At 69.4% G+C, this 57,671-nt stretch carries 48 protein-coding genes and 1 tRNA gene (2 of these 49 cut by a window edge); 30 read left to right on the top strand and 19 right to left on the bottom strand.

Annotation, left to right across the window (positions count from 1 at the left end; genetic code table 11):
• The 7 genes from ABXS86_RS16590 to ABXS86_RS16620 form a co-directional block, all read right to left on the bottom strand.
• Positions 1–921, bottom strand: partial view of an ABC transporter substrate-binding protein gene (locus ABXS86_RS16590; RefSeq protein ID WP_353665183.1) — the 5' portion only. 252 nt of this gene lie to the left of the window's left edge; the window shows 921 of its 1,173 coding nt (coding positions 1–921); the start codon lies at positions 919–921; its stop codon lies off the left edge, out of view.
• Positions 922–1,000: 79 nt separating this feature from the next.
• Positions 1,001–1,783, bottom strand: coding sequence for an ABC transporter permease (locus tag ABXS86_RS16595; protein WP_353665184.1), 783 nt, complete (start codon positions 1,781–1,783; stop codon positions 1,001–1,003).
• The gene (locus tag ABXS86_RS16600) at positions 1,780–2,580 is read right to left on the bottom strand and encodes an ABC transporter ATP-binding protein (protein WP_144834198.1); all 801 of its coding nucleotides are present in this window, start codon (positions 2,578–2,580) and stop codon (positions 1,780–1,782) included. Before ABXS86_RS16600 ends, ABXS86_RS16595 begins: the two co-directional genes overlap by 4 nt.
• Positions 2,577–3,557, bottom strand: a complete 981-nt coding sequence (locus tag ABXS86_RS16605; protein ID WP_353665185.1) for an ABC transporter permease — start codon at positions 3,555–3,557, stop codon at positions 2,577–2,579. The genes ABXS86_RS16600 and ABXS86_RS16605 overlap by 4 nt, the downstream gene beginning before the upstream one ends.
• Positions 3,554–4,600 carry a TIGR03842 family LLM class F420-dependent oxidoreductase gene (locus ABXS86_RS16610; protein WP_353665186.1) on the bottom strand — a complete coding sequence of 349 codons (1,047 nt, stop codon included), beginning with the start codon at positions 4,598–4,600 and terminating at the stop codon, positions 3,554–3,556. The genes ABXS86_RS16605 and ABXS86_RS16610 overlap by 4 nt, the downstream gene beginning before the upstream one ends.
• Before the next feature lie 11 nt (positions 4,601–4,611).
• A complete protein-coding gene (gene hydA, locus ABXS86_RS16615) occupies positions 4,612–6,054 on the bottom strand; it encodes a dihydropyrimidinase (RefSeq protein WP_353665187.1) in 1,443 nt (480 codons plus the stop codon).
• Between the two features lies 1 nt (position 6,055).
• On the bottom strand, positions 6,056–6,904 hold the full coding sequence (locus tag ABXS86_RS16620; protein WP_144834205.1) for a nitrilase-related carbon-nitrogen hydrolase: 849 nt from the start codon (positions 6,902–6,904) through the stop codon (positions 6,056–6,058).
• Between the two features lie 143 nt (positions 6,905–7,047).
• Here ABXS86_RS16620 and ABXS86_RS16625 point away from each other — a divergent pair, with 143 nt between their 5' ends.
• The 11 genes from ABXS86_RS16625 (at position 7,048) to ABXS86_RS16675 (ending at position 24,693) form a co-directional block, all read left to right on the top strand.
• Entirely contained in the window at positions 7,048–8,442 is a 1,395-nt protein-coding gene (locus tag ABXS86_RS16625) for an aminotransferase class I/II-fold pyridoxal phosphate-dependent enzyme (protein WP_353665188.1), read from the top strand.
• Positions 8,443–8,495: 53 nt separating this feature from the next.
• Complete coding sequence (locus ABXS86_RS16630; RefSeq protein ID WP_144834209.1) at positions 8,496–9,332, top strand: aldo/keto reductase; 837 nt, start codon at positions 8,496–8,498, stop codon at positions 9,330–9,332.
• Positions 9,333–9,351: 19 nt separating this feature from the next.
• A complete protein-coding gene (locus ABXS86_RS16635) occupies positions 9,352–11,169 on the top strand; it encodes a thioredoxin domain-containing protein (protein ID WP_353665189.1) in 1,818 nt (605 codons plus the stop codon).
• A gap of 289 nt (positions 11,170–11,458) precedes the next feature.
• Complete coding sequence (locus ABXS86_RS16640; protein WP_353665190.1) at positions 11,459–13,129, top strand: hypothetical protein; 1,671 nt, start codon at positions 11,459–11,461, stop codon at positions 13,127–13,129.
• A 3-nt stretch (positions 13,130–13,132) separates the two neighbouring features.
• The gene (locus ABXS86_RS16645; protein ID WP_353665191.1) at positions 13,133–18,196 is read left to right on the top strand and encodes a PA14 domain-containing protein; all 5,064 of its coding nucleotides are present in this window, start codon (positions 13,133–13,135) and stop codon (positions 18,194–18,196) included.
• 18 nt (positions 18,197–18,214) lie between these two features.
• Positions 18,215–19,174 carry a hypothetical protein gene (locus tag ABXS86_RS16650; RefSeq protein WP_307212480.1) on the top strand — a complete coding sequence of 320 codons (960 nt, stop codon included), beginning with the start codon at positions 18,215–18,217 and terminating at the stop codon, positions 19,172–19,174.
• Between the two features lie 156 nt (positions 19,175–19,330).
• Positions 19,331–20,236, top strand: a complete 906-nt coding sequence (locus ABXS86_RS16655; protein ID WP_307212477.1) for an RHS repeat-associated core domain-containing protein — start codon at positions 19,331–19,333, stop codon at positions 20,234–20,236.
• An 821-nt stretch (positions 20,237–21,057) separates the two neighbouring features.
• Positions 21,058–22,101, top strand: a complete 1,044-nt coding sequence (locus ABXS86_RS16660) for a hypothetical protein (RefSeq protein ID WP_307212474.1) — start codon at positions 21,058–21,060, stop codon at positions 22,099–22,101.
• Entirely contained in the window at positions 22,095–22,886 is a 792-nt protein-coding gene (locus tag ABXS86_RS16665; RefSeq protein WP_307212470.1) for a tetratricopeptide repeat protein, read from the top strand. The genes ABXS86_RS16660 and ABXS86_RS16665 overlap by 7 nt, the downstream gene beginning before the upstream one ends.
• Positions 22,887–23,376: 490 nt before the next feature.
• The gene (locus ABXS86_RS16670; RefSeq protein ID WP_307212467.1) at positions 23,377–23,730 is read left to right on the top strand and encodes a hypothetical protein; all 354 of its coding nucleotides are present in this window, start codon (positions 23,377–23,379) and stop codon (positions 23,728–23,730) included.
• Positions 23,731–23,955: 225 nt separating this feature from the next.
• Positions 23,956–24,693 carry a tetratricopeptide repeat protein gene (locus tag ABXS86_RS16675; protein ID WP_353665192.1) on the top strand — a complete coding sequence of 246 codons (738 nt, stop codon included), beginning with the start codon at positions 23,956–23,958 and terminating at the stop codon, positions 24,691–24,693.
• A gap of 903 nt (positions 24,694–25,596) precedes the next feature.
• Here the strand turns inward: ABXS86_RS16675 and ABXS86_RS16680 are convergent.
• Together ABXS86_RS16680 and ABXS86_RS16685 are read right to left on the bottom strand one after the other, a co-directional pair.
• Entirely contained in the window at positions 25,597–26,358 is a 762-nt protein-coding gene (locus tag ABXS86_RS16680) for an AAA family ATPase (protein WP_307212462.1), read from the bottom strand.
• Positions 26,359–26,461: 103 nt separating this feature from the next.
• Complete coding sequence (locus ABXS86_RS16685) at positions 26,462–28,033, bottom strand: dolichyl-phosphate-mannose--protein mannosyltransferase (protein WP_307212457.1); 1,572 nt, start codon at positions 28,031–28,033, stop codon at positions 26,462–26,464.
• A 23-nt stretch (positions 28,034–28,056) separates the two neighbouring features.
• Between ABXS86_RS16685 and rsmI the strand changes: the two genes are divergently transcribed.
• From rsmI to ABXS86_RS16700, 3 genes are all read left to right on the top strand, one after another.
• Positions 28,057–28,875: a 16S rRNA (cytidine(1402)-2'-O)-methyltransferase gene (gene rsmI, locus ABXS86_RS16690; protein ID WP_307214091.1), complete on the top strand. Its 819-nt coding sequence runs from the start codon at positions 28,057–28,059 to the stop codon at positions 28,873–28,875.
• A gap of 167 nt (positions 28,876–29,042) precedes the next feature.
• Positions 29,043–30,617, top strand: a complete 1,575-nt coding sequence (metG, locus tag ABXS86_RS16695; protein WP_353665193.1) for a methionine--tRNA ligase — start codon at positions 29,043–29,045, stop codon at positions 30,615–30,617.
• Between the two features lie 119 nt (positions 30,618–30,736).
• Positions 30,737–31,648 carry a TatD family hydrolase gene (locus ABXS86_RS16700; protein ID WP_353666259.1) on the top strand — a complete coding sequence of 304 codons (912 nt, stop codon included), beginning with the start codon at positions 30,737–30,739 and terminating at the stop codon, positions 31,646–31,648.
• A gap of 466 nt (positions 31,649–32,114) precedes the next feature.
• On the opposite strand, the gene ABXS86_RS16705 is transcribed toward ABXS86_RS16700, so the two are convergent.
• The gene (locus ABXS86_RS16705; protein ID WP_353665194.1) at positions 32,115–33,575 is read right to left on the bottom strand and encodes a sugar porter family MFS transporter; all 1,461 of its coding nucleotides are present in this window, start codon (positions 33,573–33,575) and stop codon (positions 32,115–32,117) included.
• 66 nt (positions 33,576–33,641) lie between these two features.
• On the opposite strand from ABXS86_RS16705, the gene rsmA reads away from it, so the two are divergent.
• Both rsmA and ABXS86_RS16715 read left to right on the top strand, forming a co-directional pair.
• Positions 33,642–34,484, top strand: coding sequence for a 16S rRNA (adenine(1518)-N(6)/adenine(1519)-N(6))-dimethyltransferase RsmA (gene rsmA, locus ABXS86_RS16710; RefSeq protein ID WP_353665195.1), 843 nt, complete (start codon positions 33,642–33,644; stop codon positions 34,482–34,484).
• Positions 34,485–34,784: 300 nt separating this feature from the next.
• Positions 34,785–35,720, top strand: coding sequence for a phosphodiesterase (locus ABXS86_RS16715; protein ID WP_144786116.1), 936 nt, complete (start codon positions 34,785–34,787; stop codon positions 35,718–35,720).
• Here the strand turns inward: ABXS86_RS16715 and ABXS86_RS16720 are convergent.
• A complete protein-coding gene (locus ABXS86_RS16720) occupies positions 35,671–37,251 on the bottom strand; it encodes a stealth conserved region 3 domain-containing protein (RefSeq protein WP_353665196.1) in 1,581 nt (526 codons plus the stop codon). The genes ABXS86_RS16715 and ABXS86_RS16720 overlap by 50 nt on opposite strands.
• Before the next feature lie 241 nt (positions 37,252–37,492).
• Here ABXS86_RS16720 and ABXS86_RS16725 point away from each other — a divergent pair, with 241 nt between their 5' ends.
• The 7 genes from ABXS86_RS16725 (at position 37,493) to ABXS86_RS16755 (ending at position 44,123) form a co-directional block, all read left to right on the top strand.
• Positions 37,493–38,425 (top strand): 4-(cytidine 5'-diphospho)-2-C-methyl-D-erythritol kinase, encoded by a 933-nt coding sequence (locus ABXS86_RS16725; protein ID WP_353665197.1) that lies wholly within the window; start codon positions 37,493–37,495, stop codon positions 38,423–38,425.
• Positions 38,426–38,560: 135 nt separating this feature from the next.
• Positions 38,561–38,863: a DUF427 domain-containing protein gene (locus ABXS86_RS16730; protein ID WP_144834245.1), complete on the top strand. Its 303-nt coding sequence runs from the start codon at positions 38,561–38,563 to the stop codon at positions 38,861–38,863.
• Between the two features lie 14 nt (positions 38,864–38,877).
• On the top strand, positions 38,878–39,702 hold the full coding sequence (locus ABXS86_RS16735) for an ABC transporter ATP-binding protein (RefSeq protein WP_353665198.1): 825 nt from the start codon (positions 38,878–38,880) through the stop codon (positions 39,700–39,702).
• Positions 39,699–40,448: an ABC transporter permease gene (locus ABXS86_RS16740; RefSeq protein ID WP_353665199.1), complete on the top strand. Its 750-nt coding sequence runs from the start codon at positions 39,699–39,701 to the stop codon at positions 40,446–40,448. The genes ABXS86_RS16735 and ABXS86_RS16740 overlap by 4 nt, the downstream gene beginning before the upstream one ends.
• Positions 40,445–41,233: an ABC transporter permease gene (locus ABXS86_RS16745; RefSeq protein ID WP_353665200.1), complete on the top strand. Its 789-nt coding sequence runs from the start codon at positions 40,445–40,447 to the stop codon at positions 41,231–41,233. The genes ABXS86_RS16740 and ABXS86_RS16745 overlap by 4 nt, the downstream gene beginning before the upstream one ends.
• Positions 41,230–42,165 (top strand): ABC transporter substrate-binding protein, encoded by a 936-nt coding sequence (locus tag ABXS86_RS16750; RefSeq protein ID WP_353665201.1) that lies wholly within the window; start codon positions 41,230–41,232, stop codon positions 42,163–42,165. The genes ABXS86_RS16745 and ABXS86_RS16750 overlap by 4 nt, the downstream gene beginning before the upstream one ends.
• Positions 42,166–42,293: 128 nt before the next feature.
• Positions 42,294–44,123 carry an ABC-F family ATP-binding cassette domain-containing protein gene (locus tag ABXS86_RS16755; protein ID WP_307212421.1) on the top strand — a complete coding sequence of 610 codons (1,830 nt, stop codon included), beginning with the start codon at positions 42,294–42,296 and terminating at the stop codon, positions 44,121–44,123.
• A 27-nt stretch (positions 44,124–44,150) separates the two neighbouring features.
• Here the strand turns inward: ABXS86_RS16755 and ABXS86_RS16760 are convergent, their stop codons facing one another.
• Both ABXS86_RS16760 and ABXS86_RS16765 read right to left on the bottom strand, forming a co-directional pair.
• The gene (locus tag ABXS86_RS16760) at positions 44,151–44,663 is read right to left on the bottom strand and encodes a hypothetical protein (protein ID WP_307212419.1); all 513 of its coding nucleotides are present in this window, start codon (positions 44,661–44,663) and stop codon (positions 44,151–44,153) included.
• Positions 44,660–45,163: a MarR family winged helix-turn-helix transcriptional regulator gene (locus ABXS86_RS16765; protein ID WP_307212417.1), complete on the bottom strand. Its 504-nt coding sequence runs from the start codon at positions 45,161–45,163 to the stop codon at positions 44,660–44,662. The genes ABXS86_RS16760 and ABXS86_RS16765 overlap by 4 nt, the downstream gene beginning before the upstream one ends.
• 94 nt (positions 45,164–45,257) lie before the next feature.
• Between ABXS86_RS16765 and ABXS86_RS16770 the strand changes: the two genes are divergently transcribed.
• From ABXS86_RS16770 to ABXS86_RS16800, 7 genes are all read left to right on the top strand, one after another.
• A tRNA-Gln gene (locus ABXS86_RS16770) sits at positions 45,258–45,329 on the top strand.
• Between the two features lies 1 nt (position 45,330).
• A complete protein-coding gene (gene glmU / locus ABXS86_RS16775) occupies positions 45,331–46,779 on the top strand; it encodes a bifunctional UDP-N-acetylglucosamine diphosphorylase/glucosamine-1-phosphate N-acetyltransferase GlmU (RefSeq protein WP_307212415.1) in 1,449 nt (482 codons plus the stop codon).
• Positions 46,769–47,803 (top strand): ribose-phosphate diphosphokinase, encoded by a 1,035-nt coding sequence (locus ABXS86_RS16780; RefSeq protein ID WP_251507960.1) that lies wholly within the window; start codon positions 46,769–46,771, stop codon positions 47,801–47,803. The genes glmU and ABXS86_RS16780 overlap by 11 nt, the downstream gene beginning before the upstream one ends.
• A gap of 563 nt (positions 47,804–48,366) precedes the next feature.
• On the top strand, positions 48,367–48,858 hold the full coding sequence (locus ABXS86_RS16785) for a hypothetical protein (RefSeq protein WP_353665202.1): 492 nt from the start codon (positions 48,367–48,369) through the stop codon (positions 48,856–48,858).
• 5 nt (positions 48,859–48,863) lie between these two features.
• Complete coding sequence (locus ABXS86_RS16790) at positions 48,864–49,739, top strand: FAD:protein FMN transferase (protein WP_353665203.1); 876 nt, start codon at positions 48,864–48,866, stop codon at positions 49,737–49,739.
• The gene (locus ABXS86_RS16795; protein WP_353665204.1) at positions 49,736–51,289 is read left to right on the top strand and encodes an FAD-dependent oxidoreductase; all 1,554 of its coding nucleotides are present in this window, start codon (positions 49,736–49,738) and stop codon (positions 51,287–51,289) included. Before ABXS86_RS16790 ends, ABXS86_RS16795 begins: the two co-directional genes overlap by 4 nt.
• A 43-nt stretch (positions 51,290–51,332) precedes the next feature.
• Positions 51,333–51,935 carry a hypothetical protein gene (locus ABXS86_RS16800; RefSeq protein WP_353665205.1) on the top strand — a complete coding sequence of 201 codons (603 nt, stop codon included), beginning with the start codon at positions 51,333–51,335 and terminating at the stop codon, positions 51,933–51,935.
• A gap of 96 nt (positions 51,936–52,031) precedes the next feature.
• Here the strand turns inward: ABXS86_RS16800 and ABXS86_RS16805 are convergent, their stop codons facing one another.
• From ABXS86_RS16805 to ABXS86_RS16830, 6 genes are all read right to left on the bottom strand, one after another.
• Positions 52,032–53,486 (bottom strand): sensor histidine kinase, encoded by a 1,455-nt coding sequence (locus ABXS86_RS16805; protein WP_353665206.1) that lies wholly within the window; start codon positions 53,484–53,486, stop codon positions 52,032–52,034.
• A gap of 95 nt (positions 53,487–53,581) precedes the next feature.
• Positions 53,582–54,316, bottom strand: a complete 735-nt coding sequence (locus ABXS86_RS16810) for a response regulator transcription factor (protein ID WP_144834271.1) — start codon at positions 54,314–54,316, stop codon at positions 53,582–53,584.
• A gap of 5 nt (positions 54,317–54,321) precedes the next feature.
• Positions 54,322–54,789 (bottom strand): VanZ family protein, encoded by a 468-nt coding sequence (locus tag ABXS86_RS16815; RefSeq protein ID WP_353665207.1) that lies wholly within the window; start codon positions 54,787–54,789, stop codon positions 54,322–54,324.
• 16 nt (positions 54,790–54,805) lie between these two features.
• On the bottom strand, positions 54,806–56,401 hold the full coding sequence (gndA, locus tag ABXS86_RS16820; RefSeq protein WP_307212391.1) for an NADP-dependent phosphogluconate dehydrogenase: 1,596 nt from the start codon (positions 56,399–56,401) through the stop codon (positions 54,806–54,808).
• A gap of 88 nt (positions 56,402–56,489) precedes the next feature.
• A complete protein-coding gene (locus ABXS86_RS16825; protein ID WP_353665208.1) occupies positions 56,490–57,008 on the bottom strand; it encodes a gluconokinase in 519 nt (172 codons plus the stop codon).
• Between the two features lie 35 nt (positions 57,009–57,043).
• Positions 57,044–57,671 carry the 3' portion of a FadR/GntR family transcriptional regulator gene (locus ABXS86_RS16830; protein ID WP_353665209.1) on the bottom strand. 68 nt of this gene lie beyond the right edge of the window, so only the last 628 of its 696 coding nucleotides appear in the window; its start codon lies off the right edge, out of view — the gene reads right to left on this strand; its stop codon occupies positions 57,044–57,046.

Genomic DNA, 57,671 nt, shown 5'->3' on the forward strand with positions numbered 1-57,671 from the left:
GTTCATCTGCCACAGCTGGTGGGTCGGTCCGACGGGGAAGGCGCTCACGCCGGGGGCGGTCGCGGCCGTGTAGGTGATGTCGGCGGCCTCGGTGGGGTTGTCGCGCGCGAACACCCAGCCCTTGATGACCGCCTTGAGGAAGCGCGTGGCGGCGTCGGCGTAGGCGGGGTCTTCCGACAGACGCTTCGTGTCGGCCCAGATCGCGTCCTGCAGCATGGCGCCGGCGGTGTCCTCGTACGAGATCACGTCGATGTCGTCCATCGTGTACAGCTTCCCGGTGGAGGGGTTCACCGTCTCGAGCAGCTGGGCGAGCTCGTTGTAGGTCATCGCCTGGGCGGCGTCCACGTCCTTGTCGAGCAGGGCGTTCATCGAGAAGTCCTGCGTGGTGATCTGCACGGTGGAGGCGTCGAGACCCTTGTCGGCCATCGCGGCGAAGATCTCCCACTCGTTGCCGAAGCCCCACGAGCCGATGCGCTTGCCCTCGAAGTCGTCGACGCTCGTGATGCCCGAGCCCTTCCACGACACCTGGGTCGTCCCCGACTTCTGGAAGACCTGCGCGATGTCGGTGAGCTCGACGCCCTGGTTCTCCATCGTGCCGAGCACTTTGGGCACCCACGCGACGGCGAAGTCGACGTCGCCGGCGACGAGGGCGTCCTGCGGCACGATGTCACCGCCGGAGGGGACGACCTCGACGTCGTCGAAGCCCTCCTCCTGGAAGTAGCCCTTGTCGAGCGCGACGTAGTAGCCGGCGAACTGCGCCTGCGGCAGCCACTGCAGCTGCAGCTTGACCGAGGTCAGGGGCGTGAAGTCCTCCGTCGACGCGGCGTCGGGGGTCGAGCTTCCGGCGCAGGCGGAGAGGGCGAGGGATGCCGCGGCGAGTGCGGCCATCGCGCCGAGGGCGCGACGTGTGCTGTGTGACATGGGTGTCCTTTCGGGAGGCGGGTGTTGCAGGTGTGGAGCGGGTGGAACCTGTTCTGTCGAGGGCGGGTGGAGGTGCCGGTCAGGCCGGCGGACGCCCCGCGCCGAGGCGTCGCGAGACGACGCGCTCGAGCAGCGAGGTGACGAGGAAGAAGACGAGACCGATCGCGATGCCGCCCGCGACGAACGCCCAGGCGAGCGAGGCGCGTCCGGATTTGGCGTAGGTGGCGATCGCGGTGCCGATGCCGTCGGCGGGTCCGCCGAAGTACTCGGCGACCAGGGCCGAGATGACCGCGAGCGAGGCGGCGACGCGGATGCCGGTGAGCAGGTACGGCAGAGCGGTGGGCAGCGTCAGCAGGCGGAAGGTCTGCGAACCGTTCGCCGCGGTCGCGCGGAAGAGGTCGCGCTGCACGGGTCGTGTCTGCTGCAGGCCGCGCAGGGTGTTGACGAACACGGGGACGAAGGCGGCGATCCCGGCCACCGCCTGGCGGCCGAACTGGCTCGAGGCGCCGAACATCGTGTTCAGGATCGGCGTGAGGGCGACGATCGGCACGACCGCGAGGGCGGCGATGAGCGGAGCCGTCATGCCGTCGACGGGCCGCCAGGTGGCGGCCAGCGCCGCGAGGGCGACGGCCACGACGCTGCCGGCGACGAGGCCGACGAGCGCATTGGTGCCGGTGATGGCGGCGGCTTCGGCCACCAGCGGCATCCGCCCGGTGAGCTCGCCCGCGATCGCGAGCGGGTCGGGCAGCATGCGCGGGGCGGAGCCCGACGCCACGTAGGCGAACCACAGCGCGAGGCCGAGCACTCCGACGAGCACGGGCGCCGCGAACCGCACCCACGAGGGCAGGCGGGTGGCCGTCATCGCTCGTTCACCCGTTGCAGGGGAGCGCCGTGCAGGGCCTCGCGCACGGCGGTGACGCGCGCGAAGTACTCCGGCGATTCGCGCAGGGCCTCGTCGCGCGGGCGTCCGGGGCGCGTATCGATCACATCGGTGATACGGCCGGGGCGCGGGCTCATGACGACCACGCGGTCGGAGAGGAAGACGGCCTCGGGGATCGAGTGGGTGACGAAGACCACCGCGGCTCCCGTCTCGGCGGCGATGCGGGCGAGCTCGGTCTGCAGGCGTTCGCGCGTCATCTCGTCGAGGGCGCCGAACGGCTCGTCCATCAGCAGCAGCTGGGGCGAGGCGGCGAGAGAGCGGGCGATGGCGACGCGCTGCTGCATTCCGCCCGAGAGCTGGTCGGGGTATCGGCCGACGAAGTCGGACAGGCCGACGAGCTCGGCGAGTTCGGCCACGCGGGCGTCGCGCTTCGCCTTCGCCCACCGGTGCAGTTCGAGCGGCAGTGCGATGTTCGCCGCGACCGTACGCCAGGGCAGCAGTCCCGCCTGCTGAAAGGCGATGCCGTAGTCCTGGTCGAGGCGGGCCCGCCGGGCGGTCTTGCCGAAGATGGTGAGCTCTCCCGCGGTGGCGTCGTCGAGGTCGGCGATCAGGCGCAGCAGCGTCGACTTGCCGCAGCCCGACGGCCCGATGAGCGACACGAATTCGCCCGCGGCCACCTCGAGGTCGACGCCGGTGAGGGCGGTCACCTCTCCGGATGCCGCGGGGAACACCTTTCCGATTCCGGTGGCGTGCACGGCGGGGGTGGGTGGGGTGGTCATCGGGTCTCCTCTCCGCGACGGAAGCGGTGCAGCGTCACGCCGATGAGCGCGACGCCCGCGGCGGCGACGAGCCCGATCACGACGGTGCCGAAGGTCGGCGCCCAGGGGGCGGCGGGGTCGGACGAGGCTTGCCCTGCGAGCTGGATGAGCATGCGGCCGATACCGCCGCGCAGGCCGATCGACACCTCGGCGACGACGGCGCCGACCACGGCAGAGGCGGCGGCGAGGCGGAGCGCCGGCAGCAGGTGCGGAACGGCGGCGGGCAGGCGCAGGTGCACGAGCGTCTGCCACCACCCCGCCGACTGGGTGTGGAAGAGGTCGCGGTGCAGGGCGTCGGGCGACTCGAGCCCGCGCAGGGTTCCGATCGCGACGGGGAAGAAGGCGAGGTACGACGCGATGAGGGCGACCGAGAACCACTGCGGCCACGGCACCACCCCCGCGCGGTCGATCTGGTTGCCCAGCGCGTTGACCACGGGGGCGAAGGCGATGAGCGGCACGATCTGACTCACCACGATCCACGGCAGCAGGCCCCACTCCACCAGACGCCAGCGCTGCATCGCGATGCCCAGGATGCCGCCGACCACCACGCCGATCACCCAGCCCACCGCGGCGAGGCCGAGGGTGGTGCCCGCGGCCTCGAGCACCGAGACGATCAGCGGGGGAGTCGCCCCGCCGCTCGTGGGCTGGAACATCCGCGCGATCATGTCCCACACGTGCGGCATGGCGCGGTCGTGGGTGCGGGGGAGCAGGATGACGCCCGACCCGGCCGATCCGTCGCCGCCCACGGTGACGCCGTCGGCGGGACCGAGGAGCTTGTACAGCTCCCAGAGCGCGACGAGGGCGGCGACCCCCGCGACGCCCCACCCCACCCGGGCGATGAGCCCGGACGAACGTGCGGCCCGGCGACGCGGCATCCGCCCGCCCGTGTCGGGAACGACCCCGGTCACGGAGCCGGGGGCCACCGCCTGATCGGTCACCGCTTCGCCGTCACCGGGGGAGTGAGCGCGGGGATCACGCTCTCGCCGTAGACCCGCATCGTCTCCTCTTTGTTGTCGTGCTGCAGGTAGCCGGCGAACTGGGTGACGCCCAGCGCGCGCAGCTTCTCGAGCTTCGCGATGTGCTCCTCGGCGGTGCCGAGCACGCAGAAGCGCTCGACGATCTCGTCGGGCACGAAGTCGACGTGGTCGTTGTTGCTCTTGCCGTGCGAGTTGTAGTCGTAGCCCGTGCGCCCGGCGATGTAGTCGGTGAGGGCGGCCGGAACGTTCCCTTCGGTCCCTGAGCTTGTCGAAGGGCCGTACTTCGCCACGATGTCGGCGACGTGGTTGCCCACCATCCCGCCGAACCAGCGGCACTGCTCGATCATGTGCGCGCGCGATTCGGGGGTGTCCTCGCCGATGTACATCGGGGCGGCGACGCAGAAGGCGATCTCGTCGGGGTCGCGTCCGACGTTCTCGGCCGCCTCCCGCACGGTCGTGATCATCCACTCGGCGATGTCGAGGTCGGCCAGCTGCAGGATGAAACCGTCGCCCACCTCTCCGGTGAGCTTGAGCGCGAGGGGGCCGTACGCGGCGACCCACACCTCGAGCTCCGATCCCCGGCTCCAGGGGAACTGCAGAGTCGCGCCGTTGTACTCCACGGCGCGGGAGTTGCCGAGCTCGCGGATCACGTGGATCGACTCGCGCAGTGCCTTGAGCGTCGTCGGCCGCCCGTTCGTGACGCGCACCGCCGAGTCGCCGCGGCCGATGCCGCAGATCGTGCGGTTGCCGTACATCTCGTTGAGCGTCGCGAACGTCGAGGCCGTCACCGTCCAGTCGCGCGTCGCGGGGTTGGTCACGAAGGGGCCGACCGTGATGCGGCGGGTGGCCGCGAGGATCGCCGAGTGCACGACGTACGGCTCCTGCCACAGCAGGTGCGAGTCGAAGGTCCACACATGGCTGAAGCCGTGCGCCTCGGCGAGCTGCGAGAGCTGCACCGTGCGGGCGGCGGGGGGATTCGTCTGCAGGACGACACCGAAGTCCATGGGGTCTCCTCTCAGACCAGGTACTGGCTCAGGCCGCGCTTGATGTAGCGACCGTGACCCTTGTCGCCGATGTAGCCGCCGGCATCCACCACCACCCGCCCCCGCGAGAGCACGGTGTCGACGCGACCGTCGATCTCGTATCCCTCCCACGCGGAGTAGTCCATGTTCATGTGGTGGCTGCGGCCCTCGCCGATGCCGATCGAGGTGTGCCCGTTCGGGTCGTAGACGACCACGTCGCCGTCGGCGCCGGGCTGGATGACGCCCTTCTGCCCATACATGCCGAACATGCGCGCGGGGGTCGTGCTGGTCAGCTCGACCCAGCGGGGGAGCGTGATCTGCCCGGTCACGACGCCCTGGTACATGAGGTCCATGCGGTGCTCGACCGAGCCGATGCCGTTGGGGATCTTCGAGAAGTCGCCGACGCCGAGCTCCTTCTGGTCCTTCATGCAGAAGGGGCAGTGGTCGGTCGACACCATCTGGATGTCGTTCGTGCGCAGCGACTGCCACATGTGGTGCTGGTGGCCCTCGTGCTTCGAGCGCAGCGGCGTCGAGCACACCCACTTCGCGCCCTCGAAGTCGCCCCACTCGGCGCTCGAAGCGCCGAGCTGGTCTTCGAGCGAGAGGTAGAGGTACTGCGGGCAGGTCTCGCCGAACACGTTGAGACCGCGGTCGCGCGCCTCGGCGATCTGCTCGACCGCCTGCTTCGCGCTGACGTGCACGACGTAGAGCGGGGCACCGGTGAGGTCGGCGAGCATGATCGCGCGGTGGGTGGCCTCTTCCTCGGCCTGCCAGGGGCGGGTCGTGCCGTGGAAGTACGGGCTCGTCTCGCCGCGGGCGAGGGCCTGCTGCACGAGCACGTCGATGATGGCGCCGTTCTCGGCGTGCATCATCATCATCGCGCCGTTGTCGGCGCCTTTCTGGAACGCCCGCAGGATCTGGCCGTCGTCCGAGAGGAAGACGCCCTTGTAGGCCATGAAGAGCTTGAAGCTCGTCACCCCCTCGGCGATGAGCTCGTCCATCGCGGTGAGCGAGGTGTCCTGCACGTCGGAGAGGATCTGGTGGAAGCCGTAGTCGATCGCGCACTGCCCGGCGGCCTTGTCGTGCCAGGCCTGGTAGCGGTCGAGGATGTTCTCGTCGGGGTACTGCACGACGAAGTCGACGATGCTCGTCGTGCCGCCGATCGCCGCCGCCCGGGTGCCGGTCTCGAACGTGTCCGAGGCCTCGGTACCGCCGAAGGGCATCTGCATGTGGGTGTGCGCGTCGATGCCGCCCGGGATCACGTACTTGCCCGTGGCGTCGACGACGGTGTCGACGGATGCCGCGAGGTCGTGGCCCAGCAGGGTCAAACCCGGCTGCAGCACGGCGACGATCTTCTCGCCGTCGATGAGCACGTCGGCGGCGCCCGTGCCGGTGGCGTTGACGACGGTGCCGCCCGAGATCAGGGTGGTCGCCATCTCAGGCCTCCACGATCTCGCCGTAGGTGTCGGGCCGGCGGTCGCGGTAGAACTGCCAGTCGTCGCGCATCTGCTGCACGAGGTCCATGTCGAGGTCGCGCACGAGGATCTCCTCGTGCTCACCCGAGCCGAGCGCGCCGACGTGGTTGCCGCGCGGGTCGATCACCTGGCTCGTGCCGTAGAAGGTCACGGCATCCGCCCCGTACTCGTTGTCCTCCCGGCCGACGCGGTTGGGCTGCAGCACGAAGTAGCCGTTGGCCACGGCCGCGCACGGACCCTCGACCTCCCACAGGCGGTTCGACAGCCCGGGCTTGGTGGCGTTGGGGTTGAAGACCATGTGCGCGCCGTTCAGGCCCAGTTCGCGCCAGCCCTCGGGGAAGTGACGGTCGTAGCAGATGTACATGCCGACCTTGCCGACGGCAGTGTCGAACACGGGGTAGCCGAGGTTGCCGGGGCGGAAGTAGAACTTCTCCCAGAACTTGTCGAGGTGGGGGATGTGGTTCTTGCGGTAGCTGCCGAGCACGGTGCCGTCGGCGTCGACCAGCACCGAGGTGTTGTAGTAGACGCCGGTCTGGGCCTCTTCGTAGATGGGGAGCACCGTGACCAGCCCGAGCTCCTTGGCGAGGGCGGCGAACCGCTGCACGATGGGGCCGTCGACGGGCTCGGCGTAGCGGTAGTACTTCTGGTCCTGCGTAATGCCGAAGTAGGGGCCGTAGAACAGCTCTTGGAAGCACAGCACCTGCGCTCCCTGCGCGGCGGCGTCTCGAGCGAACTGCTCGTGCTTGTCGAGCATCGACGCTTTGTCGCCGGTCCAGGTCGTCTGCGTGATCGCTGCGCGCACCGTCGTCATGGGGCTTCCTCGTTCCTGTGGGCCTGCTCGAGTTCTGTTACTGTCGCGCCTGAACATTTCTCGACGATTTCTCCCGGTGTCACCGCCGTAAAGTCTCGGTTCGGTGGCGGGGGAGTTTCCGGATGCCAGGGGGAGGGCCGCCGATGCTCGCACCCGAATCGCTGGTCGAGCGCAGCTCCGCAGGCCTCGCGGCCGAGATCGCCCGGCGCGTCAGCGAGGGCGCGTTGGCACCGGGGAGCCGACTGCCGACCGTTCGCGAGGTCGCGGCGACCCTGGGCGTGTCGACGGGCACCGTCGCGGGAGCTTGGCGCGCGCTCGCCGACGCGGGAGTGGTGACCTCGCGCGGGCGGGCCGGCACCTTCGTGCGCACCGAGCGCCGCGAGTGGTTGAGCCCCCGCGTGCAGGGGATGTCGGTCGCCCCCGCACCCGGAGCGCCCCGCGGACTGGGGTCCGGCCCGCAGCGCGCCGCGATGCGCCTCGACCTCTCGCTCGGCACGCCCGACCCCGCGATGCTGCCCTCGATCGAGCGCGCGCTCGCCGGGGCGCGGCCCCGCGCCGACACCGGGCGCTACCACGACCTCCCCGTGCTGCCCGACCTGCACGACGTGCTGCGCGAGCAGTGGCCCGTGCGCGGAGTCGAGGCGCTCACCGTGGTCGACGGCGCCCTTGACGGCATCTCGCGCACACTCGACCAGGTCGTGCGCTTCGGCGATCGCGTCGCGGTCGAGTCGCCCGGCTTCCCGTACTTCTTCGACCTCGTCGACGCGGCCGGGGCCGTGCCGGTGCTGCTCGAGGGCGACGCCGACGGGGTGCTCCCCGCCTCCCTGGCCCGGGCGCTCGCGCAGCGGCCCTCGGCGGTCATCCTGCAACCGCGTGCGCAGAACCCCACGGGCGCCTCGATGTCGCTCGATCGCGCTCGCCGCCTCGCGAACGTGCTGCTGAGCGTGCCCGGCGGCAGCCGCGTCACGGTCATCGAAGACGACCACTCCGCTCTTATCGCCTCGGCGCCGCCCGTGTCGCTCGCCCTCTGGGTTCCCGCGCAGGTCGTGCACGTGCGCGGGTTCTCGAAATCGCACGGTCCCGATCTGCGTATCGCCGCCCTCGGCGGACCCGCGGCGATCGTCGACCGCATCGTGCGGCGGCGCATGCTGGGCCCCGGGTGGACCTCGCGCCTGCTGCAGGCGGTGCTGCTCGAACTGCTCACCGACTCCCGGTCGATCGCGCCCGTGCGCACCGCCCGGCTCATCTACCGCGACCGCCTCGACCGCCTCGCCACCGCGCTGCGGCGCCTGGGGGTCGAGGTGGGCGACCCCGACGGCATCAACGTGTGGATGCCGGTGCGCGACGAACGCGCGGCCGTCGTGCACCTCGCCGCCGAGGGCATCGCCGTCGCCGCCGGAACCCCGTTCGTCGCCGACGCCGCGACCGCGTCCGACCGCGAGCAGCGCGTGCGCGTCACGGGCGGATCGGTGGTCGAGAACGTGCGCCTGGTCGCCGAGGCCCTCGCCCGGGCCGCCGACGCCGCTCCCTTGGCGTGAGGCCGCCGTCAACCCCGATCCGCATGTCGGAGGCCGCTTCTAGGGTGGAAGACATGACCGTTCCTTCTGTTCAGCTCAACGACGGAAACTCCATTCCCCAGCTCGGCTACGGCGTGTTCCTCGTGCCCGCCGACGACGCCGAGCGCGCCGTGTCCGAGGCGCTCGAGGTGGGCTACCGCCACATCGACACCGCAGCCATCTACAAGAACGAAGAGGGCGTCGGCCGCGCCATCGCCGCCAGCGGCATCGCGCGCGACGAACTCTTCGTCACCACCAAGCTCTGGAACGACCGCCACGACGGCGACGAGCCGCTCGCCGCGATCGACGAGAGCCTGCAGAAGCTCCAGCTCGACGCCGTCGACCTCTACCTCATCCACTGGCCCACGCCGAAGAACGACAACTACGTGCACGCGTGGCAGAAGATGATCGAGATCCGCGAGTCGGGCAAGACGCGCTCCATCGGCGTCTCGAACTTCCTCGTGCCGCACCTCGAGCGCATCGTCTCCGAGACCGGTGTCACCCCCGTGGTGAACCAGATCGAGCTGCACCCCGCCCTCAGCCAGCGCGAGATCGCGGCCTGGGGTCAGCAGCACGACATGCACATCGAGTCGTGGGGCCCGCTCGGCCAGGGCAAGTACGACCTGTTCGAGCTGCCCGCCGTCAAGGACGCCGCCGAGGCGCACGGCAAGTCGCCCGCGCAGGCGGTGCTGCGTTGGCACATCCAGCACGGCTTCATCGTGTTCCCCAAGTCGGTGCGCCGTGAGCGCCTCGAGGAGAACTTCGACCTGTTCGACTTCGAGCTCACCGCCGACGAGATGGCCGCGATCGACGCGGTCGACCCGGGCGACGGTTCGGGCCGCGTCGGCACGCACCCCGACGACCTCAATTGACGTCGGCGCACCCGCGCGCATGAACCGCCTCGCGAACGCCTCGAGCCCCTACCTGCGGGCCCACGCCGACAATCCCGTCGCGTGGTTCCCCTGGGGGGCCGAGGCGTTCGCGCTCGCGGCCGAGAGAGACGTCCCCGTGATGGTCTCGATCGGCTACAGCACCTGCCACTGGTGCCACGTGATGGCCCGGGAGTCGTTCCAAGACGCCGAGACCGCGGCCGAGCTCAACGCCGGTTTCGTGTCGATCAAGGTCGACCGCGAAGAGCATCCCGATGTGGATGCCGCCTACCTCGACGCCGCCTCCGCCTTCACCCCGCACCTCGGCTGGCCGTTGACCGTGTTCGCCTCTCCCGAGGGGCGCGTCTTCTACGCCGGCACCTACTTCCCGCCCGCCCCTCGGCCCCCGCAGCCCTCGTTCCGCCAGGTGCTCGCCGCCGTGCGCGAAGCCTGGACCGAGCGCCGCGACGAGGTCGACGCCACCGGGGCATCGCTGAGCGAGGCGCTCGCGGCCGCGGCATCCGCCCCCGCCGACGCCCCGCCGAATCTCGACCAGCTCGCGGCCGCCGCCCGCACGGTCGCCGCGCGCGAAGACCGCGAGTACGCCGGCTTCGCCGCCGGCCCCGCGTTCGAGACGCCGAAGTTCCCCAACACCCCCGTGCTGCGCTTCCTGCAGCACCCCGCGCTGTCTTCCGAGGTTCCGGATGCCGCCGCCGTCGCCTCCCGCGCGCTCGCGGCCATGGCCGGCTCCGATCTGCACGACGCCGTCGACGGCGGATTCTTCCGCTACGCGACCCGCCGCGACTGGAGCGTGCCGCACTACGAGCGCATGCTCACCGACAACGCCGGTCTGATCGAGGTTGCCCTCGCCGCGGGCGACGAGGCCTCGGCGACCGACGCCGCCCGGTTCGTCGTCGACGTGCTGCAGCTGCCGTCGGGTGGCATCGCCGCCGCTCAGGACTCCGAGTCGATCATCGACGGCGTTCGAAACGAGGGCGGGTACTACCGCGCGGCCAACCGATCCGGCCTGCAGCCCCCGGCGCTCGACGCGAAGGTCGTCAGCGGCTGGAACGGCCACGCGATCGCCGCTCTCGCCGCCGCCGGCGCCCGCACCGACCCCCGCTTCGTCGAAGCTGCCAGGTGGGCCGCCGACGCGGTGCTCGAGAGCAACGTGGCCGACGATGGAACCCTGCGCCGCGCCTCGCTGGAGGAGATCCGCTCCGCCGCCCCCGCGACGCTCGAAGACTACGGCGGGCTCGCGCGCGGCCTGCTCGCCCTCGCCCGCGCGACCGGTGAGGTCGCCTACGCCGAGCGAGCGCGGGCCCTCGTCGATCTGTGCCTCGGGGACGACGGCATCCACCCACCCGGAGGCGGTGACGCCGTGCTCGTCGCCCAGGGCATGCAGTCGCACGCCGTGCCCACCGACGGCGCCTCGCCCTCGGGTCCGTCGGTGTTCGCGGCCGCGGCCCTCGACCTCTGGCGCCTCGGCGCGGGCGAAGGCTACCACGACGCGGCTGAGTCGCTCGTGCGCGCCGCCGCAGAGGTCGCGCTGTCGTCGCCCCTCGCGCACGGGGCGATCCTCGAGGTCGCCGTGGGGCTCGCGGCGGCGCCGCGCCAGGTGGTCGTGGTCGGCGAGGCCGATGCAGAGATCGCCGAGGCCGCGCGCCGCGTGAACGCCGACGTGGTCGCGATCGTGTCACCCGCCCAGGCTCACGCGTTCGCCGAGGCGGGTTTCGAACTCTTCGAGAGCAAGGTGGCGCAGGGCGGCGAGGCGACCGCCTACGACTGCCGGGCGTTCGCCTGCGCCCTGCCGACGACGGATCCGGCGCGGCTGGTCTGACGCGCGGGGCGCGAGGCGGCGCGGGAGCGCCGCTTCAGGCGGTCGCGCTCGGCCGTGTGAGATGCGCGGGGCGACGGAGTACGAGGCGGTCGACTCGCGCCTGTCCCCCTTCCGGTGGACCCCAGCGTGACCAGCCCGGAGTGGGCTGAACGGACAGGTGATTCTCCCGCGCCGGCCCCGCGGAATTCCGCAGCGACGCCCGTTCCCTGAATGAACGCTATGCGCACGATCAGTGCCGTCTGAATACAGACGACGTTGACCGCCACGTTGGCGGGCCCCGGGGGTGCGTGTGCTCTCTGTCTCTCGTCTCGCTGTCGTGTCGGTCGTCACGACAGCCGCCCTCCTCGTCGGGTTCGCCGTCCCGGTCGACGCCGCGCAGGCCGCGTCGCAGCCGGATGCCGTGGCACCGGTCACCGACGGTCCGGCCCTTCCGTCGACCGACGAGGCGTCCACCGCACCGCAGCTGCCCGCGGGCTCGTTCGACATCCCCTCGCCGCCGACCGACGTGCCGACCTCGGCGGTCGAGACGGTCACTCCGCCGCCGACCTCGGAGGTGCCCCTCGACCAGAGCTTCACGCCGTCGACCGACGGGCTCGAGATCATCGATGAGTCCGAGACCTCGACGACTTATCGCCTACCGTCGGGCGGCGAGATCACGCGCCTGACCACCGACCCGGAGCGCGCCAGCGAGGGCGACGGCGCGTGGTCCGACATCAACACCTCGGTCTCGCGCGACGGCGAAGGATGGACCGTCGACGACCACCCCCTTGCTCCCGTCTTCCGCGGAGGTCCCGACGAGGCGCCGGGTGTCACGGTGACGCGACAGGGCCACGACGTGTCGTTCTCGCTGATGGGCGCCGAGCCGGGTGAGGTGGCGGCGCCGTTCTGGTGGTGGGACGACTGGAAGCAGCTGACCTACCGCGACGTGGTCGGCTCATCCGATCTCGAGTACCGCATCGAGCCCGGTGCCGTGAAGGAGTCCGTCGTCCTCGACGTGGCACCCACGTGGCGAACGTCGTGGACGTGGCGCATCGACGCCGGCGCTCTCACTCCGACCCTCGGCGAGGCGGATTCGGTGACCTTCACGGATGCCGACGGCGCCGAGGTTCTGATGATCCCGACTCCCGTCGCGTTCGACTCGAGCGGCGTGGAGGGCGCTTCCGAGGACGCGACGGTCGCTCTCGACGCGTCGCTCCGACAGGCAGCCGACGGCTCGTGGCGCTACACCCTGCGCGCCGATCGCGACTGGCTGCGCGACCCGGAGCGCGTCTACCCGGTGCGCATCGACCCCACGGTGATGACCCCCCGCTCGACCACGGCGTACAAGTCCGACGGCACCGTGCGTAACGGGTCGACGCTGATCGGGAACACACGGGAGAGCAACCGCAACAGGTTCTGGCGCTCGGTGGTCTCGTACGACTACGGCTCGCTGCCGGGCAAGTTCATCCTGGGCGCGTCAATGGGTATCGAGTGGGACGGCGGGGGCACGCGGTCGGCGCAGCAAGGCTGGGTGCAGCACGCCAGCGCCTTCTCGTACAACGGCATGGGGCCGCACCTCAGCTGGTTCACGCTCGGCGATGGCCAGACGGCGACAGAGGGCGAGGGCATCGCCGCCCGCCTGGCCAGTCAGCTTCGCGCCGGAGACCGCCCCGCGTTCATGATCGGCGGCTACGAGGGCTCGACGTACTCGCTCAAGAGCATTTACTCGGATCTGTGGGTCGAGGCCTGGGACTACCCACACGTGTGGGGCAACGGGCCCCGCGAAGACCAGACGGGGGTCGGTCTCACCCCCACGCTCGGTTTGACCGCCACGAACCCTGGCGGTATTCGGCAGGAGTACCGCTTCGAAGTGGCGACCGACCCCGGAATGTCCAATGTGATCGCAGGGTCGGGCTGGAGCACGGGAACGCAGTACCAGGTGCCCTGGGGCATCCTCCGAACCGGAACGCCCTACTACTAGCGCGTGTGGCTGATCGATGACGCAGACGGTCACCTCGGCCAGAGGACCGAGACCCAGTCGCCCGTCTATCGCTTCACGACGAATCAGGTTCCCCTACCCGATGCCGCGACCGCGACGCCCGGCTCCCCGGTCACCGAGACGCCGACCACCGTCACGACCCTGACGCCGCAGTTGCAGGTCGGTGCGGTCTCCGACACCGACGGCACCGGGGGCTCGATGACGTACCAGTTCAAGATCGCCACCGGTCAAGACGCCCGTTCGGGCGCCGTGGTCACGTCGGGCTGGGTGAGCGCGGTGAACGGCGTCGCCTCGTGGACCGTCCCCGTCGGAACCCTGCAAGACAACGGCGTCTACTCGTGGACCGTCACCACGAACGACGGCCAAGACACCACGACCGAGAACACGTGGGTGCGGCGCCTCCGCACAGATCTGCGCCTCGGTGCCTCGGGCCCCTCGCCCTTCGACACGGCCGGGGCGGTCACGACCAACCTCGCGAACGGCAACGTCAACGTCTCGTTCGCCTCGCCCACGGTGCAGACCCTGGGCGGCGCGATGGGCATGTCGTTCACCTACAACTCGCAAGAGGTGCCGCAGGCGAACCGTGGGTTGCTCGCTGAGTACTTCGACGCTCGAGTGAACGGCAGCCCGCCCTCCGCCGCCGACGGCTTCACCTTCGCCGACAAGGTCCCGGCGATGGTCCGCACCGATCCCGCGGTGTCGTTCCAGTGGGGATCCGGCGTGCCCGCCGAGGCTCTTCCCGCCGACTACTTCCTCGCGCGGTGGACCGGATTCGTGACCCTTCCGCCCGAATTGATCGGCCGCGAGGTGCGGTTCGGGGCTTCGCACGACGACGGCATCCGGGTCACCTACGACGGACGCAAGCTGATCGACCGGTGGCAGCACGGTTCGCAGACCACCACCGACGGCGCGACCGTCACCGGCGCCGGCGGGGCGAAGCCGATCCAGGTCGAGTATTACGAGAGCGTCGGGATCGCGTCGATCGACCTCTGGGCCGAATACACGCCCGAGGGGGCGTCCGCTCCCACGCGCATGAACGTTCCGCCCGACTGGTTCACGAAGCGCGTGACGACGCTGCCGCAGGGGTGGGGCGCGTCGGTGCCGCTCGCGGGGGTCGCGGCGAGCTGGGTCTCGGCCCAAATCACCGACGCGTCGGTCGTCCTCACCGACGTCACCGGCAAGTCGCACACGTACACGAAGGTCGCGGCCGGCGGCTACACGCCGCCGACCGGCGAGTACGGCGTGCTTTCGCTCGACGGAAACGGCTGGGTCGTCTTCACCGACGAAGACGGGACGGTCTACCAGTTCTCGAAGGAGGGGCGCGTGGCATCCGCCACTCCGCCCGAAGACGTCCGCAAGGCCGCCGCACCCCAGGCGCTGCTGAACGCCAACGGCGTCACCACGCAGATCGTCGACCCGGTGTCGAAGAGCGGCGACCAGTACCTGCGCGCCGTCGCCTTCACTTATCAGAACGGCGATCGCACGGCCTGCCCCGAACGCTCCGGAGACGGCTTCGCCAAGGCCCCCGTCGACATGCTGTGCCGCATCGCGTACCCCGACGGCTCCGAGTCGCGCTTGTTCTACAACGGCAACGGACAGCTCGCGGCAATTCTCGATCCCGGCGAAGAGCTCACGTTGTTCGGCTATGAGAACGCGGGAGGGCTGCTGAGCCAGATCCGCGACGCCACGGCGAACGACGGGCGGCCCCTCACCGCTGCGGCCTCGGCGAACGATCCGGCCTCGACGACCGTCGCCTACGACAGCGGGCGCGCGGTCGGCGTGACCCTTCCCGCTCCCGACGGCGTCACGGCATCCGCTCGTCCTTCCCGGACCTACGGCTACGGCTCGGGTCAGACGACCGTGACCATCGCGGGATTGTCGGGTCCGTCGCAGACGGTGACCTACGACGCGTCGTGGCGCCAGACGGCATCGACCACCGCCATGGGCGTATCGACCAGTCAGCAGTGGGACGCGTCGAAAGACCTCGTGCGACGGACGACGGATGCCACGGGCCTCGTCTCCACGCGCATCTACGACCGCACCGATCGGCCGGTGGCCGCGTACGGGGCCGCACCCGCCGCGTGCTTTGGCAGCGACGGCGTGCCCGTGCAACAGCCCGAGAGCGTGCAGGGATGCGGCATCGTGCCCCCGTCATCGACCACGACCTACGACGGCGGCATGAACGGCCTGCAGGCGGCGTACTACTCGAACACCGAGAAGCTGTCGGGCAAGCCCGAGGCGTACGGACTCGGTCTCGAGGGCGTGAGCGGGGGAGCGGTCGACCGCGACTGGGGTGAAACCGCGCCCATCGCGGGCATCTCGGCCGACCACTGGTCGCTCCGATTGACGGGTCTCATCACCTTCCCCGAGGCGGGCACCTACCGCCTTCGCACCACGAGCGATGACGGCGCACGGGTGTGGCTCGACGACGTACGGATGACCGATCGGTGGCGCCCACAAGCGGCAGCCGACGAGACGAGCGCCGCCTTCACCGTCGCGGCTGGCGAGGTGAAGCGGATCCGCCTGGAGTACTTCGACGTCACGTCGTATGCCTCGCTGCAACTGAAGTGGTCGACGCCGTCGAACGGCGACTTGACGATCGTGCCGGGAGCGCAGCTGCGACCCGACTACGGCCTGGTCACCTCGACGGTCGTCGCCGACGGCACGTCTGTCGCCGGAGCCGCCGCGCCCTCGCTCACGACCGCGACGAGCTACGCCGACCCGGTGGTGGGACAGGCGACCGAGAACGTCGTCGACCCGGCCGGGCTGGCGCTGAAGAGCACGGCGGCGTTCGAGAAGATCAACGGCCCCGGGTGGCTGCGTCAGCTGTCCAAGACGCTCCCTGCCGTCGCCGCCTCGGGATCGACGACGGATGCCACGAGGACGACCCGCGCGTACTACGGCGACCTTGAGCAGCTCGAGGCCGACACGTGCGGGGTACCCGCCGGCACGCGGCAGTTCGGGATGCTGAGGAGCTCCACCGGCCCCACACCCGCGACGGGCACCGCCATCGTGACCTCCTACGTCTATGACGTGATGGGGCGTACCGCGGGAACGCGGGTGACAGGCGACACCGGCTGGTCGTGCAGCACCGTCGACGCGCGCGGTCGTGTGACGCAGCACACGTCGGTCGGCGGCGCGGGTGTGGCGACGCGCACCGTCACCACGACCTACACCGCGACGGCCGAGGGCACCCGAGTCGTCGTGACCGGTGAGGCGATCGAGGGATCGAGCGGATCGTCGATCACGACGCGCTCCGACTTCCTGGGCCGGGTGATCGCCTACACCGACGTGTGGGGCACGACCACCGCGCCCGAGTACGAGCCGCTGACCGGGCGCGTGCTGCAGGTCGTCACCAGCGGCGGGGGCCTCGCCTCATCGGCGACCGGCTTCACCTACGACCGCGACGGAAAGACCACCTCGGTGTCGTTCCGCGGTGAGACCTACGCCTCCGTCGTCTACGACGCCAAGCAGCGGGTCTCGCAGGTGTCGTATCGGGGCGGCTCCGCGCTCGCCGTGGCGTGGGACGACACCCGCGGCAGCATCGGTTCGCAGACGTGGTCGTTCCCCTCGGCGGCATCCATCACCGACGAGGTGACGAGATCGCTGGCCGGGCGCATCGTGCGCGAGAGCTTCACCCGGGGAGCCCAGTCGTATACCTCGACCTACGGCTACGACGGCGCGGGCCGTCTGGTCTCGGCGAAGATCCCCGGGCACGAGCTGTCGTACGAGTTCGCCTCGTCCGGCGGGTGCGGTCCGAACGCGTGGGCCGGGGCGTCGGGTAACCGCACGCGCTCGGTGGACGCGTACACCGCGCCGGGTTCGACGACGGCGCAGGTGGCGACGACGCAGTTCTGTTACGACTGGGCCGACCGGCTGTTGTCGACGGCGAACAGCGGCACTGTCGCCGGGGCCAACCAGATCACCGACGGGTTCGGTGCGGATGAGATCTGGTACGACGTGCGGGGCAACACGCGCCGTCTGGCCGACCTGCAGTTCTCGTACGACGCCGACAACCAGCACATCGGCACGGTCACCTACAAGGGTTCGCGCACGTCGCTGGTGCGGGATGCCGCCGGTCGTGTGGTCTCGCGCACGGTGGATCCCGCGGGCGATGCGCCGGCGGTGACGAAGCGGTACCTGTACGCCGGTGCCGGGGATAGTCCGGTGGCGGTGGTGTCGGCGGATGCGTCGTCGGTGTGGATGCTGTCGCTTCCCGGTGGGGTGACGGTGGATATGCCGTCGGCCGGGGCGTCGACGTGGGCCTACCCGTCGTTGCAGGGCCACACCCTCACGACCGGTGACGGGACGACGTCGACGGGGGTGCAGCTGTACGACCCGTTCGGTCAGCCGTTGGATGCCGCGACCTTGGCGATCGGCACGGCTGCGGCGAACGCGTCTGGTGTGATCGATGAGACCTCGGGCTGGCACCAGGGCGCGCAGAAGCTGGTGGAGGCCACCGAAGACACGCTGATCGTCGAGATGGGCGCCCGGTTGTACGTGCCGACGCTGGGGCGGTTCTTGCAGGTCGATCCGGTCGCGGGCGGCGTCGACAACGATTATGTGTGGCCGACGGATCCGGTCGGGAAGAACGACCTGAGCGGGCAGTCTGAGGAGACGCCTGATGAGGCGAAGCTGATCAATGAAATCAATCGCAAGCTCGAAGAAGTGAACAGGCGACGTATGGACCTCGTAGTCGATAACTCGAAGCTCCCGCTCTACATCAAAGCCGGTCCCAATGGGACCGTCGCTGGCCACGTCGAAAGACTTGTGGGAGCGCAGCGAACTTTGGACAGGTTGGTGGCCCGCTACGAACGAAATTTCGGGTCGTCGCCGTTGACGGCGCAAGCCCGCCGGGTAACTTCGTCTGCGATCGTCTTGCCGGCGCGTGCTGCTGGCCACAGAGTAACTAACGGTCGGATGCAACCGATACCCCGTCCACCAGCGCCAAGTCGGTACAACCCGACAATGGGGCGTTGGGGCTTCGGGGGGTGGGGATACGGCGGCCGTGGTGGCGGCGGTGGCGGTATGACCAAGAGAGTGAACTAGGACAGGTCGGGGATCGCTATGGATAACGATGCAGTCAACGTCATCACGCCGGAGCGTGCGCGTATGATGCTTGACGATCAGCTTTCGGCGGTCGGTTACGGGAATCTATCCGTCTTTCGGCCCGACGGGGGCGGTGACGATGTCGCGCTTTATTTTGATGAGTCAGCCCCTTCGGCGTGGCCGTATTACGCGGCGATGCTCGAGGCCGCTTCCACTCCGGCAGAAGTCGCGTGGGTTGGGTGGCAGCTCATCGCCTACTTCTTTATGGACGCTGAGCAAACGTGGCCAGACGGGGGACGATCTCTCGCTGCGATGGTCGCAGCCACCGCTCGTCGGTCAGTTCGACTCGGCTCATTCCTGTCGGAGTGGCTCGCTTTCCACCTATATGACTTGAATCCGGCCGCCGCGGTGCTCGCGATCAACATCGTCAACGATTGCTATGGGTGGGACTTCGGCAGCAAATTACGAAGAATTCGAGACAGTCTGCCGGGAGGATCTGGGGCCATCTCCTATGTTGTTCCCCGGTCAGACTTCAGTCCCGTATCTGTACGGTCCGCCATCCTTTGGCCTTTTTCCCCGGAGACCACTTCGGCGCCCGGACTACTGAGTCCGGCGCGTCAACGATGGGCCTCCGCGAATCAAAGCGTCGTCTCTGCGCCGCAAGCTGTCGTCACCGGGAGGCTTGTTGTCGATGCACTCCGAAATTTGAACGATGCAGAACGCGGAAGCAACTCAGATACTTCAGCGGAACAGGTTATCGCCGGACTTGTCCGATGCGGCATCGGCGAAGTCTCACGCGACTCACGAGTCGTCGAGCAACTAGCCGACGCGCTAGACGCGCTGAAGGAGATTAGGCCAGCTGTCGCGTGGCGCGCCCTCGAACTGTTATTACGGAGTGCACCTCAGGTTTCAGGGGCTCGGGCCGGCGCCGGATCATCAGTGCACATGGTTCACGCGGCACAGGAAGATCAAGGTTGACCCGCGTAACCGTGCGAAGCCCGGCTTCACAAGGGTTCGCGCACGTCGTTGGTGCGGGATGCGGCGGGTCGTGTGGTGTCGCGCACGGTAGATCCGGCGGGAGATGCGCCGGCGGTAACGAAGCGGTACCCGTGTGCCGGTGCCGGGGATAGTCCGGTGGCGGTGGTGTCGGCTGATGCGTCGTCGGTGTGGATGCTGTCGTTGCCCGGTGGGGTGACGGTGGATGTGCCGTCGGCGGGGGCGTCGACGTGGGCGTACCCGTCGTTGCAGGGGCACACCCTGACGACCGGTGACGGGGCGACGTCGACGGGGGTGCAGTTGTATGACCCGTTCGGTCAGCCGTTGGTTGCCGCGACCTTGGTGATCGGCACGGCTGCGGCGAACGCGTCGGGTGTGGTCGACGAGACCTCGGGGTGGCATCAGGGTGCGCAGAAGTTGGTGGAGGCGACCGAGGACACGTTGATCGTCGAGATGGGCGCCCGGTTGTACGTGCCGACGCTGGGTCGGTTCCTGCAGGTCGACCCGGTCGAGGGTGGCGTCGACAACGACTATGTGTGGCCCACGGATCCGATCGGATACAGCGACCTGAGCGGGCGCGCCTGGTGGGATGACATCGCGAGCGTGGCCGGTCAGGCGCTCAAAGCCGCCAATAAGTGGGTTTGGGATAACCGGCGTGAGCTTGTTCACGTGGCTATCAACATCGCTGCGGGAGCTTTGACAGTCGCCGCCACAGTCGCCGTATGTGCTGGAACGGTCGGCGTCGGGTGCGCTTTCGCAGCCGGCGCCGCGTTCGGCCTGATGATGAATGTTGTTCCGCACTTCGTCGCTGACCGCGCGATGGGCTATAGGACTACCGGTGCTGATGCTGCCCGGTACGTGATCAACGCGCCGGTCTCGGGCGCTGCGGGCATAGCCGTCGGCAAAATCCGTCAAGCGGTTCTATCCGCTGCGGCTCAGGCTTTGAAAGCAGTGGTGGGCCGAAGCGGCTCAGCTAACTCTGCGGGGTGGCGGACGGGGCGGGGGAATTTTTCGACAGGGAGCCGAGGGTGGAACGTCAAGTGAATGATTACAGGCAACAATTCATGGCTGGCTTTACTAGAAGGCGGCGACTCGTTTGGTATGCATGTATCGCCCCCGCGTCAATCCTCGTCACCGTGTCCACGATATTTCCGCACACGTTGTGGCTCATACCGTTCCCAGCGGCGTTGATGGTCACTCTCGCGTGTTTTGAAATCTTTCGCTACGTACGGAACGAGAGGCGAGCGAAGAATCCGGCAGAACGCGATGCTCGCGAGGCTGAGTGACTAGCGAGCACAGCTCGGAGGGCTGACATCAACCGCCTCGGTATACGACCCGTTGAGTCTGCCGTGGATGCCGCCCAATGAGAACCGGCACAACCTCCCACTCCGTCTTCCGGGTTGCGGGACCGGGTAAGGGCCAGTAAAACCACTTCCGCGGAAGGTCGCTCTATTGAACGAGGAATCGAAGTCACGCCCAATTTTGCGGCTGCTTCAGGCAAACGGCCGAATTTCGAAACGCGCTCTGGGGAGCGGGGATCTGATCTTCGCGGAGAGTCGTGACGGCTCTGGACTGCCGGTCGAACTTATTCTCCTGGACGAACGTCTGACGTTCCTGTCCTTGGGGCAGGTGTTCTGGTCCGACCTTTCGTCAGACGAGGAGGATCAGGCGTTCGCGGAGAGGCTTGTGCGATGCGTCGTCTTCGGCGGCGCGCGAACGCTCAAGTCTGGCCGCGCGTGTTACCTCGTGTGTGGTGATAATGCACACTTCGCACCCGCCAACGCCCGTGAACTGCACAGATGGCCTGCATGGACCTCTACAGCTCACGAGTACGACGCCACCTCCGTGCGAATAGGTTGCCTGTGATGACGTTGGCCGCTGCCAATCGAAGTGCGCCCGCATTCGACGTGCGCGGCAACACGCGCCGTCTGGCCGATCTGCAGTTCTCGTACGACGCCGACAACCAGCACATCGGCACGGTGACGTACAAGGGTTCGCGCACGTCGTTGGTGCGGGATGCGGCGGGTCGTGTGGTGTCGCGGACGGTGGATCCGGCGGGTGATGCGCCGGCGGTGACGAAGCGGTACCTGTATGCCGGTGCGGGCGATAGTCCGGTGGCGGTGGTGTCGGCGGATGCGTCGTCGGTGTGGATGCTGTCGTTGCCCGGTGGGGTGACGGTGGATGTGCCGTCGGCGGGGGCGTCGACGTGGGCCTACCCTTCCCTGCAAGGCCACACCTTGACGACCGGGGACGGGGCGACGTCGACGGGGGTGCAGCTGTACGACCCGTTCGGTCAGCCGTTGGATGCCTCGACCTTGGCGATCGGCACGGCTGCGGCGAACGCGTCGGGCGTGGTCGATGAGACCTCGGGCTGGCATCAGGGTGCGCAGAAGTTGGTGGAGGCGACCGAAGACACCCTGATCGTCGAGATGGGCGCCCGGTTGTACGTGCCGACGCTGGGTCGGTTCCTGCAGGTCGACCCGGTCGAGGGCGGCGTCGACAACGACTACGTGTGGCCGACGGACCCGATCGGGAAGAACGACCTCAGCGGCAATTTTGCTCTCGCTGCTTTCGCTCCGCTGCTTGCCCTTGGGCCGTGGGGGTTGGCCGCGGCGGTTGCGATTGTCGTTGTCGTAGTTCTCGTCGGTATCGCATCCACCCCCAGCTTCCAGCGAGGTCTTGGCGCACTTGGAAGCGGCATCATGGGCACGGCACATCGCAAGAAGTCCACGTCGCGGAACTCTGGTCGGAAGGGGCACGGCGCGGACAAGCAGGGGAGGGCACCGGACAAGCACACCAACGCGGAGAGTCACGGGGGACGGCAAAAACCGAACTTCAAACCGAACAATAACAAGCGCCGAGGAACGAACAACTCGGTTCGCGCTCCGTACCAGAGGTACGCATGGTGACGAGAGACAACGGAGAGGGACGCGTGGGTCAGGGAGATTGTGCGGAGAACGACTACCTCGAACTCGTGCGGCGAGTTCGAGCGGCGGGGCTGGGCGACGCGTCACACTTCAGCAACTCCGGGATTCTTTTGTCGCCGGAAGTCGTCGACGAGCTGCGTCGCGCAGAGGACACGCCATCCGCTCTCTTCGCCCTCGGTGCTCATGTTTGGGGCGAGGAAGGCAGCGAGCTGGAGGCCATCGAGATATTCCGATCGGCCTCACTTCTTGGATCACTCGACGCGCTAAAGGCTTTAGGCGTTGCGCTTAACTGGATGGGGGCTCATGAAGGGGCTGTGACTTGGCTTCGACAAGCGCTCGAGAAAGAACCCGACAATCCCCAACTCCACGGGCTACTTGGTGAGTCGCTTCTCGCGCTGGGCCAGCTCGAGCCGGCCGAGCCGCACCTACGCTCTGCGTTGATTGACCCTTCATTCTATATGCCGCTTGCAAGGATCGTTCAACTTCGAGGAGATATGGACGAGTATCGTCGTTTAGTGTTCATTGCCTCGGATGCGGATGTTTACGGCTCGCATATTCTCGCAGGGAACATTCTGTCAGATTGTGGGGATCTAGACGGGGCAAAATGCATGTACCAGCGCGGGATTGAAACTGATGATGCGCATTCCGCCTTCAATCTTGCGACAATATATTACTCGCAAGGCGAGCTTTCCCTGTCGGAAGAGATGTTCCGTAGAGCGCGCGAGATGGGTGACCTGAGGGTCTCGCCGTTTGATGACTTTGACTGACCATGCCCGGTTTGGGGAATGAGCGCGGCTAGGGGTTGCTATCTGGCTTGCTGAAGGACCCGCGCCAGTCGGGGCATGCACGGTGAGAAGCGATGACGAATGACTGGCAGAGTCCCGCTCGATCATCTTGCGGCCGATGAGAATCCGCACGTCGTTGGTGCGGGATGCGGCGGGTCGTGTGGTGTCACGGACGGTGAATCCGGCGGGCGATTCGCCGGCGGTGACGAAGCGGTACCTGTACGCCGGTGCGGGCGACAGCCCGGTCGGGATGGTGTCGGCGAATGCATCGTCGGTGTGAATGCTGTCGCTGCCCGGTGGGGTGACGGTGGATGTGCCGTCGGCCGGGGCGTCGACCTGGGATATATACACGAGTCGGACTGGTCGGTGGGTAAGGGGGCCTCACCTTCAGGAGGATGGGCGGACCAAGTGGAACTACGGAAGGAACAAGAAGCGGAGGAACTTCCACGCTTATTATTGACGAACGAGCCACATGTCTGAGTTGTGGCGGCGTCTTGAGCAGGCCAAGCTTGCTCTGGGGGTGGGAACTGACATTTCCCCTTTCTGCTTCATGCTCTCGGTGGAACCGAGGTCGCCGTTCAAGTTACTTCTCGAAGCAACTTTCAGCCCCGAGTCGGTGGTTCTTGACGGCAACTCCACCGACGTGATGGTGGTGTGGGGGAGCTTCGCTGAAATTCGCGCCTGGGTCGACGGATTCGCCGACGAATTCGAAGCTCGAATTTCGCCCGAAGATGCCCAGTCGAGATTGATCAAGAGCATCTTTTTGCTACCGCGGGAGCGGAACCTCTCGCCTGATCCGCGCGACCCGTGGTTGCTTGGGTCATAAAGACGCCCGTTGATTCTCGGGTGCTTCGAAATGTTTCGATATCGCCGGAACAGGCGTCGCGCAAGGATGGATGCGGAGAACCGCGATAACCGCGCGGAGCGGCCGAATGAATGAGCGTTGCGCCGAACGCCGTGTGCTCATGTGGGAAACCGTGGCAGCGAACGGCCTGCAGGAAACGGAGGCCCCGCGAGGGGCTCTCGCGGTCGTGCGAAGGCCAATCTGTCAATGAGCGCCAGCCTCCCGGCTTCACCCCCCCCTCATGCGGGGCTCGGGGAGGGGCGGGAACCCTCCGGGCCCCTCACGCTAGGTGTGCGGCTGCCATTCGTGCGAGCCCTCGGATCGGAGGCACGCGTGCACGGTGAAAAAGCGAGGGGCGGACCTCAGTCCTCCGAACATTGGGAGGGCCTCGCGCAGTCGGCGTACGAGTGCGAAGACTTCGCCACTGCCGAACGCTGTATGCGTCGCGCGTTCGAACTCGGCGACGGGGACGCAACGATGTACTACAACCTCGGTCAGATCTTGTACGCGCTGGGCGACTATGGAGGCGCGGCGGAGGCATACGGCAGGTCCCTCCCCGAGGTGAAGTCCGCGCTTGTGAACCGTGGGCTCTGCTGGGAGTTGACGGGCTTCTTTGACCGCGCACGCATCGACTACATGGCGGCACTCCGGGATGATCCGAATGACGTCGATGCCCTGGTCAATCTTGGAACCCTCGAGCTCAGCGGTGGCGATGTGGCGGCCGCGAGGGACCTCCTGTCGCGGGCGACCGCGCTGGACGAGACATGTCATTGGCAACTGGCCGATGTGCATGAAGAAGCGGGAGAACTTCGGATGGCCGTGCAGTCCCTTCGGAGGGCAATTGCCGCAGGGGAGGACCGTGCTCGCCCACAGCACGTCAGGCTGAGGAGGCGACTGCGATTGCAGCGGCGCACACAGGCGTGGACTCGCCGAGCCCGTTCATGACGGTCGCTCACTCGAAGTGATCGATTGGTCGCACGAGCTGGTGCGGCGTAGCGGAGTGTTGAACTGCTGGGTGAATTCGGAACACGAGCCTCGCGTGAATCTGCGCGACGCGCCGCCTTGAGCCGGACCCTTCGTACATGATCGGGACAGTCTGAACCCAGGCGACGTCGACCGCCACGCTGGCGGCTGCAGGGGAATCGTGCTCTCCATCTCTCGTTTCGCCGTGGCGGGCGTCGTGGTCTCGGCCGCACTCCTCGGCGGACTGGTCATTCCAGACGCCGGAGCACACGCGGAGACGGAGTCAATAGACCCGTCCGCGGCGCCCGAGGAAAGCTCGGCCCCTCCCTCGACCGGCGATCCAGGGATCGAGCCGTACACACCGCCACAGATGCCCGCAGGGTCGTTCGACATTCCGTCACCCGTGACCACGCCGTATCCCGCAGCTGTGGAGCCTGTCACGCCCCCGGTCATTGGGGAGAAGTTTGAGGAGTTGCTGCGCGCGACGAATGAAGCGGCACGGCGTTCGCGATCCATGCCGCCAAAGAGTTCTGCGTCGGGCGACAGCGGTCTCAGCGTGCCGACCGAGCCGCAGGCCGTCAGTAGCGGCGCCGGCGAGTGGAAGGAGGTCGAAACCTCCGTCTCACGGATGCGGATCGCGCGCCAGGTTGGAGGCTTCCGCCGCGGCGGGTGCGTGGGAAACACCGTCGCACCGACGGAAGTGACCTCACCTGATCGTGCGCAGTGCCCGGAAGCCCGAGCGCCCTCTTCCGAGAGGCACCGCAGCAACTTGCGCTCGGCTTCAGAGGGGCAGTGACTCGCGGCCTAGTCCAGACCAGCTTGACCCCACGGGGCGCGAGGGTACTCGCGTGACCGCCCGCCCTCCCGGCATCCGCCCCTTTCACTTCACTCCAGCAGATGCCGCAGATACCTTCCCGGCGCCTCCAAGAAGCCGCGGTGCAATCGCACCAGCTCGAGGTCTTCCCACGTGCTCTCGCGGATGCCCCAGTCGCCCAGCTCGAGGATTGTCGCCCCGGGCATTGCGGCGAGCACGGGGGAGTGGGTCGCGCAGATCACCTGGGTTCCGCGCGAGCGCATGCGGTCGAGCGAGGCGAGCCAGCGCAGGGTCGACGAGAACGACAAAGCGGCTTCGGGCTCATCGAGGCACGCGAGTCCCGAGACGTAGTGCGGGTGGTCGAGCACCTCGTCGAGCAGGGCGTTGAACGACTCGCCGTGGCTCATCTCGTGCAGGCTCGGTGGTGCGTCGGGCAGGTCGTCGCGCCAGGAGTAGTAGCCGTGCATCGTCTCGGCGCGCAGGAAGAATCCCCACCGCGGCGCCCGAGGGCTCCGCTCGATGCGCAACCACTCCGACAGGGGACTCTCGGTGCGCCGCGTCTCGCCGCCGCCGTTGGTCGACCCGCCCTCGGCGGGGAGTCCGGCCGCCTCGGCGATCCCCTCGATGAGCGTGGACTTGCCCGAGCCGTTCTCTCCGACGAGGAAGGTCACGCCGGGGCCGAACTCCCAGCCGTCTCGGCCGGCCACCTCGAGGAACTGTGCCACCGCGGGCACCGTCGCCGGCCACGCCGCCGGGTCGATGCCGGCGTCGGAGAAAAGTTTCACCCGCTGGACGGGCCGAGGGTCGTGCAGCCAGTCATCCGCGCTGGTCATGACCAAACCCTTCGGGGGTGCGGGTGGGGCGCGGGACGCCAGCCGCATCTGGTCACGCCCACAGGGGTGTGATCCGCGCGCGCACGCCGGGTCTGCATTGACATCAGATCCAGGTCGGCAGCCAGTTGTGCAGGCGCCAGAACTCGTACGGCACCGGTAGCCCCGCCCACACGGGGTACCAGAACGCCGAGACGACGACGCAGAACCCGAGGAACACGAGCACACCCACCTGCCCCGTCACTCGTGATGCCGCGCGCGCCGGGCTCGCGATCTCGCGGAGGGCGAAGGTGAGGGCGATCACGAGGAAGGGCAGCATCGCGACCGTGTAGAACTGGAAGATCGTGCGCTCGGGGTAGAGCAGCCACGGCACGTAGGTGGCGGCCAGGCCCGTCAGCACCAGGGCGTAGCGCCAGTCGCGCACCATCACGAAGCGCACGAGCAAGAAGACGGATGCCGCGATCCCGGCCCACCAGATGATCGGGTTCGCCAGGCTCGAGATCGCCTCGGTGCAGCCGGTCGGCAGGGTGCAGCCGTTTACACCTGCGGCATCCTGATGCCAGTACATCGAGGTCGGACGGATGAGCAGCGGCCACTGCCACGCGGGACTCGCGTAGCTGTGCGGCGTGACGAGCCCGACGTGGAAGGCGTACATCGCCTGGTGGTACGCCCACAGTCGTTGGAGCGCTTCGGGAACCCACGACCACAGCGGACTCGTCGCCACCGGCGTGCTGCGCATGTATCCGCCGCTGGTGAAGAGCCATCCCGACCAGCTCGCGAGGTAGACCACCAGCGCCACGGGCACGAGCAGCACGAACGAGGCGAGGCCCTGGCGCACGGCATCCATCGGCCATTGCACGACACCCGCGCGACGCCGGGCGAGCGCGTCGGTCACGACCGCGTAGACGCCGATCGCGGCGAGCACGTACAGCCCCGACCACTTCACGGCGGTCGCAGCGCCCGCGGCGGTGCCGGCGGCGATCAGCCACGGCCGGTTCCAGAGGATCGGGCCCCACATCGGCCGTTCGCCGCGCCTCGCGACGAGCTCGGCGATGCGATCACCGGTGCGCAGATGGTCGAGGGCGACGAACCAGAACGTCAGCAGGATGAAGAACGTGAGGAAGATGTCGAGCAGCGCGATGCGGCTGAGAACGATGCCGAGGCCGTCGATCGCGATGAGACCGGATGCCACGGTGGCGAAGGGGATCGAACGCGTGAGCGTGCGCGCGACGAGGTAGACCAGCAGCACGGTCGCGGTGCCGAAGACCGCGGCCGAGATGCGCCAGCCGGTCGCGGAGTCGGGCCCGAACAAGGCCATGCCCGCGCCGATGAGGATGCGCCCGAGCGGCGGGTGTACGACGTAGCTGCCGATGCCGGTGAAGATGTCGGTCTGGCCCGCCGCGAAGCGGGCGTCGGTGTCGTCGGGCTCCCAAGTGGAGGGGTAGCCGAGCACCCACTGACTCCACGAGTCCTTCACGTAATAGGTCTCGTCGAACACCAGCTGGTGCGGGTTGCCGATGTCGATCAGGCGCAGCACCGCCGCCACGACCGTGACGAGCAAGGGTGCGAGCCATCTCCACAGACGGTACCCGCGGGGGCTCGCGAGGAGGGCGTCGCGCCACCGGTCGATGCGCGTCTGCTCGACCGTGGGGAGCAGCGGAGGCACGGCGGTGGTCACGTGCCCCAGCCTAAGGTGGAATGGTGATCATCCTCGCGGCGACCCCCATCGGCAACCTGGGCGATGCGTCGCGCCGCCTGGTCGAGGCGCTCGAGAACGCCACGGTCGTCGCGGCCGAAGACACCCGCACCACGCAGCGTCTGCTCGCGGGCCTCGGGGTCGAGAACCGCCCGCGCCTGATCGCCCTGCACGACCACAACGAGAAGGAGCGCGCGGCGGAGCTCGTCGAACTCGCGCGCGAAGACGACCTGCTCGTGCTGAGCGACGCGGGAATGCCCACCGTCAGCGACCCGGGCTTCGGGCTCGTCGCCGCCGCGGCCGCCGCCGGCGTCACCGTCACGGCCATCCCCGGGCCGAGCGCCGTCGTCACCGCCCTCGCGGTCGCGGGGCTCCCCACCGACCGCTTCGCCTTCGAGGGCTTCCCGCGCCGCAAGCCGGGGGATCGCCGCAAGGCCTTCGCGCAACTCGCGTCGGAGGAACGGACCCTCGTCTTCTTCGAGTCGCCTTCGCGCTTGGCATCCACCCTCGAAGATCTCGCGAGCGCGTTCGGCGCCGATCGCCCCGCCGCCGTCTGCCGCGAGCTCACCAAGCTCTACGAAGAGGTCAAACGCGGCACTCTGGCCGAGCTCGCCGCGTGGGCGGCCGAGGGCGTGCGCGGAGAGATCGCGATCGTCGTCGGCGGCGCCTCGGCGCGTGAGGTCGCGTTCCCGGATGCCGTGACCCAGGTGCTCGAGCTCGTGCGCAGCGGCACGCGGCTCAAGGAGGCCGCCGCCGAGGTGGCGTCGCAGACGGGTCACTCGTCGCGCGAGCTGTACCAGGCGGCGCTGGCCGTCAAGCGCTGAGCATCTCTGCGCATCCCCCGCGTTCCCGCGCGTCTTCGCGCGTGAGGGGTCGGTTGGTGTCGCCTGGCGCGCGTCTCGGCGACAGTTTCCGATCCCTCACGCGCGGGGGCGCCGGCCCGCGCGTCACACGCGGCGGGAGTGTCGGAGGCTCCCCGTAGAATCTCCAGGTGACTTCCGGCCGATCCTTCTACATCACGACGCCGATCTACTACCCCAGCGATCTGCCCCACATCGGGCACGGGTACACGACCGTCGCCGTCGACACGCTCGCCCGCTGGCATCGCCAGGCGGGGGATGACACCTGGATGCTGACCGGCACCGACGAGCACGGGCAGAAGATGCTCCGCGCCGCCGCCGCCAACGGCGTCACCCCGCAGGAGTGGGTCGACAAGCTCGTCACCGAGTCGTGGTTCCCGCTGCTCGAGACGCTCGACGTCGCCAACGACGACTTCATCCGCACGACGCAGCCCCGCCACGAAGAGCGCGTGCAGCAGTTCGTGAAGGCGTTGTTCGACCGCGGCTACATCTACGCGGGCGAGTACGAGGCCCTGTACTGCGTCGGCTGCGAGGAGTTCAAGCCCGAGGCCGAGATCGTCGACGGCACCGGCCCCTTCGAGGGCCTCAAGGTCTGCGCGATCCACTCCAAGCCCCTCGAGCTGCTGCAGGAGAAGAACTACTTCTTCAAGCTCAGCGAGTTCCAGGACCGCCTGCTCGAGCTGTATAAGACCGAGCCCGACTTCGTGCGCCCCGAATCGGCGCGCAACGAGGTCGTGTCGTTCGTGCGCAGCGGCCTGAAAGACCTCTCGATCTCGCGTTCGGCGTTCGACTGGGGCATCACGGTTCCCTGGGATCCCTCGCACGTCATCTACGTGTGGGTCGACGCGCTGCTCAACTACGCCACCGCCGTGGGCTACGGCACCGACCCCGCCGAGTTCGAGCGCCGCTGGCCGGCGTTCCACGTGGTCGGCAAAGACATCCTGCGCTTCCACGCCGTGATCTGGCCGGCCATGCTGATGGCCGCGGGCCTCGACGTGCCGCGCGGCGTCTTCGCGCACGGGTGGCTGCTCGTCGGCGGCGAGAAGATGTCGAAGTCGAAGCTCACCGGCATCGCGCCCACCGAGATCACCGACGTCTTCGGCTCCGACGCGTACCGCTTCTACTTCCTCTCGGCGATCGCGTTCGGCCAAGACGGTTCGTTCTCGTGGGAAGACCTGTCGGCGCGCTACCAGGCCGAGCTCGCCAACGGCTTCGGCAACCTGGCGTCGCGCACGGTCGCGATGATCTCGAAGTACTTCGAGGGCGTCGTGCCGGCACCGGCCGCGTACAGCGAGGGCGATCTGACGATCCAGAAGATCGTGGCGGATGCCGCGACCACCGCCGACGCCGCCATCGAGCGCTTCCGCACCGACGAGGCGATCGCCGCGATCTGGACGATCGTCGATGCCCTGAACGGCTACATCACCGAGAACGAGCCGTGGGCCCTGGCCAAGGACGAGTCGACGCGCGAGCGCCTCGGCACGGTGCTGTACACCGCGGCCGAGGGCCTGCGCGCTCTCGCGGTGCTGCTGTCGCCGGTCATGCCGGAGTCGACATCGAAGCTCTGGGTCGCGCTGGGAGCGGCCGAGGGCCTCGGTGCTCTCGTCGAGCAGCCGATCCGCGAGGCGGGCACCTGGGGGCGGCTGCCCGCGGGGGCCACGGTGACTCCGCTCACGCCGCTCTTCCCGCGCGTCGAGCAAGCGTGACGCAGGTGCCTTCCGAGTCAGCGGCGGCGGCGACGGTCCCTGAGCCTGTCGCGGTCCCTGAGCCTGCCGAAGGGGCCGCCGCCCCCGGCTCGACCCCCGTCGAGCGTCCCCGCGATACCATCGGCGACGGCGACCCGAGCCAGTACGTGCGCGAGCGTTCGGTCGACGGTCGTCGCGACGTCAGCTATCCGCCGGCGCCCGAGCCCCTCGGCATCCCGGTCTACGACAACCACACGCACCTCGAGATCGAAGACGGCCCTTCGACAGGCTCAGGGACCATCGACGGATTGTCGCTGGAGGATCAGCTCGAGCGCGCTCTCGCGGTCGGTGTGCACGGGGTCGTGCAGGCGGGCGGCGACATCGACTCCTCGCGGTGGTCGGCGTGGGCGGCACGGTCGCACCCGCGCGTCCTCGCGGCGGTGGCGATCCACCCCAACGAGGCTCCCGCGTACGAGCAGGCGGGGGAGTTGGATGCCGCGATCGCCGTCATCGACGAGCTCGCCGCTCAGCCGCGCGTGCGCGCCATCGGCGAGACGGGGCTCGACTTCTTCCGCACGGAGGCCGACGGCATCCCGGCCCAGATCCGCTCGTTCGAGGCGCATATCGCGCTGGCGAAGAAGCACGGGATCGCGATGCAGATCCACGACCGCGACGCCCACGACGCCGTGCTCGAGACCCTGCTGCGCGTCGGCGCTCCCGACAAGACGGTCTTCCACTGCTTCTCGGGTGACGCCGACATGGCGCGCATCGCCGCCGACCGCGGCTACTACCTCTCGTTCGCCGGCAACGTCACGTTCAAGAACGCGCAGAACCTGCGCGACGCACTCGCGGTCACGCCCCTCGACCGCATCCTCGTCGAGACCGACGCTCCGTTCCTGACGCCCGCGCCGTACCGCGGCCGGCCCAACGCGCCGTACCTGATCCCGGTGACGCTGCGCTTCCTCGCGGCCGAACGGGCGATGGACGCCGACGAGCTCGCCGCCCAGGTCGCCGCGAACACACTCGAGGTCTACGGCGCGTTCGAAGACTGAGCGCGCGCGGATCTTCGGCGATTCGCGCATCCTCAGCGGGATGGCCGCGGATGCCGCTGAGGTTGTGCGGATCGCGGAGGTTGTGACGGCGTGCGCCGTCATCGCGGGCGTGGCGCGGGCTCGGCGATTCGCGCATCTTCAGCCGGATAGCCGCGGATGCCGCTGAGGGTTTGCGGATCGCGGAGGCTGTGGCTGCGCGTGCCGCTGGCGCTGCACAGGCTCAGTGATTCGCACGTTTTCAGCCAGCATTCCGCGGATGCCGCTGAGGTTGTGCGGATCGCGGAGGTTGTGACGGCGTGCGCCGTCATCGCGGGCGTGGCGCGGGCTCGGCGATTCGCGCATCTTCAGCCGGATCGTCGCGGATGCCGCTGAGGTTGTGCAGATCGCCGAAGTCGTGCGGGCGCGACGACCCCGAGAGCGACGAAGGCCGGCACCCCGCGGGGCGCCGGCCTTCTGGCATCCGGGATCAGGCCTTGGCCTTGTCCTTCGGCTTGCGCACGAACAGCGTCTCGGTCTGTTCGAGCTCCATGCCCTTGGTCTCGGGGATGCGCAGCAGCACGTAGACGAACGACAGGCCGGCGAACAGCGCGTACATGCCGTAGGTGAGCGGGAGTGACCAGCTCGACATCGCCGGGAACGACACGGTGATGGCGAAGTTCGCGATCCACTGCGCACCGGCGGCGACGCCGAGCGCCTTGCCGCGGATGCGGCTCGGGAAGATCTCGCCCAGCAGCACCCACACCAGCGGACCCCACGAGGCGCCGAATCCGACGACGAACACGTTCGCCGCGACGAGGGCGACGCTGCCCCAGGGAGCGGGGAGCGACACGTCCTGGCCCGAGCCGGTCGCGAACGTGAACGCCAGCGCCATCGCGCCCAGCGACACGGTCATCAGGATCGAGCCGGTGAGCAGGATGGGCTTCCGGCCGACGCGGTCGACGAGGAAGATGGCGACGAAGGTGACCACGACGTTGGTGATCGAGGTGATCACCGAGATCAGCAGCGAGTTGCTTTCGTCGAAGCCGACGGCCTTCCAGAGGGTCGTGGAGTAGTAGAAGATCACGTTGATGCCGACGAACTGCTGGAACATCGACAGCAGAATGCCGGTCCACACGATCCCCTGCAGACCCAGCACCGGTCCGCGCAGCGACACGTTCTTGTTCTTGCGGTCGGCTTCGATCGTGTTCGACAGCTCGTTCATCGTCTTGTCGAGATCGGCCGGCGGCACCAGGCGCGCGAAAATCGCCTTGGCCTCGTCGCGCTTTCCCTTGGCGAGCAGATAGCGCGGCGATTCGGGAACGGTGAACGACAGGATGCCGTAGACGGCGGCGGGGATCACACCGACCAGGAACATCCAGCGCCAGGCCTCGAGGCCGAGCCACAGCTGGTTCGCCGCACCGCCCGCGGTGTTGGCCAGTAGGGCGTCGGACAGCAGGGCGCCAAAGATACCGAGCGTGATGGCCAGCTGCTGCAGCGACGCGAGCGAGCCGCGGATCTGCCGGGGCGCGACCTCGGCGATGTACGCGGGAGCGACCACCGAGGCGATGCCGATGCCCAGACCGCTCATCACGCGCCAGAGGATCAGGTCGGGGACGCTGAAGGTGAGCGCCGCACCGATCGACGACACGAAGAACAGCACGGCGCCGAGCAGCATGACCTTCAGGCGACCCCAGCGATCGGAGAGGGCGCCGGCGATGATGGCTCCCACCGCGCAGCCCAGCAGGGCGACGGCCACGACGAACCCGGTGAGCACCTGTCCCAGCTCGAAGTTGCCGTCGACCGCATCGACCGCGCCGTTGATGACGGACGAGTCGAAGCCGAAGAGGAAACCACCGACGGCGGCGGCGAGGGACAGCCCGATCGCTCGTCGCCCGTACGGGCTCCGCAGCGTGAAGGCATTGGCGGGGATCGACTGTGTCTGACTCACTCGACCACGCTACTCCCGGCTCGCTCGCAGCAAGGGTTCTGGCGGAGCCCTGACTACAGTGGAACAATGCCCGTTTCGCTCCTCGGTGCCGCCGAGATCCGTCGGCTCGCCGCCGACCTCGACGTGACCCCGACCAAGAAGTTGGGGCAGAACTTCGTCGTCGACGCCAACACGGTCCGCAAGATCGTGCACGCGGCCCGGGTCACGGCATCCGACCGTGTCGTCGAGATCGGACCGGGCCTCGGTTCGCTCACCCTCGCGATCCTCGAGACGGGCGCCTCGGTGGTCGCCGTCGAGATCGATCACCGCCTCGCCGAGCGCCTCCCCGTCACCGCCGCCGCCCACGACGTGCCCGCTGATCGCCTCACCGTGATCGACGCCGACGCCCTGCGCGTCACCGAGCTGCCGGGCGAGCCCGAGGTGCTGGTCGCCAACCTGCCCTACAACGTGTCGGTGCCGGTGCTGCTGCACTTCGTCGAGAGTTTCCCGTACCTGCAGCGCGGCGTCGTCATGGTGCAGGCCGAGGTGGGGGAGCGCCTCGCCGCCCCTCCCGGGTCGAAGATCTACGGCGCGCCCAGCGTCAAGGCCGCCTGGTACGGCTCGTGGCGCCTCGCGGGCACCGTGTCGCGTCAGGTCTTCTGGCCGGTGCCCAAAGTCGACAGCGTGCTCGTCGGCTTCGATCGCGACGCCGAGCCCCGCGGCACAGAAGAGCACCGGCTGCGGACGTTCCAGATCGTGGATGCCGCGTTCCAGCAGCGCCGCAAGATGCTGCGGCAGGCGCTGTCGGGCGTTCTGGGCGGCACCGCGGCTGAGGCGTCGGCACGCCTGGAGGCCGCGGGTGTCGACCCGACCCTGCGCGGCGAGCAGCTCACGGTCGACGACTACGCCCGCATCGCCGGCGACTCCTGACGCTTCCGCGCTGATCGCGGGATCCGGCGCACGCGTGGGATCGCGGCATCCGGCCCCCGCGCGCACAACGGCGGGGCGTTTGCCGACACGCCGTGCGGGTCCGGCCGGTGTCCGGCGTGTCGTCGGCGACGCCCGCGGCTGTGCTCGGCCCACTGCGCGTCGCTGCCGACCCACAACGCGCGCAGGGTGAATTCCCGCCGTGTTCATCACGCGTTTGCGAAACATGTCTGTAACATTTCGAGGCAACCGGGAGCATCACGCCGGTCACGAGGCCGTACCCGACGGCCCGGAAGGAACGAGATGCGTTACGCCGAGTACCCCCGTGCTGAGAGGGTGCTGCTGCACCTGAGTGACACCCACCTGCGCGCCGGCGGTGCGCCGCTGTACGACAGCGTCGACTCCGAGGCCTACCTCGCCCGGGCGGTCGAGGCGATCGGTGCCTCGGGCATCCGCCCCCACGCCCTGGTGTTCACGGGTGATCTGGCCGACTTCGGCGAGGCCGACGCCTACGAGCGCGTGCGCCGACTGGTCGAGCCGCTCGCGGAGCGCCTCGGCACGCGCGTGATCTGGGTGATGGGCAACCACGACGACCGCGCGGCGTTCCGCGCCGAACTGCTTCCCGGCGACGCCGCCGACGCGACCGCCCCGGTCGACCGCGTCGACGAGATCGACGGCCTGCGCATCGTCACGCTCGACACCTCGGTGCCCGGCGCGCACCACGGCGAGGTCACCGCGGCGCAGCTCGAGTGGCTGACCGAGGTGCTGGCGACGCCGGCTCCGCTCGGCACGATCCTCGCGATGCACCACCCGCCCGTGCCCAGCGTGCTCGACCTCGCCGCCTCCGTCGAACTGCGCGACCAGCGCAGCCTCGCCGCGGTGCTGCGCGGCACCGACGTGCGCGCGATCCTCGCGGGTCACCTGCACTACTCGACGTTCGCCACGTTCGCCGGAATCCCCGTGTCCGTGGCATCCGCCACCTGCTACACGCAAGACCTCATGGTGCCTGTGGGCGGAACCCGCCCGCAGGACGCCGCGCAGGGGTTCAACACCGTGCACGTCTACGACGACACGGTGGTGCACTCGGTCGTGCCGCTCGCGGCGACTCAGGCCCTGCAGTACGTGGATGCCGCGGAGTCGCAGCGACGGCTGCACGACGCCGGCATCGTGGTGCCGGCGTCGCGGGCGTTCAGCGGACCGGTGTCGCCGCCGACGACGCCGTTGCCGATTCTTCGTTGACCGCCGTCTTCTCCCAGGGAGCGGCGACGGGGAAGTAGCGCTCGAGGCACGCCCGGAGCGCGGGGACGCGCACCTCTTCGGGGATCTCGGGCACGCTGCCGTCGTTCAGGCAGAACATGTCGGTGTCGCGGCGCGAGACGAGGCGCTCCATCGTGCGCAGCGAGTCGAGCTGGGTGGTCTGCACATAGCGCGTGCGGGGCTCGGTCGTGATGACCGCCCGGCCGGTCGCCAGCGCGTAGTGGTGGTACAGGCTGTTGGTCACCGAGATGTCGGTCGCCGAACGGAACCGGCTCGCGGCGGTGCGGGCGTAGTCGTCGGAGAATTCTTGCTCGAGCTCGAACGCGACCGAGCGACGAAGCGGCGTCGCGCAGTGCTCGAGGTCGAGCGTGATGACCCGGCCGAAGCGCTCTTTGAGCAGCGCGCGGTTGACGCGTAGGCCGTTGTCGTGGCCCGAGCGGTCGATGTGCGCGGGGCCGCTGCCGATGCGCACGCCGCTCTCGACGAACCGGCTGACCCCGCCGCCGCTGAAGAACAGCTCGGGTGTGACCGGGCGACCGAAGAACATGTCGTCGTTGCTGTACAGAAAGTGCTCGGCCAGACCCGGGATGCGGTGCAGCTGCGCCTCGACGGCGTGGGAGTTGTGCGTGGGCAGCACCGAGGGGTCGGCGAAGAACTCCTCGCTGCGCACGATCGTCACCTTTGGGTGATCGGCGAGCCACTCGGGGGTGGGGGAGTCGGTCGCGATGAAGATGCGGCGCACCCACGGCGCGTACATGTGCACGCTGCGCAGCGCGTAGCGTAGCTCGTCGACCTGGCGGTAACGCGCGGCGTTGTCGTCGCCGTCGCCGACGACGTAGCCCTTCATGCGCGCGGCGCGTTGACGCTGGAATTCGCTCGACGAGCCGTCGACCCACGAGAAGACCATGTCGACCTCGGCCGTGAGCTCGTTGGGGTGGGGGTCGAACATCCCCGCCACCGTCGTCCACCGGCGTCCGTAGCGCTCCACCTCGACCAGATCGAGGTCGGCTGCGGCGAACTTGCGGCGGGTGAGGGCGCTGGGTCGCGGGGCCTCGATGGTCTTGTCACCGAAACGCCAGAGCTCGAGTCGCGGGGCGAGCGACGCCCCGTACCGGTACGAACCCTCGGTCGAGGTGCGGGGGCGGAACACCGCGTACGCCTGCACGGATCCGGGCGAGGGGTGCACGCTGTGCGCGGGCACGGGGTCTTCGCCGCGGGCCTTCAGGTACACCGGGCCCAGCTCGGGATCGCGCAGAGCGGTGAGCGCCGCCTCGGCATCCGCTGTGTCGACGACGAGCTTCGGGCGACGGTTCGCGTCGCGCACGAGCATGACGCGCACGCCCGCGGCCTCGATCGCGGCGGCCGCGGTGAGCAGGTCGTCGCGCTCGGACATCGAGGGTGTGGAGGAGTCGTCGACGACATGCAGGATGCCGTCGTGCATCCGGATATCGGAGCGGGAGAGCAGCGCGCGCCAGGGGTCGGTGTCGATCGACAGGGGGACCATCGGGCGCATACTGCCTCCACGGGGGATAGGTGACGGGCTCCGGACACCGTAAGGTTCCGGGGTTACGAAGACGTTTCGGCGGCGGCGCCGAACGGCGGGGAGCGGCGCGCTACTGTCGAAGAGTGACTCGAATCGCTCGCTCCGGCCCGGTCTGTCCCGAACCGCTTTGCGAGCGACGGCGGGAACCGGGCCGACGTTCCAGTTTCGCACACGCCGGCTCCTCGGGGCGCACGCTCGAGCGGGCCGCACGATGACCGCTGCTCCGCCGGCATCCGTCCGTGTCCGCGCACCCGGCAAGATCAATGTCTTCCTCGAGGTCGGCGACGTGCAGGACGACGGCTACCACGAGCTCGCCACGGCCTTCCAGGCGGTGTCGTTGTACGAAGAGATGACCGCGACGCCCGCCGATGACATCACCCTGAGCGTGACGGCGAAGGGGCCGGTCGACATCGAGGGCGTGCCCACCGACGACCGCAACCTCGCCGTGCGCGCCGCGCGCCTGCTCGCGCAGACGGCCGGCATTGACCGCGGCGCCCACCTGTCGATCCGCAAGGCCGTTCCGGTGGCCGGCGGGATGGGAGGGGGATCGGCGGATGCCGCTGCCGCCTTGGTCGCGTGCGATGCGTTGTGGGGGCTGGGCATGCCGATGGGCGAGCTGGCCCGTCTCGCGGCGCGACTGGGCGCCGACGTTCCGTTCGCCCTGCTCGGCGGGACCGCGGTCGGAACGGGCCGCGGCGACGAGCTCAGCCCCGCTCTCGCACGCGGGCGGTTCGACTGGGTGCTCGTGCCCAACGACGAGGGCATGTCGACACCCGTCGTCTACGGCGAGCTCGACGCGCACCGCCGCCGCCACGCCGTCGACATTGGTCCGGCGCCGCGCGTACCCGCGGTCGACCCCGACGTGCTGCATGCGCTGCGCCAGGGCGACGCCGAGATGCTCACTCAGACCCTGCGCAACGACCTCCAGGCGCCGGCCCTGCATCTGCGGCCCGATCTGGCTCGCGTGCTCGAGCGCGGCGAGAGCTCGGGAGCGCTCGCGGGCATCGTGTCGGGATCCGGTCCCACGCTCGCGTTCCTCACCGCCGACGAGTCGTCCGCGATCGACCTGCAGGTCACCCTGAGCGCGGCCGGACTCGTCGCTCTGCACGTGCACGGCCCCGTGCCGGGCGCGCGTGTGGTCTGACCGCGGCGCACCATAGTGCAGGTCGACACACGGAGCAATCTTCGCCTCAGGGCCTCGCGACCTGGTTAGCCTCATTCGAGGTGGTTCGTCACCGCTGGGTGCCGTGCCCGCGGGGCGCTACGAAGGGGGTTTCCCATGAAGGCAACACTCGACGGCGTCGTGATCGCCGAAGCCGACCGCGACGACCTGGCCTCGATCGAGGGCAACTGGTACTTCCCGCCGCAGGCGGTGCGCGAGGGTGCGCTGCACGAGAGCCCCACGCCGTACACCTGCCCGTGGAAGGGCGCCGCCCAGTACTGGAACATCTCGGTCGACGGTGCGGAACTCCCCGACGGCGCATGGTCGTACCCCGACCTGTACCCGGGCGCCGTGGATCGCGTCGGCAAGGACTTCGCCGGATTCGTCGCGTTTGACCGCAAGGTCGTGGTCTCCGACTGAGGTCAAGCACTCACATGATCGAGTTCTCCGCCGTCTCGAAGGTGTTTCCCGACGGCACGCACGCCGTCGACGATTTCCACCTCGTCATCCCTTCCCGTCAGACCACCGTGTTCGTCGGGTCGTCCGGCTGCGGAAAGACGACGCTGCTGCGCATGATCAACCGCATGGTCGAGCCCTCATCGGGCACGATCGCGATCGACGGCGCCGACATCGGCGGCAAGCCCGCCGTGCAGTTGCGCCGCAGCATCGGCTACGTCATGCAGAACTCGGGTCTGCTGCCGCACTTCACCGTCGCCGACAACATCTCCACGGTGCCGGTGCTGCAGGGCCAGAGCCGCAAGGCCGCGCGCGCCCGGGCTCTCGAGCTCATGACCACCGTGGGTCTCGACACCGCGATGGCCGACCGCTACCCGAGCCAGCTCTCGGGCGGTCAGCAGCAGCGCGTGGGTGTCGCTCGCGGCCTCGCCGCCGACCCCAACATCCTGCTGATGGACGAGCCCTTTGGCGCCGTCGACCCGATCGTTCGCGACGAACTGCAGCAGGAGCTCATCCGCCTGCAGCGCGACATCGGCAAGACGATCGTCTTCGTGACCCACGACATCGACGAGGCGTTCCTGCTCGGCGACCAGGTCGTGATTCTCGAGAAGGGCGCCAAGATCGCTCAGGTCGGCACGCCCAGCGAGATCATCGAGAATCCCGCGAGCGACTTCGTGGCCAGCTTCATCGGCGCCGAGCGCGGCAAGCGCGCGCTGCACTTGAAGCAGACGCCCACGGGGACGGTCGTGGTCGACTCCGAGGGGCGCACGCAGGGTGCCCTGAGAGACGAGTCGGTGTCGTGACCTGGCTGTGGGGGAACTTCCCCCTGGTGGTGGATCTGACGCTCAACCACATCCGGTTGAGCATCATCCCGATCGTGCTCGGATTCGTAATCGCCGTGCCGCTGGGGCGTCTGACGCTGACCAGCAAGTACGCGCGAGCGACCATGATCACGGCGATGAGCCTGCTCTACACGATCCCCTCGTTGCCGCTGTTCGTGATCCTGCCCGCCATCATCGGCACGCGCGTGCTCAGTGACACGAACCTCATCGTGGCCCTGACCATCTACGCCGTCGCCATCATGGTGCGCGCCACCTCCGACGCCTTCTTCTCGGTCTCGGCCGATACCAAGCAGGCCGCCACCGCGATGGGCTTCTCGGCATGGCGCCGGTTCTGGCAGGTCGAGTTCCCGCTCGCCGGCCCCGTGATGCTCGCGGGGCTGCGCGTCGTGTCGGTGTCGACGATCGCGCTGGTGTCGGTGGGCGTGCTCATCGGCTCCGAGAACCTCGGCTACCTCTTCACCAACGGCAAGCAGCGCAACAACCTCGAAGAGGTGGGCGTCGGCATCGTCGCCACGCTCCTCATCGCGCTGCTGTTCGACCTGATCCTGGTCGCGCTGGGTCGCATCCTCATGCCGTGGGTGCGGGTCGATCGGGCCGCCAAGCGCCGCTCCAAGCGGGCCGCCGTCGTCGCCCCGATCGCCGCGGATGACGCAGCCCCCGTCGCCGCGAGCACGTCGGCATCCGCCGGAACAGGGGGGCGCTCGTGAACCTCTTCCTGAACGCCTTCGCGTGGATCTTCGACCCCCAGAACTGGCAGCCCGGCGGAACCTCGCCCCTGCCGATCCAGGATCGCCTGCTGGAGCACCTGCTCTACACCGTCGTCGCCGTGGTGATCGCCGCGGCCATCGCGCTCCCTCTCGGGTTCTACATCGGGCACACCGGCAAGGGACGACAGTTCGTCATCGGCTTCACCGGCGCCATGCGCGCCCTGCCGACGCTGGGCGTGCTGTTCTTCCTGACGATGGTGCTCGGCTCGCTCGTGAAGGGCGCGTCGGGGGTGTTCTGGGGCACGATCGTCGCCCTCGTCATCCTCGCGATCCCGTCGATCCTGGCCGGTGCCTACGCGGGCCTCGAGTCGGTGTCGCGGACCACGATCGACGCGGCCCGCGCGGTCGGCATGACCGAGATGCAGATCCTCACGCGAGTGGAGATCCCGCTCGCCCTGCCGCTGATCATCGGCGGCCTGCGTGCCGGCACCCTACAGGTCATCGCCACCGCCGTCATCGCCTCGTACGCCGGTCTCGGCGGCCTGGGTCGCATCATCAGCAGCGGCATCGGCCTCAACGACTACGACCGCATCCTGGGCGGCGCCATCCTGGTGACCGTCTTCGCCCTCGTGGTCGACGCGCTGTTCGCGATCGTGCAGCGCCTCACCAGAATTTCGGGAGCGAGCGCGGGCACCACCCGCCGCAGCCTCCGTCACCCCTCGCCTCGTCCTGCAACGGCGGCGGGGGCAGCAACACCCATCCCAGAGAGGAATGTCACAGCATGAACATCTTCCGTAAAGGTCGGCTCGCCATCGGGCTCGTCGCCGTCGGCGCCGTCGTCGCGCTCGCGGGCTGCTCGCAGGCCGACCCCACCGCTCCCGAGACCAACGCGGGCGGCGGCGACTCGAGCCAGATCATCGTCGGCTCGTTCGCGTTCCCCGAGAGCGAGATCATCGGCGAGATCTACGCCCAGGCGCTGAAGGCGAAGGGCTTCGACGTCCAGACGAAGTTCAACATCGGACCCCGTCAGCAGACGATCCCCGCCCTTCAGGACGGCTCGATCAACCTGATCCCCGAGTACAACGGCAACCTGCTGGCGTACTACGACACCGAGTTCACGCAGCGAACGACCGAAGACGTCGACGCGGCGCTGACGGATGCCGTGGCCAAGGACAACCTGACCGTCTACAACTCGGCCGAGGCCGAGGACAAGGACGCCTACGTCGTCACCCAGGCGTACGCCCAGGCCAACGGCCTGACCTCGATCGGCGACCTGTCGAAGGTGGGCCCGTTCAGCCTCGGCGCGAACCCCCAGTTCGCGGAGCTCGGCTACGGCATCCCGGGTCTGAAGTCGGTGTACGGCGTGAACGACGTCACCTTCGTGCCCTACGAGGACTTCGGCGGCCCCGACACCGTGAAGGCGCTCACCGACAACACGGTGCAGGTGGCCGACATCTACACGACCTCGCCCGCCCTGGTGGCCGAGAACCTGCAGGTGCTCGAAGACCCCGAGAACCTCATCGCGGCGCAGAACGTGCTCCCGCTGCTGGCCAAGTCGATCGACACGCCTGAGCTGAAGGACGCGCTCGACGCGATCTCGGCCAAGCTCACCACCGACGACCTGATCAAGCTGCGCGACCGCGTCGAGGGCAGCGAGCAGGCCTCGGCGTCGACCGCCGCCGCCGATTGGCTCAAGGAGGCCGGCCTGTCGTCCTGACACACCGCTTCTCGCGCGGGGTCGTCCGGTTCGCCGGGCGGCCCCGCGTCGTTTCTGTTCGGCGGGAATCGCACGAGGAGGGGCGGGCGGATGCCGGCGCCCCGGGCACCGCGTAGCCTGGGACGGATATGGCACATCTGCTCGGGGGCGAAGCCCTGCACCTGGAATACCCGACCAAGGTCGTCTTCGACTCCGTCTCGCTCGGCGTGAACGAGGGCGATCGCATCGGGATCGTCGGCCGCAACGGTGACGGCAAGTCGAGTCTGCTCGGCATGCTCGCCGGCATCCGCGAGCCCGACGGCGGTCGCGTGACCGTACGCGGCGGGGTCACCGTCGGCGTGCTCGACCAGCAGGACACCCTCGACGACGACGACACGATCGGCCACGCGGTGGTCGGAGATCGTGCCGAGCACGAGTGGGCGGGCGACTCCCGCACGCGCGACGTGATCGCGGGACTGCTGGGCGACCTGCCGTGGGATGCCCGTCTCGGCGACCTCTCGGGTGGTCAGCGCCGCCGCGTCGCGCTGGCGAAGCTGCTCTCGGGCGACTGGGACGTGCTGTTCCTCGACGAGCCCACCAACCACCTCGACGTCGAGGCCATCACCTGGCTCGCCGCCCACCTCAAGAAGCGGTGGGCGCCCTCGGCGGGCGGCCTTCTCGTCGTCACGCACGACCGGTGGTTCCTCGACGAGATCTGCACCGCGACCTGGGAGGTGCACGACCGCACCGTCGAGCCCTTCGAGGGCGGGTACGCGGCCTACATCCTGCAGCGCGTCGAGCGCGATCGCCAGGCGGCGTCGATCGAGCAGCGCCGGCAGAACCTCGCGCGCAAAGAGCTCGCGTGGCTGCGCCGCGGCGCACCGGCGCGCACGTCGAAGCCGAAGTTCCGCATCGACGCGGCGAACGAGCTGATCGCCGACGTGCCCGAGATCCGCGACAAGGTGGCCCTGCAGTCCCTCGCGGTCGCGCGGCTGGGCAAGGACGTCGTCGACCTGCTCGACGCAGGAGTGACCTACCCTTCGACAGGCTCAGGGACCGGTTCGGCGTCCGCCGAACCCCGGGTCGTCCTGAAAGACATCGAGTGGCGCATCGCGCCGGGCGAGCGCACCGGCATCCTGGGCGTGAACGGCGCGGGCAAGTCCACGCTGTTGAGCCTCGTCACCGGATCGCTCGAGCCGACGAGCGGCCGCGTCAAGCGCGGCAAGACGGTCAAGGTCGCCACGCTCACCCAGCGGCTCGACGAGCTCGACCAGCACTTGAACGACCCGGTGCGCGTGGTGATCGCGGGGCTCCGCACGACCTACGCCTTCGGTGCCGGCTCGAAGTCGCAGGAGCTCACTCCGGGTCAGCTGCTGGAGCGACTCGGCTTCTCGAGCGCGCAGCTCTCCACCCCGGTGAAAGACCTCTCGGGTGGGCAGAAGCGGCGCCTCCAGCTGCTGCTGGTCATCCTCGACCAGCCAAACGTGCTGATCCTCGACGAGCCCACCAACGACCTCGACACCGACATGCTCGCGGCGATGGAAGACCTGCTCGACTCGTGGTCGGGCACCCTCCTCGTCGTCTCGCACGACCGGTACTTCCTCGAGCGCGTCACCGACCAGCAGTACGCCATCCTCGACGCCAAGCTCCGGCACCTCCCCGGAGGAGTCGACGAATACCTGCGTCTTCGGGCGATGCAGGATGCCGAGCCGTCGCGGTCCGCGTCGACCGGCGGTCCCGCCTCGACTCCGGGCCTGCAGGGCGCGGAGCTCCGTGCCGCGCAGAAGGAGGCCTCGGCCACCGAGCGGCGCATCGAGAAGCTGCAGCAGCAGATCGACAAGGCCAAGGCCGCGCTCGTCGACCACGACCAGGCGGACTACGAGGGACTCGGCAAGGAGATGCAGCGCATCTCCGCTCTCGAGGGCGAGCGCGACGAGCTCGAGATGCGGTGGTTCGAGCTCACCGAGACGATCGGCTGACGGCATCCGGAACCGCCTTCGCGCGCGTCAGTGGATCGCGTACTCCAGCAGCACGATGAAGACGCCCAGGCACGCGGTGGCGAACGCCCCGAGCAGTCGGCCCGCGAGGCCCGCGCCGCGACGGCGGTAGGCGTTGTAGCCCAGCAAGGCGAGCACGACGAAGGTCGACCACATGCTGAGGTCGGCCGCGTCGTCGACCGACACGCCCGTCGCGCCCGCGATCAACAGCACGAGCACCGAGGGGACGGACGCGTAGAGCATGCCCGCGCCGTGCCGCATGCCCTCGCGCGTCGCGTGCCGCAGGCCGTGGTCGGCGTGCTCGGTGAGCGTGTGGGCGAACACGTGGGCGATGAAGAACACGACGAGCGAGGTGGCGGCGCTCAGCAGCACCTCGCCGACGGAATCGGCGTGGTCGTCGGCGATGGTCACGAACGCCGCGAACACGATGAGGCCGTAGATGGCGGCGGGGGAGCGGAAGCGCACGTCGAACCACGACTTCACCCGCTGCCACCGGGTGGGGGCCGCCGCCGGCGCGCTCACGCGTCGAACCCCAGGCTGAGCTTTCGCAGCAGCGTGGCGAGGCGGTCGCGGTCGTTGCGGGCGAGCCCGTCGAGCAGCAGGGCCTCGGCGTCGACCAGGCGTGTGATCGCGGCATCCACCCGCACGCGTCCGTCTTCGGTGAGCGTGACGAGGATGCTGCGCCCGTCGCCGGGATCGGCCTCGCGACGGACGAATTTGCGGGCGACCAGGCGGTCGATTCGGTTCGTCATCGTGCCGCTCGAGACGAGGGTCTGCTGCAGCAGCTGCTTGGGGCTCAGCTGGTACGGCTCGCCCGCGCGGCGCAGGGCCGAGAGCACGTCCCACTCCCACGACTCGATGTCGCTGCGGCGGAACGCCTCTTTGCGGGCGATGTCGAGATGGCGCGACAGGCGCGCGACGCGCGAGAGCACCTCGAGGGGTGAGAAGTCGAGGTCGGGGCGCTGACGTATCCAAGCCTCGACGATGCGGTCGACCTCGTCGCTGTCCTGGCTCGTGCTCACGCTCTCATTATGGCCAGCCCGCCGCGTCGCGACAGCGCGCCCCTCATCGGCGGGGCCCGCGTCTGGCAGACTTGACCAGTGCCCTCGGGCACGGTCCGCCGTGGTGTAACGGCAGCACGACAGCCTTTGGAGCTGTTAGGTCCAGGTTCGAATCCTGGCGGCGGAGCATGACATCACCGACCGAGCTGGCCGTCGTCGTCCTCGCCGCGGGTCAAGGCACCCGCATGAAGTCGCGCACCCCCAAGGTGCTGCATCCGGTGGGCGGTCGCCCGCTCGTCGGGCACGTGCTCGACACCGCTGCCTCGCTCGATCCGGCGCGCATCGTCGTCGTCGTGCGGCACGAGCGCGAGCTCGTCGCCGAGACGGTGTCGGAGCTCGCCCCCGGGGTCGTCGTCGTCGATCAGGACGAGGTGCCCGGCACGGGGCGCGCGGTCGAGGTCGCCCTCGACGCGCTCGACGGCTTCGAGGGCGACGTGCTCGTGCTCAGCGCCGACGTCCCGCTGCTCGAGACCGGCACCCTCACCGAGCTGCTCGCCACCCACCGCTCCGGCGGCACCGCCGTGACGCTGTTGAGCGCGCGCGTCGACGAGCCCTTCGGCTACGGCCGCATCCTGCGCGACCACACCGACGGCGTGAGCCGCATCGTCGAGCAGAAGGACGCCTCGGCCGAAGAGGCCGCGGTCACCGAGATCAACGTCGGCGTGTACGTGTTCCAGGCGTCCCCGCTGCGCACGCAGCTCGCGCGCGTGGGCACCGCCAACGCGCAGGGCGAGAAGTACCTCACCGACGTCGTCGCCCTGCTGCGCGAGGCCGAGCTCGGGGTCGCGGCATCCGTCACCCGCGACGCCTCCGCGGCGCTCGGCGTGAACGACCGCGTGCAGCTGTCCGAGGCCGGGCGCACCCTCAACGCGCGCACGGTGCGCCGCTGGCAGCTCGAGGGCGTCACCGTCGTCGACCCCGCCACCACGTGGATCGACGTCACCGCGACGCTCGCCCCCGACGTCACGATCCTGCCGAACACGCACGTGCGCGGCGCCACGGCCATCGCCTCGGGCGCGACCATCGGCCCCGACACGAGCCTGACCGACTGCGAGGTGGGCGAGAACGCCACCGTCACCCGCACCGACGGCACGCTCGCGGTCGTCGAGGCCGGCGCCACCGTCGGCCCGTTCGCCTACCTCCGCGCCAACGCGCGCGTCGGCGTGAACGGCAAGGTCGGCACCTTCGTCGAGGTCAAGAACTCGTCGATCGGCGAGGGCAGCAAGGTGCCCCACCTGTCGTACATCGGCGACACCGAGATCGGCCGCGGGGTCAACCTCGGCGCCGGCGCGATCACCGCGAACTACGACGACGTCGCCAAGCACCGCACCGTCATCGGCGACCAGGTTCACAGCGGATCGCACAACGTCTTCGTCGCGCCGGTTACGATTGGAGCCGGTGCCAAGACAGGTGCCGGTGCGGTCATCCGCAAGGACGTTCCGGCCGGTGCTCTGGCGCTCAGCGTGTCCCCCCAGCGCAACATCGAGGGGTGGGTCGAGAAGAACCGACCGGGCACCGCTGCGGCCGACGTGGCTGCGCGGGCTCGGGCTGAACAGGAAGCGGCCGATGGCTCGTAAGAAGAATCGTGTAGACCTCGACCGCGACAACGGCATCGCCCCCGGGCTCGTCGCCAAGACCAAGAAGCGGCTCGTCGTCGCCTCGGGTCGGTCGCACCCCGAACTCGCCGCGCAGGTCACGCAGCACCTGGGCACCGAGCTCGCCCCCACCGAGCACCGCACCTTCGCCTCGGGCGAGATCTACACCCGCTTCGAGGTGTCGATCCGCGGCTGCGACGTGTTCGTCATCCAGTCATTCGGCCCCCCGGTCAACGAGTGGCTCATGGAGCTGCTCATCATGCTCGACGCGCTCAAGCGTGCCTCGGCCAAGCGCATCACGGTGGTCGCCCCGTACTTCCCCTACTCGCGTCAGGACAAGAAGGGACGCGGCCGCGAGCCCATCAGCGCGCGCCTCGTCGCCGACCTGCTCAAGACGGCCGGTGCCGACCGCATCATGAGCGTCGACCTGCACGCCGCGCAGATCCAGGGCTTCTTCGACGGCCCCGTCGACCACCTCTTCGCCAAGCCCGTGCTGCTCGAGCACTTCGAGCAGGGCCTGTCGACCGAAGACCGCGAGACCCTCACCGTCGTCTCGCCCGACATGGGCCGCGTGCGCGTCGCCGACACGTGGTCGGACAGCCTGGGCGCGCCCCTCGCGATCATCCACAAGCGTCGTGACCCGAAGGTCGCCAACCAGGTCTCGGTGCACGAGATCGTCGGTGACGTGAAGGGCCGCACGTGCCTGCTCGTCGACGACATGATCGACACCGGCGGCACGATCCAGAAGGCCGCTCAGGCGCTGAAGGCGTCGGGTGCCCGCAAGGTCATCGTCGCGGCGACGCACGCGATCTTCAGCGATCCGGCCACCGAACGTCTGCAGGATCCCGCGATCGACGAGGTCGTCGTCACCGACACCATCCCGATCGCGGCCGACCGCCGCTTCGACCGGCTCACCGTGCTGCCGATCGCCCCGCTGCTGGCACGCGCGATCCACGAGGTCTTCGAAGACGGCTCGGTCACGAGCATGTTCGGCGGCGACGCGTAATCGCGCGCCCATCTCGTCCCTCTTCGACGCAGCCGTCTCCCGCAGGGAGGCGGCTGCGTCCGTTCACCGGAGCCGGCTGCGCCCGGTCGCGCGGAGGTGGCTGAGCCTGTCGAAGCCACCGGGCCGGCCCGTGGCCCGGTCGCGCGGAGGTGGCTGAGCTTGTCGAAGCCGCCGGGCTGGTCCGTGGCCGGGTCGTGCGGAGGTGGCTGAGCTTGTCGAAGCCGCCGGGCTGGTCCGAGGTCCGGTCGTGCGGAGGTGGCTGAGCTTGTCGAAGTCACCGGGCTGGTCCGTGGCCCGGTCGAGCGGAGGTGGCTGAGCTTGTCGAAGTCACCGGGCTGGCCCCGGTCCCTTCGACAGGCTCAGGGACCTCCGTTGGCCCGGGTCCCTTCGACAGGCTCAGGGACCTCTCCGACTCAGGGACCTCTCCGGCTCAGGGACCTCCCCGGCTCAGGGACCTCTCGCCGCTCACAGGTGGCACAAATGTGTGAACCCGCTCGCCGTCAAGGTCGTGTCCCTAACGTGAGCTCGACCGAGCCGCGAGGCACGACCGAAGGAGGACCCTCATGATCCGCACCACAGCCGTACCCCGTCCCGTCCGCGTCGGAACCGCCCTGTTGGGCGTGGCCGGCATCGTCACGCTCGCCGGCTGCTCCGGCGGCACGTCGGATGCCGCGGCCCCTGCCGCGAGTGAAGCCGCCCCCACGGCGAGCTCGGCGCCCTCGACCAGCGCGGCCGCCGACACCTCGAGCACGTCGGGTTCGTACAAGGACGGCACCTACGAGGCCACCGGGCAGTACTCGACCCCCGAGAGCGTCGAGACGATCGACGTCACCCTCACGGTGGCCGGTGACACCGTCACCGCCGTCGAGGTGACCGGGGACCCGCAGGCCGCGGAATCGAAGCGCTACCAGGGCGAGTTCATCGGCGGCATCCAGAGCGAGGTCGTCGGCAAGAAGCTCGACGAACTGTCGGTCAGCAAGGTCGCCGGTTCGTCGCTGACCAGCGGCGGCTTCAACAAGGCCGTCGACACGATCAAGACCGAGGCCAAGGCCTGACGACCATGGTCACCCCGACCGCGACGGTCTCGACCTGGGTGTTCGACGCGATCGGCACGTCGTGGGCGATCGACACGGCGGCCGAGCTGCCGACGGTCGCCCGCGACGCCGTGTCGGCCGTCATCGAGCGTTTCGACCGCGAATGGTCGAGGTTCCGGGCCGACTCGCTCGTGTCGGAGCTGGCCGAGGGGCGCGCGGCATCCGTTCCCGCTCCCCGCGACGCGGATGCCATGTTCTCGCTGTACCGCGAGCTCGACGAGGCGACCGCCGGGGCCGTGAACCCGCTGGTCGGCGACGCGCTGGCGCGCCTCGGCTACGACGCGCGCCTCACTCTCGCCCCGTGGGGAGGGCCGCAGCCCGCGCCCGCGTGGCGCGACGTGCTGGTCTGGGGCGACACGCTGTCGCTGAGCGCCCCGGCGACGATCGACGTCGGTGCCCTCGGCAAGGGGCGACTCGTCGACCTCGTGCTCGACGTGGTCACCGCGCACGTCGAGGGTGATGTCGTCGTCGACGCCTCGGGCGATCTGGCCGTCTGCGGGACCCCCGTGCGGGTCGGGCTCGAGCACCCGTACGACGCATCGCGCGCGATCGGCACCGCCACCGTGACCGAGGGCGCGCTGGCGGCCTCGGCCATCAACCGTCGCGCGTGGGGCGAGGGCCTGCACCACGTTCTCGACGCCCGCACCGGTGCGCCGGTGAACGCGTTCGCGGCGACCTGGGCCCTCGCCGACACCGCGATGCACGCCGACGCCCTGGCCACCGCGCTGTTCTTCGACGGTGGCCCGCGCCTCGCGGCCTCGTGGAACGCGCAGTGGGTCCGCATGCGCACCGACGGCCGCGTGGAGTGGTCGCCCGGATTCGAAGGAGAAGTGTTCTCATGAGCGTCACGCTCAGCGCGGGCTCAACCCGCGTGCTCGGCTTGATCGGCCGCGTGTCGATGTACCGCCTGGTCATGGCCTCTCTCGGCCTGCTCGCGGTGATCTCGCTCGTGCTGTCGTTCGCCGGCCTCGTCGTCCCCGAACCGCTCGAACTCGTCGCGAGCGCCGTCGTGCTCGCCCTCGCGTGCGTGGCGACCGACCTGGTCGCGCAGAGCGTGCTCCGGATGCCGCGGCGTGTGGAGTCCTCGCTCATCACGGCCGCGATCCTGCTGTTCGTGCTGCGGCCCACGCTCGAGCCGGTGGGACTCGCCGGACTCGCGCTGGCCGGGGTCGTGGCATCCGCTTCGAAGTACCTCCTCGTGTGGCGCGGTCGGCACATCTTCAACCCGGCTGCCACCGGCGCGTCGGTGCTCACGATCGTCAGCATTTGGGCGCCCGACCTGGGCTCCTCGGCGTGGTGGGTGGGGTCGCCGTGGCTTGCTGCGCCCGTGCTCGTGCTCGGGGTGCTCCTGCTGCTGCGCACCGACAAGCTGCCGATCGTCGTGGTCTTCTGGGCCGTGGCGATGGCGGTGGCGTTCACGCGCACGAGCGTGCAGTTCCAGGCGGCGGGCTTCCCCGTCGATGTGCCGAGCGTGCTGCTGCAGGTGGCGTTCTCGTCGCCGTTCCTGTTCCTCGGGGCGTTCATGCTGTCGGAGCCCCTGACCCTGCCGCCGCGGCGGATGCAGCAGTACGTCGTGGCGGTGCTGGTGGGCGTGCTCGCCGGCTGGCCGATCCCCGTCGGCGAGGTCACTCTCGGCCAGGAGCGCGCCCTTCTGGTCGGCAACCTCGTGGCCTTCCTCTTCTGCCTGCGCGCTGCGGTGCGCCTGCAGGTCGAGGGCCGCCGCGACCTCACCCCGACGGTGCGCGAGCTGACCTTCCGCGCCGCGCGCCCGTTCTCGTTCTCGCCCGGGCAGTACCTCGAGCTCGACGTGCCGCACCGCAAGCCCGACGGACGCGGGACGCGCCGCGAGTTCTCCATCGCGTCGGCCCCCGAAGACCTGCCCGAGGTGCGGATCGCCTTCAAAGACGGCTCGCAGTCGTCGTACAAGCGCGCCCTCGCGGCGGTCGAGCCGGGCTCGACCCTCGCGGTGACGGGCGTGTGGGGCGATTTCGTGCTGCCGTCGCGGTCCACGTCACCCGTCCTGCTGGTGGCGGCGGGCATCGGCGTGACGCCGTTCGTCTCGCAGCTGCGTCACCTCGTGGCCACCGATCAGCAGCGTGACGTCGTGCTGGTGTACGTGGTGTCGGATGCCGAGGAGCTCGCGTTCCGCGACGACATCGCCGCCAGCGGCATCCGCGTCGTCGTCTTCACACGCGACGAACCGCATGACCTGCCGGCGGGCTGGGAGTGGGCGGGGCCGGACCGCGTCGACGCCTCGTCACTCGTGCGCGCGGTGCCCGACCTCGCGCAGCGCGCGGCCTACGTGTCGGGCCCGCCCCGGCTGATCACGGCGCTCGCCCCGGCCCTGTCGAAGGCGAAGTCGCTGACCACCGACGCGTTCGCGGGGTACTGAGCCGGAGGTGGCGGCGCGGGGCCCGAGCGGGGAAAGTGGGGACATGAAGTCCGGATTCTTCCCCGCCGACCCGCCCGCCACCGAGCCGCCCGTCGAGCCGCGGCGAGAGCGCAACCCGTCGTTCGAGCCGTCCGCCGACGAGCTACCCGTGCTGTTCGCCGTGTCCGAGGTGATCGCGCGCGGAGAGAACGTCGTCATCGCGCTGACGGGTGTCCGGGTCTTCTCCGACGGCATCGAACTGCTGATCGAACGTCACCTGCGGCGCGGTTCGATCGACGAAGGCGACTGGCGTCAGGTGCACGGGATGTTCGCGGAGCACTGGGGGAGGGGCGCGCTCGCACCCGACCGCCTGCGCTGGGGTCTCGTGCTCGGCGACGGCACGCGGCTGTTCGCCGAGGACCGCTTCGGCGCACCCTTCGACGCCGACCCCGACCGGCACACGATGCGCGTCAACGGCGGCAGCGGGAGCGGTGACGACGACCGCTACACGATGCGCAATCAGCTCTGGGTCCACCCGCTTCCCCCCGAGGGACCGCTCGAACTCGTCGTGCAGTGGCCGGCGTTCGGTATCGGCGAGTCGCGGGTCGTTCTCGACGGCGGGCGGATCGCCGCTCTCGCGCCGTCGGTGAAGCCGCTGTGGGGCTGAGCGCGCACTGAGCGCCTGAGCCCCGGCATCCCGAGCCCTCTCCTCCTCAGCCCGTCACCGCACGCGCGACGGACCCGCCGACTCCGCGGGAACGTTTCAGGCCGTCGCCGCGCCCGCCGGGTCGGCCGGCTTGGCGGGGAGGCGCACCTCGAAGGTCGTGTCGCCGGGCGAACTGGTCACCGTGATCGTGCCGCGGTGCGCGTCGACGATCGCCCGCGCGATCGACAGGCCCAGGCCCGTGCCGCCGGTCTTGCGGTCGCGCGAGCGGTCGCCGCGGGCGAAGCGCTCGAACAGCTGCGAGGCGACCGAGGGGTCGATACCGGGCCCGTTGTCGTGCACCCGCAGCACCGCCTCGGCGCCTTCGTGCGCGACCGAGACGTTCACCACGCTCCCGGCGGGAGTGTGGGTGCGGGCGTTGGCGAGCAGGTTCGCGATCACCTGGTGAAGGCGTGAGGCGTCGCCGGCGAGCTCGACGGGGGTGTCGGGCACGTCGATCGTCCACGAGTGGTCCGGACCCGCGGGGCGCGCGTCGCCGACGGCCTCGACGGCGAGCCGCGTGAGGTCCACCGAGCCGTAGACCAGCTCCTGCCCCTCGTCAAGGCGGGCGAGCAGCAGTAGGTCTTCGACGAGCGTGGTCATCCGCAGCGACTGCGCCTGGATGCGCTCGAGCGACTGCTCGGTGGTCTCCACGGCGAGGGCCGTGCGCTGGCGGCTCTCGTCGTCCTGCGCCTGACGCATCGCGCGCAGCGACAGCTCGCTGAATCCGCGGATCGAGGCGAGGGGGGTGCGCAACTCGTGGCTGGCGTCGGCGACGAATCGACGCATGAGCTCCTCGTTGCGCTGGCGGGCGGTGAGCGAGGCGTCGACGCGATCGAGCAGGGTGTTGAGGGCTGCGGCCACCTGTCCCGTCTCGGTGTGCTCGTCGACGAGGTCGGCGGGCACGCGCTCGTCGATCGACACGTCGCCCTCCTCCATGCGCAGCGAGGCGACGCGCGTCGCGGTCTCGGCCACCGCGCGCAGGGGGCGCAGACCGAGGCGGATCACGACGGCGATGACGACGGCCAGCAGCAGCAGTCCGCCCGCGGTCACGAGCGCGACGGTGGTGAGGATCGCGCCGATCGTGCCGGTGACGTTCGAGAGGGGCAGGCCCACGAGGAACGCGGCGTCGCTGCCCGGAGTGGGGTACAGGCGCACGAGGTACTCGCCGAGGTTCGGCAGGTCGACGGTCTCTGCCGTCGGATCCGCCGTGCGCAGCCTGTCGACGATCTGGCCGAGGTCATCGGTCGACAGCGCGCGCACGCCCTCGTCGGCGACCACCGCGCCGGTGTAGCCCGAGCGCGAGTTCATCACCAGCAGCGTGCCGGCGGGGAAGCGGCCCGATTCGAGCACCTCGTCGGCGGTGTCCTGGAACGCGACGCGGGGCTGGAGACCGGATGCCGTCTCGGTCACCGAGGCGTCGAGGTTGACGAACAGCACCTGGCTCAAGATCGCGCTGGTGGAGATGCCGATCATCACGAGGATGAACGCGACCATGCCGATCACGGCGGTCATCAACCGCGCCTGCAGTGTCCACGGTCGGCGCAGGCGCGCCCGCAGCGATTCGCGGGGCTCGGGCGGGACGGGGGGAGCGGGGCGCGGGGGAAGGCTCACTGCGGAGCTTTGATCATGTAGCCGACGCCGCGCACGGTGTGGATGAGCGGCTCGTGGCCCGCGTCGATCTTCTTGCGCAGGTACGAGATGTAGAGCTCGACGACGCTCGAGCGTCCGCCGAAGTCGTAGTTCCACACGCGGTCGAGGATCTGCGCCTTCGACACCACGCGACGCTGGTTGCGCATGAGGAAGCGCAGCAGCTCGAACTCGGTCGCGGTGAGCTCGATCTCGCGGTCGCCGCGCACGACCTCGTGGCTGTCCTCGTTCAGCGACAGGTCGCCCACGCGCAGGATCGGCTCCGAGTCGCGGGTGAGGGCGGTGCCGGCGCGACGCATGAGGCCGCGCAGGCGCGCGACGACCTCTTCGAGACTGAAGGGCTTCGTCACGTAGTCGTCGCCGCCCGCGGTGAGGCCGGCCACGCGGTCGGCGACGGCGTCCTTCGCGGTGAGGAACAGCACCGGCACGTCGTTGCCCGAGTGACGCAGGCGCTGCAGCACGGCCATGCCGTCGAGGTCGGGCATCATGATGTCGAGCACCATGGCATCCGGTTCGAAATCCCGGGCGGCCGACAGGGCGTCGAAGCCCGAGCCGGCGGTGCGCACGTCCCAGCCCTCCATGCGGAGCGCCATCGACAGCAGGTCGGTGAGCATCTGCTCGTCATCGACGACGAGCACGCGCAGGGCGCTCCCGTCGGGGCGGGTGAAGGCGGGGGCGGCGGCGGTCGCGGTCATGGAACTCATTGTGCGCTCGTATCTATGAGCTTTCTATGGCGCGCGTTATGGGAATGCTGTGAGCTGCGTCGTGCCCGGCTGAGAACGAGCATCAGACCCACCCCGATCGCGGCGCCCAGGGTGTTCGCCGCGACGTCGCGCAGATCGGCCACCCGGGTGGGGAGGAACAGCAGCTGGCACAGCTCGATCGCGCTCGACACCGCCGTCCCCAGCACGAGGCCGTGCCACCACCGCCCGCCCCAAGCGATCACCAGCACGCCGAGCGGCACGAACATCGCGACGTTCGAGGCCGACTCCACGACGTCGAACGTGATCCACGACGTCAGGGGCGACAGCTGCAGAGCCCCCAGGACCCGGGCCAGCAGCCAGCCGACCTCGGGGTCGTAGATCGACGGTCGCAGCGTCATCCACCACACCGCGACCGCGTAGACGCACGAAGCGGCGACGAGCCATGCCCGCCGCCGCTTCGTCACTGTCGGAATCCCGCGATCAGTGGGTGTCTTCGGCTTCGATCTCGGTGCGGTCGCCCGACCAGAGGGTGTGGAACGTGCCCTCCTTGTCGATGCGGCGGTAAGTGTGCGCACCGAAGAAGTCGCGCTGGCCCTGGATGAGGGCGGCGGGCAGACGCTCGGCGCGCAGGCCGTCGTAGTACGCCAGCGACGAGCTGAAGGCGGGGGCCGGGATGCCGCTGGCCGCCGACAGCGACACGATGTGGCGCCACGCGTCCTGCGCGCGGCCGAGCGCCTCGACGAAGTACGGCGCGGTCAGCAGCACCGGCAGCTCGGCCTCGGCGTCGTACGCCTCGGCGATGCGGTTGAGGAACTGCGCGCGGATGATGCAGCCGCCGCGCCAGATCTTCGACACGGCGCCCAGGTCGATGCTCCAGTCGTACTGGGCGGCACCGGCGCGGATCTCGTCGAAGCCCTGCGAGTAGGCGACGATCTTCGAGGCGTACAGCGCCAGGCGCACCTGCTCGATGAACGCATCGGCGTCCTCGCCCGACAGCACCTCGGTGCCCGAGGGGCCGGGGAGCTCGCGCGAGACCGAGCGCTGCTCGGGGTGGCTCGACAGCGACCGCGCGAAGGTGGCCTCGGCGATGCCCGACACGGGCACGCCCAGGTCGAGGGCGGTCTGCACGGTCCACGCGCCGGTGCCCTTGGCGCCGGCCTGGTCGAGGATCACGTCGACGAGGGGCTTGCCCGTGTCGGCGTCGGTCTGGCGCAGCACCTCGGCGGTGATCTCGATGAGGTACGACTCGAGCTCGCCGCGGTTCCACTCGGCGAACACGTCGGCGATCTCGGCCGGGCTCTTGCCCGTGGCGCGGCGGATGAGGTCGTAGGCCTCGGCGATGAGCTGCATGTCGGCGTACTCGATGCCGTTGTGCACCATCTTGACGAAGTGGCCGGCGCCGTCGTGGCCGACGTGCGTGACGCACGGCTCGCCCTCGGCGACCGCGGCGATCGACTTCAGGATCGGGCCGAGCGTGGCCCAGGCCTCGTCGGAGCCGCCGGGCATGATCGAGGGGCCGCGGAGGGCTCCCTCTTCGCCGCCCGAGACGCCCATGCCGACGAAGTTGATGCCGGTCTCGCGCACGGCCTTCTCGCGACGGATGGTGTCGGTGAACAGCGCGTTGCCGCCGTCGACGATGATGTCGCCCGGCTCGAAGACCTTGACGAGCTCGTCGATGACGAAGTCGGTGGGGCGGCCGGCCTTGACCATGATGATCGCGGTGCGCGGCTTCGACAGCGACGCGGCGAAGTCCTCGTACGAGAACGAGGCGACGAAGTTCGCTTCGGGGTGCTGCTCGAGCACGTGCTCGGTCTTGTCCTTGCTGCGGTTGAAGATCGCGACGGTGTTGCCCTCGCGGCTCGCGAGGTTGCGGGCGAGGTTCGAGCCCATGACGGCGAGGCCCACGACGCCGATGTTGGCGCGGCCGTCGCCCTCGCCTTCGGGGCGGGAGTCGGCCTCGGCGGTGGGACGATCCACCTCTTCGATGCCGGGTGCACCCTCGTGCACCTGTGCGGCCTTGTGCGGGGCCTGATCCTGGTCGCTCGAGGGTCCGGTCGGGGAGGGGGTCGACGTCATTCGTTGCTCCGTGTTCAGGTGCGAGGAAGGGGTGGGCGGGCTCACGCGGGCCGCCTCCGCCACTTTATCGGCTCGGCCCGCGTGTGTTTCAGGAGGGGGTGTGGGTGAGCTGAAGCAGGTCGATGACCTCCTGCACCTGCTCGGCGGGGGTCAGGTCGAGGTCGACGCGGATCGCCTGCTCGTCGGCATCCGGTATCTGGAGCGTCTCGAACTGCGAGGTGAGCAGCGAGGGTGGCATGTAGTGGCCCTGGCGGCGCAGCAGGCGCTCGAGAACGAGCTTCGGGTCGCCCATCAGCAGCACGAAGGTGACGTCGTCGCGACGCAGCACGTCGCGGTAGCTGCGCTTGAGGGCGGAGCACGTGATGATGCCCGGGCGACCGGCGGCGATCCGCCCGTCGATCCACGCGGCGACGCGGTCGAGCCAGGGCCAGCGGTCGTCGTCGTTGAGGGCGTGCCCGGATGCCATCTTGGCGACGTTCTCGGCGGGATGCAGGTCGTCGCCCTCTTGGAAGTCCCAGCCGAGACGGCCGGCGAGCATGCCGGCGACGGTGGACTTGCCGGTGCCGGCGGGGCCCATGAAGACCAGGACGGGAACGGGAGCGGTCATGGAATCTCTCTTCGTCGAAAGCGGACGGGTCGGAATCAGATGGTGCGGCGCACTTCGGTGAGCACGGCGGCGACGTACAGGCGCGTGTGCTCCTCGGCGGCCTCGGCGTCGGCGCGTCCGATGGCCTCGGCCGTGGCGACGTGGTTGTCGAGGGCGTCGGGGTTGGGGACCCCCGGGGTGAGCCCGTGCATCGCGCGTCCCTCGATCGCGGCGGCGATGGGGGCGCGGGCGGCGGCCAGCATGAGGTTGCCGCTCGAGATGAGGATGAGGTCGTGGAACGCGATGTCGGCCGCGAGGTACTCGGGGGAGTTGCCGAGGCCGGCCGCACCGAGGCGGGCGAGTTCGTCGGCCAGACGCAGGATCTCGCCGCGCTGGATGTCGGTGGCGCGCCGGGCGCTCAATCGGGCGGCGACGGGTTCGACCGCCGCGCGGAGCTCGGTGGTGTTGACGATGAGCTGGTCGCGCCGGCGACCGGCGAGCTGCCACCCGATGAGGCGGGTGTCGAGGGCGCTCCAATGCTCGGGCTCGCGCACGGTGAGCCCGACGCGGCGGCGCTGGGAGAGGAGGCCCATCGCTTCGAGGGAACGGACGGCCTCGCGCACAACGGTGCGCGAGACGGCGTACTCGGCCTCGAGGGCGGCGAGGGTCAGGACGGTACCGGGC

This window comes from Microbacterium sp. che218 (assembly GCF_040436305.1).
Lineage (GTDB): Bacteria > Actinomycetota > Actinomycetes > Actinomycetales > Microbacteriaceae > Microbacterium > Microbacterium algihabitans.

What these genes read in the sequence shown, in the direction of transcription:
- ABXS86_RS16595 (WP_353665184.1), bottom strand. Translation starts at nt 1,783, where the DNA reads ATGACGGCCACCCGCCTGCCCTCGTGGGTGCGGTTCGCGGCGCCCGTG.
- ABXS86_RS16600 (WP_144834198.1), bottom strand. Translation starts at nt 2,580, where the DNA reads ATGACCACCCCACCCACCCCCGCCGTGCACGCCACCGGAATCGGAAAG.
- ABXS86_RS16610 (WP_353665186.1), bottom strand. Translation starts at nt 4,600, where the DNA reads ATGGACTTCGGTGTCGTCCTGCAGACGAATCCCCCCGCCGCCCGCACG.
- hydA (WP_353665187.1), bottom strand. Translation starts at nt 6,054, where the DNA reads ATGGCGACCACCCTGATCTCGGGCGGCACCGTCGTCAACGCCACCGGC.
- ABXS86_RS16620 (WP_144834205.1), bottom strand. Translation starts at nt 6,904, where the DNA reads ATGACGACGGTGCGCGCAGCGATCACGCAGACGACCTGGACCGGCGAC.
- ABXS86_RS16625 (WP_353665188.1), top strand. Translation starts at nt 7,048, where the DNA reads ATGCTCGCACCCGAATCGCTGGTCGAGCGCAGCTCCGCAGGCCTCGCG.
- ABXS86_RS16630 (WP_144834209.1), top strand. Translation starts at nt 8,496, where the DNA reads ATGACCGTTCCTTCTGTTCAGCTCAACGACGGAAACTCCATTCCCCAG.
- ABXS86_RS16635 (WP_353665189.1), top strand. Translation starts at nt 9,352, where the DNA reads ATGAACCGCCTCGCGAACGCCTCGAGCCCCTACCTGCGGGCCCACGCC.
- ABXS86_RS16650 (WP_307212480.1), top strand. Translation starts at nt 18,215, where the DNA reads ATGGATAACGATGCAGTCAACGTCATCACGCCGGAGCGTGCGCGTATG.
- ABXS86_RS16660 (WP_307212474.1), top strand. Translation starts at nt 21,058, where the DNA reads ATGACGTTGGCCGCTGCCAATCGAAGTGCGCCCGCATTCGACGTGCGC.
- ABXS86_RS16665 (WP_307212470.1), top strand. Translation starts at nt 22,095, where the DNA reads ATGGTGACGAGAGACAACGGAGAGGGACGCGTGGGTCAGGGAGATTGT.
- ABXS86_RS16670 (WP_307212467.1), top strand. Translation starts at nt 23,377, where the DNA reads ATGTCTGAGTTGTGGCGGCGTCTTGAGCAGGCCAAGCTTGCTCTGGGG.
- ABXS86_RS16675 (WP_353665192.1), top strand. Translation starts at nt 23,956, where the DNA reads ATGAGCGCCAGCCTCCCGGCTTCACCCCCCCCTCATGCGGGGCTCGGG.
- ABXS86_RS16680 (WP_307212462.1), bottom strand. Translation starts at nt 26,358, where the DNA reads ATGACCAGCGCGGATGACTGGCTGCACGACCCTCGGCCCGTCCAGCGG.
- rsmA (WP_353665195.1), top strand. Translation starts at nt 33,642, where the DNA reads ATGCCCGTTTCGCTCCTCGGTGCCGCCGAGATCCGTCGGCTCGCCGCC.
- ABXS86_RS16715 (WP_144786116.1), top strand. Translation starts at nt 34,785, where the DNA reads ATGCGTTACGCCGAGTACCCCCGTGCTGAGAGGGTGCTGCTGCACCTG.
- ABXS86_RS16720 (WP_353665196.1), bottom strand. Translation starts at nt 37,251, where the DNA reads ATGCGCCCGATGGTCCCCCTGTCGATCGACACCGACCCCTGGCGCGCG.
- ABXS86_RS16725 (WP_353665197.1), top strand. Translation starts at nt 37,493, where the DNA reads ATGACCGCTGCTCCGCCGGCATCCGTCCGTGTCCGCGCACCCGGCAAG.
- ABXS86_RS16730 (WP_144834245.1), top strand. Translation starts at nt 38,561, where the DNA reads ATGAAGGCAACACTCGACGGCGTCGTGATCGCCGAAGCCGACCGCGAC.
- ABXS86_RS16735 (WP_353665198.1), top strand. Translation starts at nt 38,878, where the DNA reads ATGATCGAGTTCTCCGCCGTCTCGAAGGTGTTTCCCGACGGCACGCAC.
- ABXS86_RS16750 (WP_353665201.1), top strand. Translation starts at nt 41,230, where the DNA reads ATGAACATCTTCCGTAAAGGTCGGCTCGCCATCGGGCTCGTCGCCGTC.
- ABXS86_RS16755 (WP_307212421.1), top strand. Translation starts at nt 42,294, where the DNA reads ATGGCACATCTGCTCGGGGGCGAAGCCCTGCACCTGGAATACCCGACC.
- glmU (WP_307212415.1), top strand. Translation starts at nt 45,331, where the DNA reads ATGACATCACCGACCGAGCTGGCCGTCGTCGTCCTCGCCGCGGGTCAA.
- ABXS86_RS16780 (WP_251507960.1), top strand. Translation starts at nt 46,769, where the DNA reads ATGGCTCGTAAGAAGAATCGTGTAGACCTCGACCGCGACAACGGCATC.
- ABXS86_RS16785 (WP_353665202.1), top strand. Translation starts at nt 48,367, where the DNA reads ATGATCCGCACCACAGCCGTACCCCGTCCCGTCCGCGTCGGAACCGCC.
- ABXS86_RS16790 (WP_353665203.1), top strand. Translation starts at nt 48,864, where the DNA reads ATGGTCACCCCGACCGCGACGGTCTCGACCTGGGTGTTCGACGCGATC.
- ABXS86_RS16795 (WP_353665204.1), top strand. Translation starts at nt 49,736, where the DNA reads ATGAGCGTCACGCTCAGCGCGGGCTCAACCCGCGTGCTCGGCTTGATC.
- ABXS86_RS16800 (WP_353665205.1), top strand. Translation starts at nt 51,333, where the DNA reads ATGAAGTCCGGATTCTTCCCCGCCGACCCGCCCGCCACCGAGCCGCCC.
- ABXS86_RS16805 (WP_353665206.1), bottom strand. Translation starts at nt 53,486, where the DNA reads ATGACCGCCGTGATCGGCATGGTCGCGTTCATCCTCGTGATGATCGGC.
- ABXS86_RS16810 (WP_144834271.1), bottom strand. Translation starts at nt 54,316, where the DNA reads ATGACCGCGACCGCCGCCGCCCCCGCCTTCACCCGCCCCGACGGGAGC.
- gndA (WP_307212391.1), bottom strand. Translation starts at nt 56,401, where the DNA reads ATGACGTCGACCCCCTCCCCGACCGGACCCTCGAGCGACCAGGATCAG.
- ABXS86_RS16825 (WP_353665208.1), bottom strand. Translation starts at nt 57,008, where the DNA reads ATGACCGCTCCCGTTCCCGTCCTGGTCTTCATGGGCCCCGCCGGCACC.